The sequence below is a fragment of the Cyanobacterium sp. HL-69 genome (assembly GCA_002813895.1).
Lineage (GTDB): Bacteria > Cyanobacteriota > Cyanobacteriia > Cyanobacteriales > Cyanobacteriaceae > Cyanobacterium.
Map to the genome: position 1 here is coordinate 1 of CP024914.1, position 55266 is coordinate 55266.

A 55266-nucleotide genomic window follows, 5' to 3' on the forward strand; every position below is an offset into this window, starting at 1 on the left:
ATGACCAGTATTATTGCTTTATTTAACCAAGCGGGAGGGGTGGGCAAGACCACTATTACCTATAATCTTGGCTATCATCTCTCTCTTTTAAACCATCGTGTTTTACTCATTGATTTAGATCCTCAATCCTCATTAACGACTTTCATGGGTATTGAACCCGAAAATCTCGAGAAAACACCCTTTGATGCACTCATCAATGAAGAACCATTATTTATCCTCCATGATATTCATGGACTTGATTTAGCACCTACTAATATTACTTTATCAGTTGCTGAGGTACAGCTAGTCAACCTAGATTTTAGAGAAGTGAGATTAAAAGAAGCTATTGCCCCTCTCACGGACTATGATTTTATTTTGATTGATTGTCCCCCTAGCTTAGGATTATTAAGCTATGGTGCATTGGTGGCATCAACCCATGTATTAATTCCCATTGAAACTCACTTCAAAGCATTTCAGGGTACTAACTTACTGTTAGAAACCATTGCGAAGGTAAAAAAACGTGGTAACAGAGGACTACAGATAGGAGGATTTATCCCTTCCCGTTATAGTAAGGCTAATTCTCAAGATAAAAGAACCCTTCAGGCAATCACAGATGAGTTTGGAAAGGTGTCCACCGTTTATCCAGCGATTCCTCGTTTAACTGCTTTTGCGGATGCTTCTGAAGATGGACTTCCCCTTATGCTCTATGACCCCAAGTCTCCTGCTGTAAAAATATATAATGAACTTGCCCTTAGTATTGCCAAACTAACTCATGCCTAGAAAATCAGATAAGCCTTATCGTGCCCAAGCAAATCTCTCTGTTTTATTCGGGGATGAATCGTCTTCTGGTGAGACTATTAACATTAGCCAAATTATTTTACCTTCTTCACAGCCTAGAAAATACTTCGACCCTGAGAAGTTGGAACAATTAGCGTCTTCTATAAAAGCGCACGGTGTAATTGAACCTCTGCTGGTGCGTCCATTGGGAAACAAGTATGAGTTAGTGGCGGGGGAGAGGCGGTATCGTGCTTGTCAGATGGCAGAAATTAATGATATTCCTGTCACTATCAAAGAGTTATCTGATGAATCTGCTTTTGAGTTAGCCCTTGTTGAAAACTTGCAAAGAGAAGATTTAAATCCTGTAGAAGAAACTGAGGGGGTGTTATTTCTTCTTGCTCAGAAACTTACAATGTCAGTGGAATCAGTGGTTAACCTGCTCTATAAGATAAATAATGAGAGTAAAAAAGAATTTAACCATAACGTTATGGTTAACTCAGAAATTGAGGTGATTGAATCGGTTTTTAAAGACTTAGGGCGCGGTCGTTGGCAATCGTTTGTGGTTAATCGTCTTCCTTTACTCAAGCTACCAGAAGATATATTAACGGTACTAAGAGAGGGAAAAATTGCTTATACAAAGGCGATCGCCCTTAGTAAAATAAAAGACGATACCGCTAGACAAGAATTACTCAAGAAGGTAATTGAGAATAATTTATCCCTATCTCAGATTAAGGAACAGGTAAAGTTATGTAATAGCAACCAACGAGATAATGAGTCTCCCCAATTGAGAGTTAAGGAAATCACTAAATCTATTAACAAAGCAAAACTATGGGAAAAAGAACCCAAGAAATGGCAAAAGGTAGAAAAACTCTTAGCTAAGATTGAAGAATTAATCTCTCCTTGAGAATTAACACCAACGCAAAGGAAGAAAAAGAAGAGAAAAAAATACACCTTAAAAATAAGGTTCTTGCAGGAAAACGAAAAAAGCGACCAAAAATTAACTCTCCCAAAACTATTTCTTCACCTGAGTTCGGGATAAGCTCAAAGCTTTATTTTTTCCTAAAAAACCCCAATAGCTTCGTAGGGGTTCGTAGAAATAACAATAAAATGACCTTAACCCGAATGGACTTTAAGTGCCAGGGGATGTTGTTGATTAGGTTCTCTCCTCACCAAAAACTGCTGTTCTATCAATCTGATCATGACAATATGATAATCGTGACCAGTGATTTAAACCTTGGATGTCAAAACATCAAATAAATAAGGAAATATCAACATGAAAAAATACTTATCTGAGAGGGTGCATAAATGCGAAAAATGTGGTTTCACTATGAATCGAGATACTGCTTGCCGTAATGGTCATAGAAAACTACATCAGGGGTATGGAACGTACCTCTTTAGACGCAGAGTCGTCAAGCTCTACCGAATGCGGAAGTATGAGGCAACTTGGGGCGAAAAAGCAGATGTCTGCAAAGAAGCGTCAGAAACGCATTTTCGCTACGCTAAGAAATGCGTAGTTCATTAGAAAATAATTATGATTCGATTTATAAATTCTGCCATGCGTTATCCTCTTCTTCTGTTAACCAATCTTTTGCTAATAATGATTCACTTAATAAAGTAGTGTCTGATATACTTCCAGTCATTTTTTTTAACGTATCAGAACCATTGGCAAGTTGTTCTTTACTTTCTATACTTATCATAATCATTTGTGCGATCTCTTCTAGCTGTGCTTCTGATAACTCTGATAGCTTATTAATTACTTTTTCTAGTTGCTTAATCATGGTCTTACTCAATGGGAAAACTAAGTATGTTTCATCAATTATAGTCATTAACTTAATGGCATTATTCGTTAGGGAGAATATAACGCAGAGGGGTCTAGGCAGATCTTGAAAATTGATGAGTATTAGATTCCCTTTAGTGTAAAGGTTGTTATTTATCTTGCACTCTTGTGACAGCTTCGCTAGTTTTACCCCAATTATCAACCAGAGGATAACAGAGAAGAAAACTTGGTTTGCCTTTGTACCGCTTGTCATTTGAGTTACCATACCCGCAAACGTGGGAATATCAGCATCGGTCAGTTATCCCTAGATTTAGACTTTTAGATTATTTGGTGATAGCTTACAGCCCTTACCTATGCTTACCTCAAATGTGTGAGAAAATATACACTCTATCAATTACAGCCAGTGCCATTAACTCATGAGAGAAGAAGTAACGCTTATATATTACATCTCGCCTACCAGTAAAATTCACTCTAACCAATGCCGTCACTTCAAGGCGGATACTGACGGGTGGCAAAAGATGGATTCATACTCGGATGCCCTAGCTACTGGTGCTAAACCTTGTAAGATTTGTTGTCCTAAAACCTCGCCAATAAACATTGATGAGTTAGAAAATAAAGCTGATTTATCAGCAAAAGAAGTCAAGCAGACTACCACAGAAGATAAGCAGGAAACTACGAGTAATCCCCCTGCTAAACCAGAGGAAACGTTAGATAATTCAGATACCATAACCCCTAAGCAACAGGATTTATTTGCACAGTTAAGCACAGACAAGCAACCAGAATTCTCTGAACTCACCAAGGAGGACGGTAAAACAAGCGAACAATCAGAATCTTCCACCAAAGAGGATGATAAAACATCTGAGGTTAAGGATAAGAAAACCAAGTCAAAGAAAAAGAAGAAAGATAAAAAACCCCCTGCTAAAAAGTATAAAATCCTTGCAGGTAATGGATGTCATCAGGCGATCTCAGAGGTGCAAGGTATCTTAGTACCCCCCATTGATGATGAAAGTAGCTACGAGTTGATATTACCCGATGGTTTAGCTCTTGAAGCCACTTTTACCCGTCCTTATCTTGAGTCGTTAGTTCTTAAGCAACCTGATATTTTAGGGGTGCATTGGTTTCGGGGTTATCCCAAAATGCAAGATAATAAATTAGTCGCCTTTCAGATTGTGGGATGGGATGGCAATATGCCCACTAATGAGCAAGGTTGGGAAAGATGGGAATTTATTGGACTTTGGGCATTACAAAAAAATCTCACAGTTCAACGTTCCATCGCAGACCGAACGGTTAGAAAAGAAGCTAGAAAAACAGGATTTATTACAGAATTTAAGTTTACTTTTAGCAATACCGAGGATTGGGTTAAACAAAAGAAACTGTGGATTGGTTACGTTTATAAACTACTGTGTCGCAGGGAAGGGGATACTCTCAAAATACAAAAGGTAATCCCCTATGCTTGTCCTAGGAAAAAACCAATACCGAAACCTCAGCTTGTCAAGAAAAAAGCTTCACAGAAAGCAACTAAACCAACACAACACTCCCAGACTCATAGCGAACCACAAGTAGAAAAAGAGAATTAAATCATTTTCCTCTTTGTAACGCTATCTATATAATCTCATCAAAAAAATTATGCCAGAAATGCAACAGATGAGAGACTTTAATTGAACGCTCGGACTATCCCTGTATCCGTTATCCTCAAACGACTTGATTAAATCCGTGCTAAGGGTTACTGCATTTTCATGTTAAAACTTTATCAAAACTATGCAGAACAAGATGTCTGGAGATTAACTAACTCTTATCCTCAATAAATGACTAACCCTCAAATCTATTGCCCTATATACTTTTAAAGCTATTCTTAACATGAATTTTAAATAACCCTTAGCACGTTTTGAGAAAACACCCAACCCATAACGCTCTCGTTGAAGCCATAACGAATGTAGCCATAACGCTTCTGTGAGGGAAGAGCCGTTTCGTTGCTTTGTCTTTTAACGCCACCAATGGTGGCAGGACAAAGGTTGAATAATAACAATTAAGGAACAGCCTGTAGAGTGGCTAAAAGAGCAAATCGCCTACACGTCTCTTGCATCAACCGAGTTCTAACCAACAAACTTAGTAACAAGCAAATACTCAGAAATCATAATACAGACTAAGGATTAAGAAAACGATCGCCCCGGCATCATACAATCATTTTCCTAATTAACTTTCTCATGGTTGATAAAGTGATGGATACACTCACTAGAGTTTGTGACAATTGCTAGTGTAACCTCTTTATTTTTACTCCTTAAAATCCTAAACCTTTAAACTTTGGCGATGAATCATCATCTTTTTTCTTCTCATTGACTTCCTCATCTACATTTGAGAATGAAGATAGCAAATCTGAAAGGTCAAATCCTAAGTCAACCTGATTCGTTATTAGTCCTATCTGAGAACTTAAAGCACCTACTGATTGCCATGCCGATTCTTCTAAATCAAACGAATCTGATAATCCGATATTATCTTCATCTTGTAGATTATTAAGAGCAATAGGCAACCAATGATTTCTTAAAGTGTCCAATATAACTTCCGTTATAGTTTTTCCTTTTCTTTTTGAATAACTTTTTAAAAACTCCATCAATACTTTATCGTTTGAATCTGGAGAATAGTAAAGTTTGAATGCTAATTTTGACATAATCTCCCCATTATTTTCATCTTACTAACTAAAAAGTTCAACATCAGCCTTAACTGTTGTTGTTTTTTATAATCAGCCTTGAAGTAATTTTGTTCTACTTTTACAATATACCCTACTAAGGGTCTGTTAAGGGTTTAAAAAATGGGTTTTTTTACCCTTTTTCACTGTCTTTTTTACAAAAAGGCATCCCTTATTAAGGGTCTATTAAGGGTCATTTTCTGATTTTAACCCATTTTCAATCATCAAAATTCTCCATTTCTCCACACAATCGCTACACCCACGAGGACTCGTTTAAACAAGCCATTTTTGCAAATTGTTAACTTTTTAATCCAATTTTCATTGGTAGGCAATAAAATAGGGTTATTTGTTGTGGATTTAGCCAAAAAATGACGTTTTGAGGGAAAAAACTTGCCTAGAAAAATTATTTGTTCAGTTTACCTTAATGAAGATGAAAAGGAAAAAGCAAATGCCCTTAGTGAAGAAAGAGGGATAACCCTATCAGATTTATTTAAGTCAGTATTGTATAGAAAGATTCCCAAGACACCAAGCCAAGTAAAAGTGAAAGCAATCTTAAAGTTAGGAGAGGTGAGGAATCAGATTGAAGAATTGATGGAATATATACCATTGGAGCAACAAAAGAAGTTTAAAGATTTTTCAAAAGTGTTAGAAGAAGTAGAGGAAGAAATTGAACTATGCCCGTAGCAAAGCAAATAAAAGGAAGTGACTTCTACCGATGTATATCGTACTTACTTGATAGGGAAGAAAAAGAAATCATAGAAAGTAACCTGTCAGGTAAAACAGCGATCGCCCTTAGTAAAAGATTTGAATTATGTTGTCAGTTAAATGGGAGGATGAGAAAACCTGTATATCACGCCACAATCTCATTTAACCCGAATGAAGGTGAGTTGGATAATAGAAAGTTAAGGGCAATCTCCTATGATTATTTATATGGCATGGGCTTTGGGGAAGAAGAACCTGATTTAGATAAGTTGGAGAAGGAGAAAAGGAAGGGTGAAGGGCGAATGTTTGGTAGGGAATCCCTTGCTGTACCTTATGTGGTAGTGAAACATGATGATACGGAACATCAGCATATCCATATTGTGGCAGGTAGAGTAAGACATGACGGAAGCTGTGTGTCTAGTTATTGGGATTACCGTAAGTCTGAAAGGGTATTGAGGATGTTGGAAAACTACCATGGATTATCAAGCCCTGAAGGCACGGAAGTATTACAAGAGTTGAGAGATATTTTAGATAGGAGTAAGGAGCAATGTAAGGATTTTCAAGAATTAGATTTAGCCCTAAACCAAGAGGGAGTCAAAGTTTACAAGAAGAAGAGCGGTATTGTTTATGGTTACAAAAATAGTCACTATAAGGGTAATACTTTAGGAGCGAAATATACTCTACAGGGGATGAGTAAGGTGTTGGATATAAAAGGGTTAGAGGACTATCAAACCACTACTCCTAGTTTTGAATTTGATGATGAGTTTATCAAGAGGTTAGAGCAGTATAGGAATACCATGGAACAACTACTCAAAAATCAGGATACTGAGAGTTATAAGGGTGATTATTATGCCATTGAAAGGAGTAAGAAAAGTTTGGTGGTGAGTAAGGTTGATAATTCTGATGAGATGATTAAGTGGATTAAACCTGCACCTAATAAGCCATGGATTCTTAATAACTTTAGGTTTACAAGGGATACCTATGATGATTTTGAGGAGAAGACAATAGGAGTAAAAAACACCCTTGAGGTGCAGGAGAAAGAGAGGATTAAACAACTCGAAGCCGTTGAAAAACAGCAGGAGATTCAAAAGAAATTAATGGAGCAGATACCCTCGTCACAATCAGCTTCGGGAACTATCACTACTAACTCAGGAACTAACAGAAGGAGACGAGGCAGATAACCAGTGCATCTTAACACCAGAAGGAGAAGGAGGAGGTAACGAGCGCACCTTTGAAGAATATTTTTTATAGAGGTAAAAATGCAGAGAGCTGAAACCATTGCAGAACAGTTATTTTGGACATAGATTACCCCAGTCAAAGCAACCCTCGATTTAAATGGAAATGAGTAGATTTTCAAAAGGATAGGTTTGCTTCCAACGATACGTGTTAAAGTCTCGTTGATCTACTGAAAAAATACGTCCGTGTCCCAAATGTTCTGCTAACACAACAAGGGAAGCATCTGCTAAGTCCATTGGGAGATTTTGATATTGTTTCATCAATTGAGTAATACGAATTGTATGGTCAGGTTGTAAGTCAAAAACTGTAAACAAACCTTGATGAAAACTATTCAAAAAAATAATTTGAGCATCAACTCCTTTTCTCTTTAAAAGAAGATAACAAGTTTCTGTGATAACACACCATGTAGTCATGAGAGGCTCATTATATTGTTTTAAGGCTTGTTTCGCTCTTGGATGATAAGAGTCTTTCTGATCTATCAAAGCTAACCAAAATCCTGTATCAACAATGATCATATTTAGTTTCTAATGTTTCTGCTAGAACTTGTTTATATGTGGTTGATAAATCTTCTTCAACGGAACAAAATCCAATTAATCCAATGGCTTCAAATTTGTCATAGAGGGTTTTTTCTGACTCAAGCTCTTGTTTTTCAGTTATGGAATAGCGTTTTTTTAATGACTCAATAAAATCAGTAACTAAAGTTTGTGCCTCTTCTGGTAATTCACTTATATCATGTTGTATTTGCTCAAGATTAACCATGATAGTTACTCCTTTATGGTAATTTTCACGTTTGCTGATCCCATCATATCCTACATCGCCAAAACAAATCCTCTGGTCATTCTCCTTATCAAACAGCATAAATCTCATGCCTTCAATTATGGGGTAAAGCTGAGATACGTACAAAATAGTGCGAGATAAGCTAAAACTTTTACTATGAAATAGTTTCAGCATAGATCCCCTCTCGTTGTGCGAACCCTATGTTTATTCTTGTCGTTGTCTCTTACCCTAGAGGTTGCCAAGCCTTTCCCTGATGACCAAAATTAAAGCCATCTGGATGGATAATTTCAGCCAATATTTCCAAAGAATCAACTAAACGAGGACCGGGACGGTTAAAATAAGCATTCCCATCAGTGATGAAGACTTTTCCTTGCTTGACCGCTTTTAAATTGTTCCAGTCAGGGTGTTTTGTCAACACTTGGGATTCCTGACGAGTCCTCTCTAAATCAAAGCCACAGGGCATTATAATAATGACTTCAGGATCAGTCTGAGATAACGTATCCCAGGTTAGATAAGGTGAATGTTCCCCTTTCTTCCCCAATAAGGGTTTGCCCCCAGCCATTTCCATCAATTCTGGAATCCAATTTCCCCCTCCCATTAAAGGTTCAGTCCATTCCAAAGCCACCACAGTCGGACGGTTATCTTCTGACAAGGTTTTTGTTTGAGAGACTATCTTTTGCACTCTTCCCTGTAATTGTTGTAAAACCGGTTCACAAGGAACATCTAATACTCGGGCAACTCGTTCAATATCTGCCCAAACCTCTTTGAGTAAATTCGGTTGTAGGGAGATGATTTGAGGTTGACTGGAAATCAGGGAAGCAACTGCCTTTTCCACTTCTGGAAAACTGACAGCGCAGACATCGCACTGATCCTGAGTAATAATGTGAGTCGGTTGTAGTTGTTCTATAACATCTGTTTTCAATTGATAGATACTTAAGGCTGATTGTAAGAGAGATTGCACGTCAGCATCAATTTCCCCACTGGGTTTGTTGGAATTCAACCTCGCTTCAGTACAGATGGGCAAGTTGCCAACTTCCATTGGATAGTCACATTCATGGGAGCGCCCAACTAAACTCTCCATTAATCCTAAAGCTTCGACAATTTCTGTGGCACTTGGTAGCAGTGAAATAATCTTTTTATCCATTAGTTAAGACTCATTATTGGTTCAGGGCAATCAAAAATTTAATCTCATCGCCCCAAGTGAATAAACCCATACTGCCATAAAACCATGGACAGTTGGCTGGGAGTTTTCTGGATGTGATGCTGTGCCAATTCAAGCTACGCCACTGAAACTCCCAAATCTTGCGTAATGGCTTGATTTTCGCCCATTAAATTCTTTTCCTCTTTGCCTCAGCTTTTTTGCTGATACTGATGATGATTACCAGAAGTCCAGCTAACACCCCGGCAATGACAGCAAGAGTGGGATTTTGTCCCTGTCGGAAGGCGATAGCGACTAAAGCCCAAACAAACACCCAGCCATAAATGCTATCCCTGCGTTGCCAAATGACTATTACAGCTACAATCGCACCTATTACCATCATGATTGCTGTCCAAACTGGTGGACTAATTCCCCAGCCACTCCAATCTGCTATTTCCAAAGCCGAAGCCACGTTGACAATAGTCGCTACACTAATCCAGGCGAAATAGATGCTGATGGGAAAGTTAATCAACCATCTTTGTGAGGAAGGAAGGTTTGTTAAGTTAATGCCTAACTTCAAGTAGAGAAGAATTAAAGGAACTAAAATTCCGACCATTGCCATAACCGATAGGGCAAACAATTGAGATTGAAAAAGGAATACCCAAATAATTTGGCTCAAACTGCTGATGGCTAAATAGTAGCCCATCTGGCGCAGACGGGGATTATTGCTTTGAGTTGGTAAAACTTGGTAAATAGCCAGACTGATTAATCCTAAATAAATGAGTCCCCAAATAGCAAAGGCATAGTTAGCGGGAATGATCAGTACATTGGGGAAAAAGGTAGTCGAAATTTCACCCATTGTTAATCCCCTCCAAGGGGCAATGTTAGCCCAGACATTAATGCCAAACGCAGCTAGAATGGCGATGAAATTAACCCATTGTCTCAGTCCATCTTGATTAACTTTCATGATTTTCTAACCCAAATGTGGAATTAATCCTGTCAAAGTATCCTAACACAATGGTCACTAAATGATTTTGATTTAATTCGCTGGATTTTGGGGTTTGATGGATAAGTAAAAGTACATAAACCAGAGCCATTAAAACACAAGATTATTGAACTATCAACTAATACTATAAATGTTTATTAAATTGACAAATTATTTTTTTTTACCTAATTTCTTACTTGTTCAGATTCATGGAGCATCAATCTAATTTCTTCATAATAATCACCAACCTTGATAGGTTAAATTATAATTGAATCTGGACTATTAGTATTTACCCATAATAATATTTTATCAACGCATTTATAACCTAATTCTTGTTCTAGGGGTAAAGCTAGGGAAGCTGCAAGAAGCGTGCCAACTCGCTGAAATACAATTATTGTAAAGGTTTCACCCGTTACTGAAAGTAACTAAATATATTCTCTATAGAACATAAAAAGTTCTGATTTTAGGTAGAGTCGGAACTTATTTATTATAACTATATCCCAAAAGGCTTTTTTTAACCTTTATATTTCAACGAAAATCATAAAGTGTCATCTCTAAATAAAATTCGGAACTTTGTCACAGTTAATCTGTAGTATTTAAGAAATATTGTAAAACTATTATATAACCTTTACTATTAGTTGGTTTCAGCTACTTTTCCGATTTTGCAGCTTCCCTAGCTTTACCCCTAATACTAAATCCATTTTGTGTCACATCATGGAAAAAACAAGTTTAACAAAAATAATATATTACAGGGCGATCTCGAAAGGATTTGCTACTCCGCCCATTATCAGAGCCTAAATAAATAGCCTCTAGTTATTTTAGGTAAACGTTTACACTTATTGAATAGTCATAAAATCACTGCTACCTTCACGGGGATTAAGTCTCAAGTATCTCTCGGTGGTGCTAATATTACTATGACCAAGGGATTGTTGCAATAATCTGAGGTTGCAACCAGCTTCTAAAGCATGGGTAGCATGGGAGTGCCTTAACCAATGGCTGGAAAGTTCAGGGTTGATTCCCATTCTTTGAGCCGTCCTTTTTATCATCGTGTGTACCATGGAACGGTGGAGCTTGTTACCATTCTTAGAGACAAATATAAAACTACTACCACCCCTTAACTGCTGTAATTGTTCTACCAACCAATCAGGTACTAACAATATCCTTGTTTTTCCTCCTTTACCAAATACGGTGAGCTTGTTTCTCCTTAAATCTCTCCATTGCAAAGCTATTGCTTCTGATACCCTTAATCCGCAGACATAAATAAGTTTTAGCAGTAATTTATCCCTGAGCATCTTCGCTCCATTAATGAGTAACTGAACATCTTCTATCTCCAGAATTTTCTCTGAAATACGGTTTTTTTCTTTCCCTAGTTTGATGAGAGAACCAAAGTTATGCTCTAAGTAACCTATCTTGTAGCCATAGGAGAGTAGGCTTTTAATATGACGGAGTTTGTTATTTACTGTCACCTCACCATAGGTAAGCTGTAACCTTTGCCTCCACATCACCAAGTCTTCCAACCTAATCTCTTCCAAATCCTTCCCTACAAACTCCATAAACTGCTTAATAGTATGTCTATAAGTGTTCACCGTAGTTTTGCTCTTATCGGAGAGCCATAGGTACATTAGTTCCTCTAAGGAGACAATTTCTGTTATATTATTCATAGTTGCGTTACCCCGCATCCTAATAAAAGAGGTTGAGATATTGCCTTTATCTTTCCCTCAATTAATCATATCGTAACCTTGGTCTATATATCTTAATCTTCCTTCCCTTAGAATTTCAGGAGCAACAATGTGAAAAAACAATCAAAAGGTTTTGGTGATGTTGGTGAAAAAAGAAAAATAGCGAAGAAGTTAGGGGTGGAAAACATTTTTTGGAGACTGCCAAGAAGTGAACAGCCAGTGATTGAACGTAGTTGGGAAGACCAAGAGAAAACCATTGCTGAAATTATTGGTGTTGACTCTGATGGTGAACTTCTATCAGTTGATAAAAAAACGTTAAATACTTATGCACAATATTTACAGAACAATTTAATAATGCCTTGTTATTTGACAGGAATAGAAGATTTTAGTTGGGAAGAATTTTACATTTTTGGCAATGGGTCAAAAAAAGAACATGAGCAGTTAAGAAAAACAAGAGCTTCATATTTAGATACGTTTAAACTCATTGAATTAAAAACAGACTTTAATGAGTGGAGTGAGATAGGAGTTTCTGTACAAAGAATGGAAGATGGGAAAAAGTTTGAACTATGTTTGTCAGAATTGGAAGCAACGGAGCGGTTATCTAAAAATTATCAATTGCTCCATGATTACTCTTGTTGGTTTGTTAACTATCAATAAATATCTGAAGACACTCTTTCAAAGTTCACCCATCATATCGTAACAGTGCGGGGAAGATGAATTGATTTACTATTTCGTATAATGGTAATTCTAATAAGTATTATAATCTTCATCCTTTCTATGACTATGCACAAACTAAAACTCACCACGGTAGGTAGTTCTACAGGTACGGTAATTCCCAAAGAGATGCTCAGTAATCTTAAAGTAGAAAAGGGAGATAGCTTATTTGCTATTGAAACCCCTAATGGTTATTTACTAACTCCCTATGACCCTGAAATAGAGGAACAGTTAAAAGCTGGTAGAACGTTTATGAAACAATACCGAGAAACTTTTAAAGCTCTAGCACAATAATTACCTACTATTGTATGACCGAAATTAAATGGGTGAATAAAAAAGCATTAATTTACCTCCACGGGGAAAGTTTGGCAGAGCATGGGGGATTGGCTGGTATCAGGGATGAAGGCTTACTAGAATCAGCATTATATCGTCCTTTGAATTTATATCTGTAGTTTAGACTAAATGGGGAGAGAAAGAAGGAAGGGCAAGACAGAAAAGAAAAATAGAGAGAAAATATAAATAAGCAAAAATATAGTTTTCTCTCCATGAACAAATATAGCAGAATAGAAAAGTTCCGTGAAGATAGTTACTCAATGTTGGTCAAAAGTAAAGATGCAACTTTTGAGTTGATGGACAGTATAATGACCATGGAAAAAGTAGGAAGTGTAGCTCAACTATCCCTATCTCCATTTTTTCGGCGTCAATGGCATAGTACCTATGAAGCCATAGAAGATTGTCGGCTAAATAGTAACAAATTGATGAAAAGATGTATTCAAGAAATACCACCATTAGAATACATATTACTGGGTATAGACCACACTCCGTGGGCATTTAGAGATAGCCCCACCATGAAAGATAGAACTTATCAATACTCTAATTCATCGAGCAATTCATCGGTCATAGGACAAGGATATAGCACTATCGCTTGGTTACCACCATTGAATGAGAAAGGAAGTTGGGCATTACCTTTAAGACACGAAAGAATCACATCCTTTGAAAATCCTCTGGGTAAAGGGACATGGCAACTAAGGCAAGTGTGTAGAAAATTGCCAGAAAATAAACCGAAATTAGTAGTGTTGGATTGTGAGTATGGCAATGGCAAATTTATTAAGCAAACCGCAGATATTGAAATCAGTAAGTTGATTAGAGTACGTTCGAATCTATGTCTATATGGTAATCCTCCACCCTATAGCGGGAGAGGCAGACCGAAAAAACATGGGGCAAAGTTGAAATTAAATCAATGTGACCATTTTCCCCATGCCCATGAAATATTGGAAATGGAAGATTCATCCCTAGGAACAATACGTATGAGTAAATGGGAAGAACTTCATTTCTACAATGCCCCTTCACAAAAGCTAACTCTGTTTAAAATTGAACGATTAAAGCCGAAAAAAACTGGTGCTTTACATCGCCCACTGTGGTTAATCTGGGTGGGAGAGCAATTTTTATCTTCTTCCAATATTTGGATTCAATATAGCCGACGATTTGGTGTTGACCACTGGTATCGTTTCGCCAAACAAAGGTTACATTGGACTTTACCTCGTTTTCGCACTCCTGAGAGTTGTCAAAGGTGGAGCAATTTAATTGTCAATATCACTTGGCAGCTATGGTTATCCAAGGATTTAGTCAAAGAATATCATCTGCCATGGCAAAAACCTCAACAGAATTTAACCCCTGGAAGAGTTGCTCAGTCTATGATTTCATTATTGATGGATATTGGCAGTCCTACTCTTTCTCCTAAAAGTCGGGGAAAATCTCATGGGTGGCCTAAAGGGCGAAAAAGAAACAAAGCTAAAGTTTATCCTACGGTTAAAAAGCGTTTATCTAAGACTAAAAAAAGACCAAAAAAATAACTTTTAAGCCATTATTAAATTCATTTATCTTCTTTTTGAGCTAATCTTTGTTAGCTTACTTATTCTCTTACAATTTTTTTTAGTCTAAACTACAGTTATATAACTATGAGCAAGAAAAAGATATTGTTAGATTAGCTGCGGCCTATGGTTTTGGAGTAGTTCGCAACCATCCTTTTTTTGATGGTAATAAACGAGCTGGGTTTTTGGCGGTGGGTTTGTTTTTAGCACTAAATGGATTCAATCTCATAGCCTCTCAATTAGAAGCCACTAAAATAATACTAGCTTTAGCTGAAGGAAAAATAGGGGAAGAAGAGTTTTATCAATGGCTCAAAAATTATGTTCAATAAAGCTAGGGGATAAATATGTTAGAAATTAACACTAAGTTAAATGAACACACAGCGGACAAGTTAGCTTATATTCAAACTGCTACAGGCGTTTGAGTAGCATTTGTACAAGAAACCCCGATAAGAACTGTACCAATTAAACCCTCTAAAAATTATCACCCTCAAACGCTTGAAATCTCGTAGTAGATTTCTGTACCAAATAGACCTTAGTTTAATTAATACAGTGATCATGTCTAAAAAGTAGGTTCTTGAAACTTAGACAGAGAGAGAACTTTAGCCTTAGCGTGGTTTTCTGTACGGTTGCTACTCAAGCCCCGTAACGCTTAGGTTATAAAAGATTCAGATATTTCTCTTCCACTAGGGTATTAACCAGAGATTCAGTTACAATATAAAATGGTATTGACATTTTAGAAATAAATAGATATATTAAGAATATGGATTTAAAAAGCCTAGAAAACAGCCATCAAGAATGGCTAATCGATGAATTTGTGGAGGTAGCAAATCAATTATTACCCGACTATTTCCCTGAGATAAAAGGTAATACCAAAGTAAAAGAAGAAATTAACACCCGTCTGGTGCGTAGTTATACCAGTCAAAAATTAATGGATGAACCCATGCGCCAAAGTCGTTATGCTTTTTATAACTATCGTCATCTATTACAGCTACTGTTAATCAAACGTTTATTGAGTGACGGTATCGGCACATCAGCCATTAACGATTTATTAACCTCGAAAACTAATGAGGAGTTAAAAAGTTTATTAGTTGGGGGTGTGCAAATCAATATTACTACAGCTCATCCCACCGTAAGTGATAATGCAAGTTCTCGCAACTCTGCATTGGATTTTCTAGCGGATTTAAAGAAAAACAAACCCTCTACTACCCTCCAATTTAGACCTTCTAATCAGAACGAGCGTACTATGTCTGCATTGGATAATTCTACTTCCCATAACGCTCCTTTGATGGGAGAGGAGTCTGATATATCGGAAGGGGAAAATTGGACTCGTTTAAAGGTTGTGGATGGTTTAGAGTTACATATTCGTGATGATTTTCTTTATCCCAATAGTATCAAGGAAAAGGAATCCTTGATGGAACATTTAAGCAATATTTTAAGTAAATGGTTTAAAAAGAGGTAATTATGAGCAATGTTAAGCCCCAAGTGCAATTCATTTGTTTAAGGGATGCTATTTCTTCTGATAAGGTTACGAATCTTGATGTGGTTGTCAGGATAACAGTGCCTGAAATTAAAACGAATCAACAACGTCCTCCCCTTAATTTAGGATTGGTAATAGATCGCTCTGGGTCGATGCACGGTGATAAAATGGAGTATGCCCGTCAAGCTGCCATTTATGCTGTACAGCAGTTGTCTAAGGGCGATGTTGAAACAGTACAGGGCGATCGCCTCAGCGTTACTATCTATGATGATGAAGTAGAAGTAATTATCCCCTCCCAGATAGTTACGGATAAATCTAATATCATCAAGCGCATCGAAAAAATCCAGCCTGATGGTATGACAGCTTTATATGATGGTTGGTTAGAGGGTGCAACCCAAGTTAGTCAACATCTACAACCTGAGTATTTGAATCGAGTTATCTTGTTATCCGATGGTTTAGCCAATATAGGGGAAACTAATCCTGATGTTATTGGTAATAGCGTTCATGGCTTAAGTCAACGGGGAGTTAGCACCACAACCATGGGTATCGGTGATGATTTTAATGAGGATTTGATGCAGGGAATGGCTCTTTCTGGGGATGGTAACTATTACTATATCCAAAACCCTGAACAACTGCCGAATATTTTTACAGGGGAGTTACAGGGGATAATGGCAACCATTGGGCAGAAGGTGAGTTTAGGTATTAGAACTTTTGCAGGGGTAAAGGTAGTGGATGTTTTTAATGATTTAGAAAAAACTGAATTTGGCAATTATAAATTACCTAACTTGGTGGCAGGAAATGATATTGATGTGGTGTTACGGTTAAAAATCCCTGCCATGGCAAAATCTGAGTGTTTAGTAAACTTCCGCTTGGCTTATGATGACGGTGAAACCCAATCAAGAAAGGTATCCCACCACAAGTTACAGTTACCCGTGGTTACATCAAGCCAGTTGAATGATTATCCTTTTAATGAGGAAGTTAAGGCAAAAGTAGCAAAGTTAATGGCTTCTCGGGCAAAGGAGGAGGCTATTAAAAACCTTGATAGGGGTGATATTGCTGGAACGAAGGAGCGTTTACAGATGGCAAAACAAGAGATGATGACTTCTGGTATATCCCTTGAGATGATGGCACCTGAAATGGCTGAAATGAATGATTTGCTTGATGATTTGGAAAGGGGTAAGACTAAATCTATGCGCAAAAATGCCCAATATCAAAATTATCAAAAACGCCGTAATCGTCCATAAACTTTTGTTGTAGCCCAAGGGGCTTCATCAATAAATATTAACAATGTGCTACATCTATCTTGAAAATAAATATCATAAATGAGTAGTAAGCACAAAATATTAACCTTCTTCAAAATTAATAGGTATGACAATATGACAACCGTTCAATCAATGACATTAGACAAAGAGCTTTATACTCTTCAAAACTGTTTAGAAAAAGCCAATTTTGGGGATAATGTACGAATTATCATCGGGGAAGGAGAAGTGCGCTTGTTATCGATTTCAGGTAACGTGTATTGGCATAATATTGGTTTTAATGAGCAGGAATGGTGGCAATACGTCAAAACTAATAATGTTTTAAGTTGTATTAATCCAGAAGATAGAAATGCGACCTATTGTAAAGGAGATACAATCATTGCTTACGCTAATGAATATGGAGCTTTAGGTTGGGGAATTATCAAAAAAGATACCACCTACAGAAAAGTTGATGAGGGTTCAATAGAAGATGTTAAAAATGGGACACATTTATATCGATTAGATTTGGAGTGGCAATGTGTAGCGGATAATATCGAAGATGGAATTAAACCAGCAGATATTCTGAGTAAATTTAAGATACATCATCCACTATCTGCTTTTTCTCCTATTAAAGATGATAAGGATGCGGAATTACTAATTCAAGAGTTAGAAAACAAGTTTAATTAGTTTGAATCATACTGTGAGAAAACTAGGGGAAGTCATCTTTTCTCCTTTTTAAACTTCATCAAAAAATATTAAAGGCAAACTGCACAAATGATCAAAGTGAATAGGACAAATAAGTAGTAAGTAGAAATTTGATCATCCATTAAAATAAAAGGAGTAAAAACAATGGGGAAAACTAACCATCATCAAAAAGAAAAATATTTAATCAATCAATGTTTAAATGTAAATTATCTCAGTGATGAAGAAGCGGGAAGGCTACATGGACAACTTTCTATGTATATAGAAGGATTGTTAATGCAAAATGAGGAAATTGGAGTTGCTCGATTAATAGGTAAAAATGATCAAGAGGCTTATTTATTAGATAGTGATTTCGTAGAATTTGAATTTGTCGAACAATATTTAATTCCCCTTTGGCTTCGTACTTGGAAAGCTGATTGGGTTGATTATGAATCTGTATGGGGAGACGATGGTAGCGGTTTGACAGGTGGCATTGATATAATCCCCTTTGTTTATGCTTTATCATCAGCTAATTTTACAGAGGATTGTTTTTTTGGTCGTTTGAGCTATAACTCGGAGACTTATGCCGTGAATGGTAAAATCGCCGATGTACATGAATTTATGGCTTATGTGTTCAATACAATTCATAATTCTGGTAGTCTTAGTTTCGACTATCTAGGTTATTTTGAGGAGTCTGGCATCCCAGAACATATAATTGAATTACTTACAACTCCTGAAGATATACCAGATACAACGGATGTTCTATTTGAGATAGTTACTTGTTTTTCTGATTTTGATGGTTTGACCAGTAACAGAGATGCTATCTTAGGATTAATTAAATTAAATGAGTTAGACCGTTTACGGGAATGGACGGAAGATTTAGAAGATATTGATTTAAGTGATACTGATTTAAGTAATCTTGATTTGAGTGGCTTTAATTTAACTAACGCTGATTTATCTGGTGCGGATTTAACGGATGCAAATTTAACCGATATTAATTTAACGGGGGCGAATTTGAGTAATGCAGATTTATCTGGTGCGGATTTGACGGATGCAGATTTAACTGATGCCAATTTAGAGGGAATTATTACTGATGAAAATACCACAATAGAAATTCCTGAAGAATAGTGTTTTATGAGTAAAAGGTACGATTAGTGGTGAGCAATGTGCGTATTGGGTAGCAGCTCTTTTTGTGTACAAATTTCTCTTTTAAAAGACTAACACTAGATTAGATATAAACTATTCCATATAATTTTGTCGTTAGAGAAATATTAATAGTAATTGTGGGAATACTATTGATAGGGTAATTAATTTAACTCAATTTTTGGCGTTGCTGAATCAAGGTATGAGAATAAAAATCTAGCAATTCTAAATAACAGCCATTGAATAAATAGTTTAGTGATTCGTACTCAATACCAATCATACTCAAAATCAGCAATGGCTGCCAAAAAATGAAATCAAAAGAAAAATTAACTATTAAAATAATTTAATAATTTAATAATTTATAATATAGGGAAAAGTTTTATGGAAAATATCACAATAAAAATAGAAAATAAAGAATGTTTTAACTTTGCTTTAGAACAGTGTGGAATACCATTAATTGAAGCTATTTATATCGAGAATCAAAATACTTTTCCCCTTGAAAATACTTTCATAGAAATAACTTTACATCCAGATTTTGAAGTACCTCCAAAAACAATATCTTTACCCAGAATCCATGGTGGAGAACGTTATAAAATAGAAGAAAAAGAGTTGGATTTAAGACTACCAACTGCGAGAATGGAAAAAACTTTAGAAGCAGAAAGGATAATTTTAGAATGTAAGTTAAAAAAAGATGAAGAAGTTTTAGAGCAAGTCAAAAAAGATGTTATTTTATCTGCCTATAATGATTGGAATTTAAAAGATTTTTATCCAGAACTATTAGCTTGTTTTATTACTCCAAATCATCCTGTCATAATGCAGGTACTTAAACAAGTTAGAGAAATTAAAAAACACAATACAGGGGATAATTCTCTACCTGGTTATCAACATAATGCTCAAACAGTTTATGAAATGACGAAAGCATTATATGAAACTTTTAAAGATTTTGGTATTTCTTATATTAATCCTCCTGCATCTTTTGAAGCAAATCAAAAAATTAGGTTGGCTGATATGGTGTTATATGACCAAATGGGTACTTGTCTTGATTTAACGGTTTTAGCTTGTTCCTGTTTAGAACAAATGGGATTATATCCCCTCGTAGTCTTAGTTGAAGGTCATGCTTTTATTGGAGTTTGGTTACAAGAAGACATTATTAACTATAATTTAATTATTGAAGATAAACTAAAGCTAATTAACTTTATCGAGTCAGACAATTTATTATTATTCAACTCCAGTACCTATGCGTCTAATCCACAACCTCCTTTTGAACAAGCAGTAGAACAGGGTAAGAATATTCTCAATACTACACCCTTAACTGGTGCAGTTGATATTAATATCTGTCGGAAAAAAGGTTATAAACCTTTGCCTATTCGCATGGGTGCAATAAACACGGAAGTTAACGAAGAAGAAGTTACCAGTCTTGCCCAACAAATATTAAAACAGGCGGCTTTAGCTCAACAAAATATAAAATCAGAAGTAGAAGTAGAAGTAAAATCTGAAGAAAAAGAGCCTTTACCAAAAGTAGTAGAAAAACGCTTTAGTCGTTGGAAATCCAGTATGTTGGATTTATCCATGAGAAATAAATTACTAAATTTAGCAAATTTAAACATTACAAAAATTGTTGCTAATATCTTAATTGAAGAAGTTAAACAATGGTTAGTTGAACTACTGGCTCGTCAACAAAAAAACAATGAAGAAGATAACATAGATCCCCAATCCTTAATGGCATTGTTAGAGTTAGTCAGTGATCTAAGACCAGCAACAATTGTTGGGCATAATTTTAATCTAAGTGAGCAATTTAACCTAGGTTCTTATATTCAAGTAAAAGAGCCTTTTTTACAACTATTATTAAGCCAAATATTACAACATCAACAAAGAGAAATCTATGGAGCGATAGGTCATTATCTTCACAAACAGCTAAAAAAACAACCATTTTGAATATTAGATATTCCTTCAAAAATACTTGCACAATTTGAAGATTATTTAGCATCAGGTAAAAGTATTGAAATTATACCCGACGCATCAGATCAATCTGAATCGAGCAGGGCTAATTTACAAAACCGTATTGATGAAAATGAAATTTTAGCTAGAAAAACAACCGAATTAGTCAAGGGTAGATGTACCGCTATACAAGGAATCGGACTAGACATACCCTTGGGAGAAGTTGAACTCTATTCCATTGGTAAAATGCTTGAAAGAGAAGCTCTTACAGCCCTAGAAGAAACAGGCTCTAGCACTCTATACCTTGCATTAGGATTATTACAATGGAGTGATCCCAAAGGCAATACCCCAATACTTGCCCCACTGTTTTTATATCCCATACAAATATCGATCAATCGAGCCAATCGCCGAGTAAAAATAAAATTGGATAATGCAGATCCTGTTGGAAATGTTACTTTAGTCGAAAAAATACGTCAAGAATATGGAATTTATCTTGATGTAGTGGTATCTCCCCCAGAAGATGAAAGTGGATTTGATATTACAAAAGCTCTTACCCAGATAAGACAAATCATTGCCAATCAACCCGGATGGTTAGTCATTGATTCTTGTGTCATTACTACTTTCTCTTTCCGTCAATTCTTAATGTGGAAAGACTTACAAGACAATACAGATGCACTACTACAAAATAATTTAGTAAAGCAAGTGGCATCGGGAGGCTTACAACCTCTTGAAGATCCTTTAGGGGAACTAAATCCAGATGTGTTGGATCAGATTCCTATTTCTGATATTCCTGCGGTAGTTTCGGGGGATTCTTCTCAATTGTTAGCGGTTTATGCGGCTTTACAAGGACGTAGTTTTGTTTTACAAGGACCACCGGGGGCGGGAAAATCCCAAACCATCACTAATTTAATCGCCGCTTTTTTAGCTAAGGGCAAATCCGTTTTATTTATTGCCGAAAAGATGGCCGCTTTAGAGGTAGTACAAAGACGTTTAAATGGCATTGGTTTAGGAGATTTTTGCCTGGAGTTACATAGCAGTGATGTCAACCGTAGGACAGTAATTGATTCTTTGATGGAATCATTTAATCAGCAACGTTTATCAAAGATTGATGCTAGTGAATTATTAGCTGATTTAGAGGAGATTAAAGAGACGTTAGCTAATTATCCCATCGCTCTTCATCAAAAACAGTCTTTTGGTTTATCAATGTATGAGATTATGGGAGAGTTAGAGGGGTTAGAGACAATGCCCACAGTTAGTTTACCCCCTTCTGTTATAAAGAATATTACTCCGAACCAATTTAAAGAGATGAACCAAGCCCTAGAGGATTATGCTCGACGGGTTGAGTTAGTTGAACCTATTTCGGAGCATTTATGGCGTTTTAGCAATTGTAGTGAGTGGAGTTTATCTTTAGAGTTAGAAATAACTAATTTGCTCAATCAATTAACTAACTATGTTTCGGAATTAGATGACAAACTATCATCATGCTTAAAAATGATGAACAATGATAGTGCTAATCGTTCTAACTCTGAGAATAGATGGAAACCTTCTTGGAATGTCATAAAACAAATTTCCCAATTAGGTACGTTATTCCAAAATAATCTTCCTGAATGTGTTTATGACCAAAATAGTTGGGGCGAATACTCTCAAATAGCTAAAAAATGGCTAAATATATCCAATACATATTTTTACGGTAAAGAAAAACTGAGTAAGCATTGGAAGGATGATATTCATGAGTTGGATTTAACTTCTCAAATCAAAACTTTTGAAAAGTTAGAAAAAATGTTTCCTTTACTGCGTTGGATTATGCAAATCATACCACGCTTTTCTTTACGTTCTATTGCCAAAGGTAAATTACCTTCTAATCAACAAATTTTAAAAAATTTGAAAGAAGCCCTAGAAGTTAAAAATTTATTATTAAAAATTGAAGGTGGCAAAAAAGAAATAGACCGTTTATTTAATCCTTATTGGCAATCTGACTATAATAGTTTAAATGAATTAGAGCTATTAATTCAACAAGGGAATAACATTAATAATTATACATCCCAACTACACCCTCAATTATCAAATAAAATTGAATTATTAGTTCATCAAGATGATAATTTCAAGAATGAATATTTATCAAAAATAACTGAATTAAATGATTTAATTCACTCCTTTGAAAATGATTGGAGAAAATTTAATCAACTAATGGAAGCTAGTGGGGATATTATTTCTTTCCAAGAGGATAATTTTCTTGCACAAACGAAAACATTATTAAATAAATTAAGGACTGCTCAAAAAGATTTTCAGAATTGGTGCAGGTATCAAAAAAGTGTTAATAATTTAGAAGATAATCAACTTGATTCTATTATTAAAGCACATCATAAAGGAGAGATAGAACTAAACCAATTGGAGCAGATTTTACGCAAATCTATCCTTTATCCTTGGTTTGTGCAATATTTTGATAGTTTACCTATTTTACGAGAGTTTGATGGGACTAAACAAAAGGAATTTGTTACCAAGTTTAATCTTTTCTATAAGGAGTATTTAAAACTTAATCAAGAAATAATTAAAGCAGAACTTTGTCAAAATTTACCTTCTGGAAAAGTCATTTTTGAAGGATCTGAAATAGGTATTTTAAAAAGGGAAAGTCAAAAACAAAGAGGTCATATTCCTATTCGTGCTTTATTACAAAAAATACCAAACCTATTACCTAAATTAAAACCTTGTTTCTTGATGAGTCCTGCTTCTGTAGCTCATTTTTTACCTGCTGATGGTACTCCTTTTGATTTAGTTGTATTTGATGAAGCATCTCAAATTGAAACTCACAACGCTATTGGAGCTTTAGCTCGTGGTAAACAGGTTGTTATCGTTGGTGATTCTAAGCAAATGCCCCCCACTAGTTTTTTTGGTGGGGCTGGTGGAGGAGATACTATTATCGATGAAAATGATATTATCGAGATGGAAAGTTTTTTGACCGAGGCGATCGCATCTCAATTCCCTGAACAAATGCTCGAATGGCATTATCGTAGTCGTCATGAGATGTTAATTCAATTTAGCAACCATAACTACTATAAAGGTAAACTAAATATTTTCCCCGCTGCCGAAACTAAAAGTAGTGAGCTAGGAGTAAAATGGCACCACATCACCGATGGCTATTATTTAAAAGGAGCAGAAAAAAATAACCCTCTCGAAGCAACTGCATTAGTAGATTATTTAGTAGAAAGACTAAAAACCTATCAACCTCAAGAACGTAGTTTTGGAGTAATTACTTTTAGTATGCCCCAAAAATTCCTCATCGATGAATTATTAGATGAAGCCCGTCAGAAATATCCTGAAATAGAACCCCATTTTAGTAAAGAATTTGACGAAAGCGTATTTGTAAAAAATTTAGAAAATGTGCAAGGAGACGAGCGAGATGAAATTTTATTCAGTATTTGTTACGCTCCTGACAAAAATGGCAATTTTTCAGTTAACTTTGGACCATTAAATCGTCAGGGAGGAGAAAGAAGGCTCAATGTTGCCGTTACCCGTGCGAAAGAATCGATGCACATTTTTTCAAGTATCACAGGCTCCCAAATCGATATAAATCGCACTAATGCCATAGGGGCGCTACATCTTAAAGAGTTTCTTGAATTTGCAGAAAAGTCTTCCCGTCAATCTGAGGATTTATTCTTAAAAACAAATGACTTTGATAGTGATATTGAAAAGCAAATATATCAAGAGATAGTTAATATAGGTTATACCGTAAACTGTAAAGTCGGTTCAGGTAGTTATCGAGTTGACTTAGCCGTAGTTCATCCCCAACATCCAGGCATCTACGTTTTAGGAATCGAAACCGATGGAATTAGTTATCATCAAGCCCCTACAGTATTGGATAGGGAAGGAGTCAGACAAGTTGTTTTAGGGTTAATGAAATGGAATATGTACAGAATTTGGTCACTAGATTGGAAATTTAGACGGGAGGAAGAAATTAGCAAATTAAAACAAGCAATAGAAAAAGCGATTGAACAATTTGATTTGACAAATACCCTATCTCAAAATAATAGTGAAACTATACCAAATATTGATTCATCTTCCATTTTAGAGTCAGAAAAAATTAAGCAAAAAAATTCACAAAAAACAGATTACGAGCCACAATTTCAGTTAAGAACGAATGACAATCAACTTCCAACTACTGTAAGTAATTTTAAAAGAGCGAGTACTATTGGAAACACAAAAGAAGAAAATGGTCGCTTTCAAAATGAACAGAAAATAACAGACGTACAAGAATTAAATAAGGTAGAAGAGAGTCAATCCACTTTATTAGAATCTAGCCCCTTAATTCCTTATGTTACCGCTAATTTAGAAGTTGTTACCGATAATAAAGGGTTAATTTATGAAAAAGAATCAAAAGTTTTAGTCATAAGAAAAATCAACCAACTCATAGAAGTTGAAGCTCCCATCTTACTCAATGATATGTTAAGACCTATAGCCCAATGTTGGTCATACTCTAGTATGAGTAAAAAATTAAAAACATATTTAACCAATACTATTAAGCAACTTATAAAAGAAGGTAAATTATACTTAAATGATGAATTTGTTTGGCAAAGTCGCTTTCAATGTGAAAACTGGGATAAAACCAGAACAAATAATGATGAATATAAAAGAAAAATAGAACAAATTTCTATTCAAGAATTAGCCGTAATATCAGAGTGGATTGTGCAGCAATCTTTATCTATTGATGAGGAAGGATTGATGAAAGAAGTTGCTAACATTTTAGAATTTAAACAACTTAATAAAAGTATTAAAACTCGTTTACAAAAAACGATCAAATATATGTATGAAAAAGGTAATGTAGACCATGAAAAAGATAGGATATTTTGGAAAATTTAATACTTTCCATGTTGGTGTAAAGCTAGGGAAACTGTAAGAACCGTGCCAATTCGCTCAAAATAAGTCAGAGAGGGAACTTAGACATAACGTTAAAACCTATTTCGCAACAACTCTAATAAATAAATTGAATGTTGTCATGAAAAAGCATAATATTGTATTGCACAACAAAGTTAACCATAAACAACTAAGACTGAATGATTCAAACTAACTTGGAGTTGAATCTGTTAGATAACCCTATAAATCCAATCTTTGCCCGTCATGAAACGTTCCATCCTCGATGGGGATGGTTAAACAAGGGTTTTGCTGCCGTTGATAAAGATAATAATATTTTTCAGGCGGATGATGCCCCTATTCGTTTGGGAGTGGGTAAGAATATGGTGAGGAGTATTCGTTATTGGTGTAATGCTTTCAAAGTTACTGACAATGATGATAAACCCTCAGATTTCGGGCGAAGGTTATTGGGAGAGAAAGGATGGGATAAATATTTAGAAAATCCTGCTTCTTTGTGGTTACTACATTGGAATTTCCTTAAGCCTATTTGCACTGGAACGTCATGGTATTATGCTTTTAATCTTTTCAATGATACTGAATTTAGTCGGGATGACTTAGTAAATGGCTTGAAGGGTTTTCGGGATGAGATTAAGCCTAATATTGCTGATTCTTCCCTTACGAAAGATGTTACTTGTATTTTGAGAATGTATGTGGACACTAATACAGATGGTTTTGTGGAGGACTCCATCGATTCTCCTTTTGCTGAGTTGGGGTTAATTTATCAACCTCTCAATGCTAAGAATTATCGTTTTCGTTTTGGAAATAAACCCAGTTTATCCCCTGAAATCGTTTTGGCTACTTGTTTGGAATATGCTAGTTGGGTAAGTGATAATCAGACAACCATTAGTATCAGCCGATTACTTTATGATTATGGTAGCCCTGGTTTAGTTTTCAAGTTCACGGAGGAGGCTTTATTGAGTGCTATTGATACCATGATTCGGAAGTATGATAATCTTTTTTTGGCGGATACGGCTGGTTTAATTCAGCTATCTTTTAATGGTAATCCCCTTGATTTGGCTGATCAAATTCTTGATGATTTTTTTCTAAATAATTGATGGTTTGTAATTGATAATTAATAGTTAATAATTGATAATAATTGTTAAACAAAAAGTATGGTTTTACCCCCTAAAATCCTTCAAAATTCGTGAACTTTCAGTTATTTAGATTTAGTATAATTACCAATGGCACCGTTTAATTTAGTTGAAAATCAGTTATTACCTTAAAATCAATTCTTTATCATAAATTATCTTTCATAACAATGCTATACATACCTATTTAACGTTATTTTACAACTATTTTTTGTTAGTTAAGCTAGGCTTTAAGTGGTAGTCTAAAAATTAGACATTACTTAATTAAACTATTAAATATACTTCCATGATCAAAATAATTGATTATTAAAAATATAATCACTATTGACCATTCCCTGTTCCCTATTCCCCATCTTAACCAAAAATATTATCCCGAACTCAAGTTTTTTATACTGATGATTATGAATTTATCTTCTTATTTTACTTTACAACGTCGTTATGGTCGCTCTATTAATTTAGAAAGGGATTTTAATGATGTTTCAGCTTTGAATGGTTATGTTTTAACGGATAAATCTGTGGAAACTTTAAAGCGAATTTTGTTGGGTATTAGCGGGGATAATAAATATAATTGTTGGACTTTGACGGGGGTTTATGGTACTGGTAAATCTGCTTTTGTTCATTTTTTAATTTCCTTATTAGCTAATAGTAAAAATAAGTTAAAAAAGAAGGCTTTAGGAATAGCTAATAGTTCTTTAAATGATGATATTATTCTTAGTAATATTCCTGATGATGGCATGGTAAGGGCGATCGCCGTTAGTCAACGAGAAGCAATTAGTTTAACAATTATTCGGGCTTTAATTAATGGATTAAAGGATATTGGGGGTAAATTATCAAAGGAATTTATTTCTCAATTAGAGGATTTAGAAGGGCGAATTAAGGATAATAAAACAGTACAAAATACAGCTATTGTTAGCATTATTAAAGATATTCTTTTACAAACCAAAAAAGATATTATTTTAGTAATCGATGAACTAGGAAAAAACCTAGAATATGCCGTTTATAATCAAGGGGCAGAAGATTTATATTTATTACAACAATTAGCAGAATTAGAAGCGATTGAAGGTAAGAGAATTTACATTTTAGGTATCCTACACCAAGCCTTTACAGAATATGGACAAAGATTGGCTACTATTCAACGGAATGAATGGTCAAAAATTACGGGAAGATTTGAAGATATTGCTTTTACTGAATCCACGGGGCAGATGATAAAGTTAATCTCTGAAGCTATTAGCCCAAATATTGATAATGATTTAGAGAAAAAAATTGACCGATATAGCTGTTATTGGTATCAAAAATTAGAATCTATTTTCAAGTTAGAAAAAATTGAACAAAGTTTAATTAAAAATATTTATCCCCTCCATCCCCTCAGTGCTTTAATTTTACCAGTCTTATGTGTAAAGTATGCCCAGAATGATCGCACCTTATTCACTTTTATCACATCCGATGAGCCTTTTTCTTTCAAAAAGTTTTTAGAGGAGACGGTTATTAAAGATGATAACTTACCTACCTTAAAACTTGACCAAATCTATGATTATTTTATCTCTTCCGTGGGTATGGGTTTAACAAGGGTGGTAAATTTTCAACGATGGGTAGAAATTTATGACTTAATCAACGATGCTAAACACCTCGATGAAGATAGTTTGCGGTTACTAAAGGCGATCGGTTTGCTAAACTTAGTTAGTATTACAGGCATTACAAGGGCAACCCGTAACTTAGTCGCCCATAGTCTTTGTGATGGCGATGATGACGATAAATTTAACTATTGGCAAGAAAAAATTGACACATTGTTAAGACAAGGGTTAATTACCCATCGTAAACAAATTGATGAGTTGAGAATCTGGAAAGGCTCAGACTATAATATTGATGCTCAACTAGAATCTTATCTTAAACAAGAGCAGTCTAGTTTAGCAAAACTTTTGTCTCAATTACGCCCTTTAAAACCAATTATCGCCCAGAGGCATAGTTATCAAAAAGGCACATTACGTTATTTTGAAAGACATTATCTTGATTCCTCTGTTGATTTGACTAACCTTGAGTGTGAAGACAATTCGGCAGATGGTTGGTTAGGTTATTGGTTAGGAGAAGAGATTCCTTCCTCTTTTCCTCAAAAAACGGTTAATGGCTTACCTGTTATTTTTATTGCTGCGAATAATTTACAGGTTTTGCGATTACAAGCCCAAGAATTTAGCGCTTTGAATAGGATGAATAATGAGGCGAAGGAGTTGCAGTCGGATGGGGTGGCAAGAAAAGAAGTGCGTTATCGTCTTATTGAAGCACAAAAGGCTTTGGATGACACTTTAAATAGTGTTTTTGATTTTAGTCGGGGTGAGTGTCGATGTTGGATTGGGGGAAATTTAACCAAGATTGACAGTGTGAGGGAGTTGAATAGTTATTTGTCGGTGTTGTGTGATGAAACTTTTAGCAAAAGCCCTATTTTGTGGAATGAGTTGATAAACCGTCGCAACCTTACTTCTCAGGGTAGCAAGGCAAGGAGGGAATTAATTACAGGGATGATTAACCACTTTAGTTTACCTAAATTTGGTTTTTCTGGTTATGGCCCTGAGGTTACCATGTATTATTCTTTATTGCAAGAAACGGGTATCCATCGCCCTATATCTTCGGCTGAAAATACTCTCAAACCTAGTGATAGTAAAGATTTTGCACTACATACTACCCCCCCCCTACGTAGGTACTACAGATTTAGTGGAAGAAGAGTGGGGTATTTATGCGCCGATGGGTGGGGATAATCCTAATATAGATGAGGTGTGGAGTGCGATCGCCCTTTTCTGTACATCCGCCACCGAAAATCCCCAAAATATCGCCCAACTATATCAGAAGTTATCTCTTCCCCCCTACGGAGTAAAAGAAGGAATCATCCCCATAATTCTTACCGCCGTATTACTGTATTACAAAGAAGAAGTAGGGGTATATCAAGATGGTACATTTATACCAGTATTAGGAGAAGAACATTTAGAATTATTAGTCAAAAATCCCGAACGTTATGCCGTAAAATATTTTGCCATAGAAGGATTAAGGGGAGAAGTATTCCAAGAATTAGAAGCTATTCTGCGTAATCCCCAAACCAAAGCCAAAAGTAACATTCGTAACGCCACCCTCCTAACCGTTGTCACACCCCTATATCAATTTGTCAAACAACTTCCCCGTTATACCCTACAAACCAAAAAATTAAGCCCAACAGCCCTCAAGATTTTAACCATTTTACAAAAAACTGCCGAACCTGACGAACTATTATTTAAACAACTACCCCAAGCCTGTAATTTACCCCCCATCACCGCCGACAAAGAAAAAGACGGCATTACCGCTAAAGAGTTAAAAACTCAATTAATCAAAGCATTAAGAGAAATTAACCTCGCCTACGAGAATCTCTTGAGTGAATGTCAATCCTTATTATATTCTGCCTTTGGGGTAAGAAACGAAGCCACAAAACTCAGGGAAGACTTACGGGTAAGGGCATCTTACCTTAAAAATAAATGTGTTGAGCCAATTTTGAAACGTTTTACCCAAGCGGTATGTGATGAAACCAAAAATGATAAACAATGGTTAGAGGCTTTAATGATGATTATCGCCGACAAACCAGCGGAATCGTGGAAAGACGAAGATGTTAGTTTATTTCAAAGTAAACTTGCCGAATTATCCCGTAAGTTTAGTAATTTAGAAGCTATCCAAGAAGAAGTAAAAGTAAAAGGTGAAGGATTATCCGCCAGAAGGATTACCGTTACCCGCAGTGACGGGGAAGAAACCAATCACATGATATGGATAGATAATCAAAGGGAGTCGGAAGTTAATCAAAAAGTTGAAGAAATTTTGGCTATGTTACCGAAGGATAAACAGTTAAGGGAGACTATTCTTGCTAAACTTACGGAAAAGATTTTAAAGTAATTTTATGTTTGCGGATAATAAATCTTTACCTCCTTCTTATTCTCTGAATATTTCAGTTTTAAGTCAATTATTTAACTCCACGACTAACTCCTATAAGTATCTTTTTTTTAGTGCTTTATTAGACATTTTGGAAAGAAATTTATTTGATTATCAACCAATCCACTTTCGAGAATTAGTCATTGAAATGTTGGCAAATGCTTGGTATCCCCATGTATTTTTTAAGTTATCTTTTGGTAAACAGGATCAAATTTCTCTTAAGTTAGATAGGCTTAATATACAGTCAGGAAAAGAAGCCATTACAAGAAAAGATGTATTAATTTCTATCATCAATGGGTATGATGTGGATGATGTTATTAATAGTTTAATGCGTTATGTTCCTTTTCGTTTAATTAGACCTTTTTTCGCTGAAGAATTACGGGGAATAAAAGATGGTGAGGTGAATAGTAGTATTATTATGTTATCGAAAAATTGTTTTAAGAAAAAAAAGCCCTTATATTGCTTTAATTTTGAGAATTATAAATTAGTCGATAATATTATTGTTCATCCTGAATGGATTAATTATATCAAGGAAAATTTTGTCATTCTTAAGGGTTGGGTTGCTTGGGAGTGGTTAAATTATATGCAAAAAAATAATCCTAACAGTCCTAATTTAGCAAGAAAGTTATTTCCTTTAGTACAAAGAAAATCTCTTATTCAACAGGCAAAATACTGGAAATTAATTATGGAAAAACAGCCTTTAAAATGTATTTATTCCGATAATATTTTGGATAAACATAGTATTTCTGTAGATCATTATTTACCATGGTCATTTGTTGCCCATGATCAATTATGGAATTTAATTCCTAGTATTCATCATGTTAATTCAGCTAAATCTAATAATATTCCTGCCTCTGATTATTTGGATAAGTTTATTAGTTTGCAACATCAAGGTTTAATTATTTCTTCTCAAATTTTACCTAAAAAAAAGTGGTTGAATTATATTGACTGTTATCTAAGTGATTTAAGAATAAATGAGCCGAATGATTTATTAAAATTAGAGATTTTGATGAAGGCTTATCAAAAAACTTTTAAACCTTTGATTTCTTTGGCACAAATACAAGGGTTTTCTACTAATTGGCATTATGGTTAAAAAAATTTACAAACTACTGGGGATTACCGAGGGGATTAGTTTTGAGTTCAATTATCTTTGATTTGATAAAAATTCCCCCAACCGCCCTGAGTTTAATCTTGCTATTCTATGGGTAGAGATACAATTTACTGTTGAAATATAGTTGATGACAGGGAAGAAAACTAGGCACGTTTTAGGGCTTTCAGGGGGTAAGGATAGCACGGCGTTAGCTATTCTTTTGCATAAGGAAATCCCTGATATTGAGTATTTTTTTTGTGATACTCATAAGGAGTTACAGGAAACTTACGATTACCTCGATCGCATTCAGGCTCGTTTAGGTATTAAAATAAATTATCTTAGCGAAAAAAGGGGTTTTGATCATTGGTTGGCGATTCATGATGGTTTATTGCCTTCTCCTCAGATGCGCTGGTGTACGGTGAAAATGAAGATTAAGCCTTTTGAGGAATTTGTGGGAGATGATGAGGCTATCAGCTACATAGGCATTCGTGCGGATGAAAATAGGGAAGGTTATATCTCTACAAAACCGAATATTAAGCCCGTTTTTCCTTTCAAAGAAAGGGGTTTGGTAAAGGCTGATATTATCCGTTTACTGGAAGAAAGCGGTATCGGTTTACCTGAATATTATAAATGGCGTAGTCGCTCTGGTTGTTTCTTTTGTTTCTTTCAGCGCAAGTATGAATGGGTGATGTTGGCGGAAAATCATCCTGATTTGTTTGCGAAGGCGGTGGAATATGAGTCAAATCATCGGGATGGTAGGACATATACTTGGACTCAAGGAGAGACGTTATTAGAGCTTTTAGAGCGTAAAGATGACATCATAGCACAACATCAAAGGGCGATCGTCCGTAAACAAGAAAAAGCACCGAATCGCCCTCTAGCAGAAGCCTTGGAGTCTGTCTTAGATGAGGAAGATTCAACCCTACCCTGCTTAGTGTGTAATTTGTAATTGGAATTAGGAATGATGCTATTACTATCTCATAGTGAAATTGAACAACGTTTAAAGATTTCTCTTAATCAACTTTTTGATATTTGTCAACAATATAATATCAAAGAAATGGCTTTATTTGGGTCAATTTTAAGAGATGATTTTAATAACAAAAGCGATATTGATTTTCTCATTTCTTTTCAACCTAATACACCTCAAGGTTTACTAACTATTTCTAAACTTAAATCTCACCTAGAATCATTACTTAATTATCCCGTTGATATTACGATTAAAGATTCTCTTAAAGACGGTGATAATTGGATTCGTCGTAATGAAATTTTAAACACTGCACAGACTATTTATGAATAGAGATAAGGCTTTTTTACTTGACATTTATAATGCTATTAATCGTATTGTATTATTTTCAAAAGATTTGACAAAATCAGATTTAAAAAGCAATGAAGAAAAACAATCCGCTATCCTCTATCAAGTAATTATTATTGGTGAAGCTGTTAAACGATTATCAATAGATTTTCGTAATAGTAATTTAGCAATTCCTTGGAAAGAAATTGCAGGAATGAGAGATATTCTTGCTCATCAATATGACAAGGTGAATATTGATACTTTATGGGACGTGGTTAATCGTGATATTCCAGAATTAAAAATAATGATTAGCCCTTTATTATCTGACTTAATAGATACAACTTAAACAAATTTTATAATTTACTGAACTATCTATTTTTGGCATTGCTGATTTTGAGTATGATTTGTATTGAGTACGAATCACTAAACTATTCAATTACTGTTATTTAGAATTGCTAGATTTTTATTCTTATACCTTGATTCAGCAACGCTCTATTTTTTTAAGGATGTTAATAGATAATTAAAAAAATTAATTGACTTTCAGTTATTTTATCAAATCTCCATCACAAAGTGGCATTATGGGATCCCATCTTTACTAACTAAATCAAATAGAGAAAAATAATCAATCATGAATTTAAACTTTGGTGTGCAAAAACAAGATGTTTACGGTACCTATGGAGAATTTACCATTGAGTCAGAAAATAAACATATTACCGCCCAATATTTACTTACAAAAATGAAGCCAGGGGTAGAAAATAGTTGGGAAAATAGTCTAGCAGATCAAATGGTGCCTTGGCGAGAAATTTTCAAAATTGATGAATTAACCTTCGACGAATTACTACAAAGAGACTTAGATGATTCTAGGGTAGCTAACGACTTGATTCCTTATCTACTCGGTGAAAGTGGCTCTAATGCTCGTTTTTTCCCGCCTATATTAGCAGTTTTAGCACCCAAAAGAATTGATAAATCAGGTATATTACCCTATTATCCTGCCCTTACCCATCAAAGCGATACATCCATGAGTTTTGGTAATTTATTTGAATTTGAAAAACATACCTTAAATGGACAATTAACCCCTTTAGGAGTGTTGAAATATAACCAAAAACAGAGTGCTTTAATAATTGTTGATGGGCAACATCGAGCCATGGCAATTTTAGCCCTTCATCGCACCATAAATCAAAAATGGGGAGATAATAAATACGCATCTTATTATAATCATTTACAAGTAAATCAACAGCAAATAAAAAACTTAGAATTACCTGTTTGTATCGTCTTTTTCCCTGATTTATATGAGGGGAATCAGGCTTTACAAACTCAAGGCATCGACTTAAAAAGTGTCTGTCGAGAAATCTTTGTGGTAGTAAACAAAAATGCTAAACGCATTAGCCCATCAAGGGAGTTATTATTAGATGATGAAGATTTAGCCGCCCGTATGATGCGTAATACCCTATCCCAGTTAAAAGATAGGGGGGAAGATAATTCTTCGGTGGCGCGTATTTACTCCTTTGCCTTTGGTGATAGTCTTTCCGATGCCGATACTCGTAAAAGTGAAGTGGTTACAGGGCAATTGGAATATTGTACCGCTGTAGCATTACATAAAATTCATTGTGCCATTAGTTTTGGCATGAAGGATGCTTTTAATCTTGATGAGTCAACGAAAGATATTACCCATAGTCGTCGCACAAAAAATAAAGAGCGTTGCGAGGATTTATTAAGGGGTACAGAATTAGAGCAAAAATGGAATTATTATGATCGTTTTTCCGGAAAATATCACCCTTTACAACAGGTACAATTAGCAGTTAATTTATTGGGTAATTTAACGGATGTGGTTTTGTTACCTTTATTTGATCAATTTACTCCCTTTGCGGTTTACAATCAAGCCATGAGGGAAGTTTATCAACAACTACAAACTCCTTTATTACGCACTGAAGAAATTCACATTAAATCTTTTAATTTATTATTTGAAGGTAGCGCAGTTCAAGCAATTTTTGAAGATCATATTCATCGTCTCAAGGATAAACTTAATAAGTATCAGGAAGAAGGTAAACCGATTAGTGATTATCTTCATAATCAGTTAAAAGATGCAAAAAATACCTTAAAAGCGGTAGAAAGTTGGGAAGATAAAATAAAGCTAAATACTGCTTGTAAATTATTTAGTATAGAGTGCGATCGTTTTTTAGACAATAATAGCGAAAACGAAAAAAAAGAGTTATTAGCCAAAGCAAAATCTATTTTAGATGCCATTTCTACTCAGGCTTTTCAATTAGGTTATCCCATGACAATTCATTCTATTGTGGAGTTAATGATTGCAAATAATCAATATACATCCTATGAAGAAAGACTAAGAGTTACTAAGTTTATTTCTCAATTATATTTAAAGGCTTTAAACAAATATTTTTCATCATCATCCGATAGTTTACACCATACCCTAACTGGTTTAATAACTGAATCCAGAATAAATGTATTTAATCCTAGTGAGTTAGGTTTAAGAGGTTTGTTGCATCTCCATCTTAAAGAATTAAATGAGAGTCAATGGATATTTTTCCGTTATGCCATCTTAGAAATCGTCCATTGTAAATATAGTTATCAAGGATTATTAGAAGAATTAAATTCTCCAGAAAATCAAGATTTAGCTCAGAAATATTTAAGAATATTACCTAGTATTATTGACTCCATATTAAATCTAAGAAAAGAATTTATAAATAAAGGTATTGATACCAGTATTAAATCCAAAGAATTTAATAATCAATTGGAATTACAAAAAGCACAACTAAAAGGGCAAGGTTTATTAGATGAAAATATAGAAACACAAGTCGCCACAATTATTAAAACAAAACAAATTGAAGTTGAAAAACTAGCAAAAGAAAATATTAAAGCTAGTTTAGGGGAATTAGCCGATAAAAATAAAATTCTTGTTCGACTAACTACCAATCATAATAAGACTGAATATAATAGCGGATTTGTCACAGGAATTGACGAATTTTTATAACTTAAATTTTGCTGATTATTATGTCTATTTTTTGAAAAATAATCACTTTCTAATATTATTGAACAATTACAAAAAAACAATTATGCACCACATGAATCCCTATCAGAATGATTTAGTAAATCAAATATTTAGCGACTATTCCATTGATAAAACAAGATTACCCTCTAGCGGATTAAATAAAGTAGGAGTCCCTAGTTTTGTGGCTGAATGGATACTAGATAAAATTGCACCGGGTAGAGGGGATTTAAGTAATGCAGAACATGACAAGGTGAATAGTTTAGTTATGAAAGCCTTTCCGAGAAAAGATGATAAGGAAAGAATTAAGTATAAAGTATATCAGGGAGAAGAATATCAGTTAATTGCTGAATTAAAGGTAAGAATACCCCTCGAAAAGGCAACGGACGAAATACAAAAACCCTTGGCAAGTATCCCTATTTTGAACCTTACAGAATGCGATATAGAGCCTGATATTCTTGAAAAATATACCTTATTATTAGGTAGAGGATTATGGGGAAAAATTACTCTTAATTATAGTATCAATGAACAGGGAAAATATAACATTAATATTTGTAATTTTGACCCCTTTCAATCTTCAGAAGTAGATTTAAGATATTATGCCCAGTGTCGTGATAAATTTAGCTTTGAAGAATGGCGAGATTTAATGTTTTGTTCTATGGGTTTAAACCCTGAAGATTCTGCCTATAATAATGAGGCAAAAATCTGGGTTTTGAGTAGATTATTACCCCTAGTAGAATCTAATTATCATGTCATGGAATTGGCACCTAAAGGCACGGGAAAAAGTTTCTTTTATGAGAATGTTAATAATAAGGTAATGGTGGTAAGTGGAGGGAAAATCACGGCACCACGTTTATTTTTTAATGGTAGAACTGGGGAAATAGGTTTATTGGGTACTTATGATGTCACTGTGTTAGATGAGGTTCAAAGTTTGACTTTTGATAATCCTGATGAAATGATTGGCCCTTTAAAAACTTATTTGGCAAATGGGCGTTATAATCGTGCGGGGTTTGCGGATATAAGTAGTGATTGTAGTTTGGTATTGTTAGCTAACATTGAATTAGATGCTTATCAACGTCCGAAAAATGAAGATAATTTAATTAAAAATCTGCCTAAATTCTTTTCAGAAACAGCTTTGTTAGATCGGCCTAAATAGAAGGTTCGTGTAACGAGGGGCAATCAGTATAGAAGTACTACTAAAAAGAGGATTTTTTTGTATTGAATGATAAGAAAATTAAATAATAAACATTGCCTAGTTCGTCTTCTTTTAGGCAAAGTATAATGGAAAAATATATGCAACCATAGAGACTTGATGGACATAAGTAATCATGGCTCAACTTTCATTTTCGGCAAAGATTTCAAATCCTCCTCCAAAAAAACTACCATCACTTGGTAGAGAATATCTGCGTCCATTAGAAGTCCAATCCCTGATTCAGGCTGCCAGAAAAGTAGGTCGTCATCCCCATAGAGATAGTTTGATTATTTTACTAATGTTTCGTCATGGACTCAGAACAGCTGAATTAGTAGCTCTCAAATGGTCACAAATTGATTTATCAGAGGGTTATATAGAGATACATAGAGTTAAACAAGGACATGATAGTATTCATCCTCTACGTTCACCTGAATTGAGGGCTTTACGTCAAATACAAAGAGATTATCCCGAAACTCAATATGTTTTTGTATCGGAATACAAAGCCCCCTTATCAACCAGAACCATTCGTCATATTATAGCCAGAGCTGGGGAACTAGCTAAAATACCCTTTAGAGTACACCCCCATCAACTACGTCATGCCTGTGGCTACTATCTAGCATCACTGGGCCATGATACTAGAGCTATTCAAGATTATTTAGGGCATAAAAATATTCACCATACAGTTCACTATACCCAAATGTCTCCCCATAGGTTTGAGAACTTCTGGAGAGACTAAGCAATTAATAATTGCTCTAAACCAGCAATTCTTTGAGAAAGATCGAGCTTAAAAGTACCATAAGGATTAACGTGACTGAAAATTAAAGGAGTAATCGCTCTTTTATCAATTTCAGTGAGTTGTTGTTGCCATTGATCCTGTTTTAATATTTTTTGAATCATTAAAGTATTGACATAAACGAGACATATCTGCAACAAATGTAAAGATAAAACGGATAATTCCTGACTCTCCAAACGATTTGAGGCAAATTCTCCACCTTTACCATAAAAAATAAAATCATTAACCCCATTCCAGCGTTCTACTACATTTAAACCTTCATTAATCTCCCTTCGTACATCCTCTGAACAAAGATATTGACATAGGAATATTGTTTTAATAGCTCGACCTAATTCAAGTAAAGCCAAATATGTAGGATGTTTAAAAGAATTTTTACTAAAACGTCTGAGAATAGCCTCAGTTTCTGCTGTCCCTAACCTTAAAGCTGTGGCATACTTCACCATCTGGTCATACTGTTGACGAATCAAATCCCAATTAATCGGACGGGTTAGAATCGGCTGTAAATGAGGATAAGCATTACTGACTTTGGTGAATGGACGATATAACTTCTGTACCTTAATTCGTTTTAATCGGGGCATCAACTGAAACCCCAACAAGTGAGTAAAGGCAAATGCTATTTCACTTTGACCATGACTATCAACATAGTTTTTCTGCACATCCATATTAGTACAATGGCGTAATACCCCTTCAATCATAGCGGCAACCTCGCTACTAGAACAGGTTTGAGTTGTGAATAGATACAAGTCGATTTCCTCTCAACGTGCCAATAAATCATGACTCCTCGACCACCATAGCGTAAATGATACTGGGTCATCAGGTTTTGATCATAAGCTCCAAAATGTTTGCTATCACTAGCACAAGTAGTTGTTCCCTCTCCCCAGACATGAGGATTACGAATCTCAAAAATGGCATTAATGACATCCCCAATGGCACTTCTTAGCTGATCTTTATGGATGTAGCGACGACGTACATAGAGCAAATCTTGATATTTTTCACCATTTATACCTGTATTAATTCTTTTTAACCCGGTATTAGTTCCCATACCATAAATACATAGTAACAATCGCTTTTGCAATGAAACTCTATCAATAATCTCCCTTGTACCCATGGTTTTGAAGTTACGAGTAAAATCAACTCTTAAATCTGTCTCCTTGAGAATATCTAAAAGACTGGTATTCGCCCAAGTTTCATTGATTTCAGCCTTAAGTCGATTCAGATTTATTGGTTCAGGTACTGCTTCAAAAGGACTAAGTCTAATCAGTCCATTTCCTTTACTGATAATGGCAACATTTTTATTTTTTGGCATCCCTTGATCCAACTTATCCAATCCTTCTGCCATTTCTTGTTGTAACTTGGAAATAAAAGTTTCTACATCCTCGGGAAGAGTTAGAGCTTGGTAGTAAATTTGACGGTATTGTTCAAAATCTGTAGGTAAATCATGATCTGGATTACCATAACGTGATGCACCAACTACCCAAATTTCTTTACAACTGAGTCTTTCTCTAAGGGCTTGTAAAACACTTATTTCATAGTTAATCCGGTTAATTCGTTCGTTTCCGTCTTTATCAGTTTCCAAAAGAATATCTTTCCAACCACTTTTGACAACTCCATCAATGGGTATTTCTTCTGTGACATCATAATATTTGGACTTACTTTCTGTGTATTTTTTGAGTAATTCTAAAGATTTAATCACAGGGCGATGAATGTCATTATTAGAGCGAAATTTTAATACAGATAGAAAAATGGGAATCATCCGACGGTAGTGATTGGCAAAGGATGCACGCATTACTTTATGAACTCTTTGGCGATAGGCTATACCTGTAGCTTTGTACTCAGTGACCAAATCTTTGAGAGTTTTTTGAGAAACGACTGGATAGATTACTTTTTCTATTATTCCTTCTGGTTCAGCGGCGGCTACTTCAGCAATACGGAATAAGATGTTGGTTTTTCCTGTTACAAGTTGAAAATCGGCGACTAATTCTTTGTTAATACGTCTTTCTGCTCTTGTACCTATACGTTTGATAATGTTTATTAGTAGCTCGATCAGATTGTCCGTAATTTCTTGAGTGCGTTCCACAAGGAAGGCACTCATTAAAGTGTAGCGAATAGATGATGGATGTTGCCGTAAATGATAAGGGGTTTCAGTTGCTGCTCTATGACGGTAATTTTTTATTAGTTTTGGTGAAATTCCCTCAAATAAATCAGAAGGTAAACCTACACTTATAATTCGTTTGAGTTTTTCAATTTCTGTTAAGAAAGTGCCTAAACCTACAGGACCTGGATCTGTTTTAAGAAAGGCAAAGTCAGATATTTTAAATGTAGATGAATCTGATGAGGTAGTTTTATTTTCTTCAATTGATGTGTTTAATATGATGTCAATTTCAGTTATAGTTTCAGCTGATAATTTAGTAAATATTTGATTACAAAAGTTACTTTCATATTGATTTACGGTGCGACGAATTAAACGTTCTAATTGTTTTGTTGTTGGAGGTTCAATTTGTAATAGGCGAAATCTTTGATATATTTCTTCTTTCAGTGCTTCAAATCTTTGCTTAAACGGTAAAATATGAACCATTAACCAGTCCGATGCTTCAGATGAATCTGATAATGTAGCTGTCCGAAATCCAAACAATTCACGAATTTCAGCACGATGATTTTTGATGGTACGTCCTTGCCAATTATATTGAGAATATAATGAAGAATTTATTTCTAGTTGTAACCCAATGTAGTCAATAATTGTTTGCGGTATTTCAGCCCTATCATCTGGAAAACGAGCCATTAATTGAAAATATTTAAGGAGAATTGCAAAGCCTATCTGCCCCGCACCTAGTTTCTTTTTGACTAGTTCTAATTCTTGGGGAACAAGAGTCCAATTTTCGACTAATTCCTGCGTGTTCCAATCGAGCTTTACCAAAATATGTTTCTCCTTGTAAGTTAATCTTGACCAGAAAAAAGCATAAACGAATTTAGCCTTATAATTTTACCTAATTTTAAATGTACATCAAGACATTTTTGTCAACTATTGTTCGTTTAATACATTAGATATACTTATATTTGCTCCATGAAAATAGAATTTTTGTATTGTCAAGAAAAAATCTCTGAAATCTATGATTAACAAGCATTTCATTCATAGATTGCCCCTGGTTGCACGAACCTTCTATTTAGGCCTAGATCGTTTTGCGGGAATTATTCCAGGGTGGAAAATTCCTAAGTTTCAATCGAAAATGACGGCTCATCAGATAGGTTTAAAAACTGATTTTTTTGGGGATGCTTTATTAAGTTTGAGGAAGGATAATCGTTTTTATCACTATGCTAAATCTCATACTAATTTTATTTCTAAGGTATCTATAAGAGATGAAAATGCAATTTTAAAAAGTGCTTCTGGTTTTTTGAAAATACTTTATCCTAGCCTTAATTTAACAACGGAGGAGTATTTATTTAATTGTTTAAAACCTGCCCGAGAGTTACGGCAGAATATTCATGGTTTACTGTACAATCTGGATGATGAATTTAAACAGTATGAGAGGGATATTATTGTTGATGTGATGTAGGGGTTAAATTCTTATTAATATATTGCTTAATATGGAGATTATTATACATTGAAAATATACGATTTACTACTTAACAGTAAACAGAATAAATTAGAGTACTTATTAAGTATTCCTATATTTAATCTTTTAAAATTATCGGATAAAAATTTAACTAACGAAGAACAGTTGATAGAGGCATTACTTACTCTATATACTCCAGAAGAGTTATTAAGATCTAAATATCATAGAGATTTAATAATAGAATTTCTTACCCCTGAACAAGCCAATATTTTAGCCACTGTTTGGGATGCACCCCATGATAAAGATGTATATAAAAGACTAAAAAAAGTAGCCATCAAACAAAACTCGGAGGCAGAAAAATATTTATTTAATTTCTTTGAAATTCCTGTTTATCGTCAAACAAATATTACTGTAGAAAAATCCTCTTTTGTCGAAATTAGTCCTCAATATCCTTTGTTCAATCATCAAAGAAATGCCGCTCAAAGGGTGCAAAAATATTTATATGATCCTCCCTATCGAGGACTTTTGCATATGCCTACAGGGGCAGGAAAGACCCGTACAGCGATGAATATTATTGCGGATCATCTGCGGAATAATGAACCTACTTTGGTGGTTTGGTTGGCGTATAGTGAGGAGTTGTGCGAACAGGCTGTTAATGAGTTTGAAAAGGCTTGGGGGTATTTGGGCGATCGCCCTTTAACTGTTTATCGATTTTGGGGAGAGCATGATTTAGCCATAGAAGAAGTAAACGATGGCTTTGTGGTAGCAGGATTGAGTAAAACCTATAACGCCCTCAAAAAAAGTATCCGCTTTATCAATCAATTGGGGGTGCGTACCTCCTTTGTGATTATCGATGAAGCTCATCAGGCGATCGCCCATACCTATAAATTAGTGCTAGATAGCCTCGTCATTCCCTACGAAAAAACCGCCCTACTCGGATTAACCGCCACCCCTGGACGCACATGGGCAGAAATTGATCAAGATGCCCAACTAGCAAATTTTTTCGCCCAACAAAAAGTAACCCTCGAAATAGAAGGTTATGATAACCCCGTGGATTACCTCGTAGAACAACAATACCTCGCCCAAGCCATTCATCGCCCCCTATTTTATGACAGTGTCTTGACACTTACCCCCAAAGACATCCGACGCATTAACCAAGATTTGGATATTCCCCCCTACATTCTCCATCGATTAGAAGAAGACGAACAACGTAACCTCCGCATCATTCTTGAACTAGAAGCCCTAACCCACCGTCATCATCGCATTATCGTCTTCGCCATCTCCGTTAACCATGCTCAAATCCTCACCGCTGTTTTAAAGTTGAGAGGGTATAGTGCGATCGCCCTTACAGGAAAAACCCCGAAACCAGAAAGAGAGGCAATTATCAAGAGTTTCAAAGACGACAACCCCGAACCACAAATATTATGTAACTACGGCGTATTAACCACTGGATTCGATGCACCAAAAACCAGTGCCGCCGTTATCGCCCGTCCCACCAAATCCCTTGTACTGTATAGCCAAATGGTAGGACGAGCTATTCGAGGACTCAAAGCAGGAGGCAACGCTACCGCCGAAATTATCACCGTAGTCGATAGTCAAATGCCCGGTTTTGGGTCTGTGTCAGATGCTTTTAACAATTGGGAAGACGTTTGGAGGAAAAACTAATGAATAAACCCCATGATATAGTTCCAGCACATCTAGCCGTTCAAGCCATGCGCGATAACGGTTATAAAAATGCCGCCTATGCCATCGCCGAGTTGATGGATAATGCTATTCAAGCAGGCGCATCCCAAGTTGAATTACTCTGTGGGCAAAGGATGAAACAATTAACATCCCGCAAAAGCTCCCATATCGAACAAATCGCCGTTTTAGACAATGGTTGCGGTATGGATGCCACCGTTTTACGTCTAGCCCTGCAATTTGGTAACGGTACTCACCTAGACAAAGATCAACATACTGGCATCGGGCGCTTTGGTATGGGTTTACCCTCATCATCGATTTCTCAATGTCAAAGAGTTGATGTTTGGTCATGGCAAAATGGAGTAGAAAATGCCCTTTATACTTACCTTGACCTCGATGAAATCAAAACCCGTCAATTAAACGAAGTACCCGAACCTATTCCGAAATCTGTACCCCATAGATGGCTAAAAGTAGGGCAAAGTTTTGGTTATAGTGGCACATTAGTAGTATGGTCAAAAATTGACCGTTGTATGTGGCGCACAGGTAAAACCATCATTGAGCATTCCGAGTTACTCATTGGTAGAATGTATCGTAAATTCTTGGAACATGACCGAGTTAAGATACGAATGTATGCCTTTGATTTAGATACCCATGGGGAAATCTTGGAAAAATATGCCCTACCAAATGATCCTCTATATTTGATGAGTAAAACATCTTGCCCTCCTCCTTTTGATAATCAACCCATGTTTCAGCTATGGGAAGGAGATGTAAATCCAGAGATTACCTTTATTATCAATTTTCAAGGAAAAGATCATGAAGTGAAACTTCGTATTGCTTATGCCACCGAAGAAGCGAGGAAAAGTGAAAATGGTAAACTACCAGGGGCATTACCTCACGGAAAACACGCTGCTAAAAATGTGGGGATTTCTGTAGTTCGGGCAGGACGAGAATTGGAATTAGATCAAACTTTGGTTAATACTTATGATCCTACAGAGAGATGGTGGGGGGTAGAAGTGGAGTTTCCGCCCTCCCTTGATGATATTTTTGGGGTGACTAATAATAAACAATCTGCTCGTAATTTTGCTGAAGTTTTAGCCCTTGATATAGAATCCCTTTTAGAAAATGGTAAGACTATTACTCAGTTAAAAGAAGAATTAAGAGAAGATCAAGATCCTAAATTACCACTACTCGATTTAGCTGACAAAATTAATTCAATCCTAAGTCTTATTAGAAGGTTGATTAAAGATCAAACTAAGGGCGATCGCACTTCTGGCTTAAAACGTCACGAAAACTATAAACCCCAAAAGGCTGCCACCTATATCACCAAAGAAAGACAAAACAACGGTTATACAGGAGAAAGCGATAAAGATGAACAATTACCCAAACAGCAAAGAAAACAAGCTATCCAAGAAACACTAATAGAAGAAGGAATGCCTCCCACCCAAGCGGAATTACTCGCCGCCACCACCGTCGATGATGGCTTAAAATATACCTTTGTAGAAGCCTCCCTCGATACCCCGGCTTTTTTCTCCGTCAAACCCAAAGGAGGTGCAATCATCGTCACCCTTAATACCAAACACCCCGCTTATCAAAACCTTGTGGAAGTTTTAGAGGATAACATTGAAGATGCCGATATAGATACCTTACGCAGTCGTTTAGCTAATTCCTTAGATGCTCTCAAATTACTCTTGATGGCGTGGGCAAGATACGAAGATGAACAACCCGAAGGAATACGCAAACAAAATGCTCAAGATGCCCGTATTGACTGGGGCAGATTAGCTCGACGATTCTTAGAAAATGAGGAATAATCATATATGGGTGGGTGTATCTCACCCAAAAACTTTAAAAATATCTTATGGCTAATTATGAATAATTTAACCAAGAAAAAACAACAAATATTAACAACAGAAATTATTGTAAAAACATTAAAAAATCAAAGTGATTTTTTTGATAAATATGATATAAAAACTTTCGCCCTATTTGGTTCAACCGCCAGAAATGAAGCCACAGAAAATAGTGATCTTGATTTTTTAGTGGAGTTTAATCATTCAGCAACATTAGATGGCTATATGAATTTAAAATTTTATCTTGAAGAATTATTCAATAAATCCGTAGATTTAGTTACATTAAAATCAATTAAACCTATCATTAAAAATTTTATCTTAGCTGAAGCAATTTATGTCAAGAAATCTTAAACTTTATCTTAATGATATACTTAGTAGTATCAAAAAAATACAATTATATACTGAAAATATAACAGAATCACAATTATTAGAAGATGAAAAAACATTAGATGCTGTGACTCATAATTTAATGATTATTGGAGAAGCTACTAAAAATATTCCTTCTGAAATAAGACAAGAATATAAATATATCCAATGGAAACAAATTATTGGTTTAAGAAACATTATTGCTCATACTTATTTTTCTTTAGATTACGAAATCATTTGGGATATTGTAAGCAATAAAAAGCTAGATGAATTTAAACAGGTGATTTTAGTTATTTTAAAAAAACAAATATAGCAATTATCATGGTTACGGGGTACAAAACGATCCCCCTAAATCTCCCTTAATAAGGGGGACTTGAGAATAATAAATGTATCTCATAATTATAAAAAATGCTATATATAATTTATGAATTTTGGTCGTCAACTTAAAAACTTATGCAAAACAGCCGAAAATGAAATTATTTTAGTTGCTCCCTTTATCAAAAAATCAATCTTCAAAGAACTGTTAGAGTTGACTAATCCAGAAATAGAAATAACCTGTGTAACTCGTTGGCGTATTGAAGAAATTTTAACAGGAGTTAGTGATATAGAAATTTGGGAAACTATCAAATCTTTCCCTCAAGCTAGTTTATGGTTAAAAAATAATTTACACGCTAAATATTATCGAGTAGATAAACAATGCTTAATCGGTTCAGCAAATTTAACAGCAAATGCTCTAAATTGGTCAAAGACTCCTAATTTTGAGTTAATGATTTCTGTTGATTCAGATAATAATGAGTTAAAATATTTTGAGCATCAATTATTTGATAATTGTATTAAAGTAGATCAAGTATTGTTTAATTTATATCAAAGTACGCTCGCAAAACAAAAAGAAGCAATACCCTTAAAAATAGATACTGATAATATATATGAATTAGATAATTATCATAATTCAGAAATAGATATAATGTGGTTACCTAGTCTAAGAAATCCAGAAGATTTATATTTAGCTTATAAAAATAAATTTAGTCAATTAACTAAAGTTTCTTGGGAAAATGCCATCAAAGATTTATCTATTTTTAAACTTCCTCAAAATCTTGATAAGCAAATATTTAATAATTATATTGGGCTTCAACTGTTAGAAAAAACTTTAATACAAAAAATAGATAATTTTGTCATCATTCCTCGTAGATTTGGAGAAGTTTGTGACTATCTTCATCAACAAACAGAAGGATATATTAATAATATTAAAATAAAAGAACAATGGCAAACTTTAATGCGCTGGCTTCTATATTTTTTACCCTCACGTTATGGTTTATCTATACCAAACTACTCAGAAGTTTTTTATCGGCATTATTAACTAATTGAATAACACTTGATGAGTTCTTCAAAATATGAACTATACTTAAGTTAGTCTATTAAACTAAGTTTGATGAAGAATATAGTCAATATACACGAAGCAAAAACACAACTTTCCAAACTCTTGTCTAGGGTTGAGAAAGGAGAAAAAATAATTATTGCTAATCGAGGAAAACCAGTAGCTTTTTTAAGCCCTTATATAGAATCATCCCCAAATCAACGTACCCCCGGAAGATTAAAAGGGAAATTTACCGTGCCTGAAAGTTTTTATCGATGCGATGAAGAAATTATCAAGTTATTTGAAGGGGAATAAGATTGAAAATATTATTAGATAGTCATTGCTGGTTATGGTGGTTATTTGAACCTGAAAAATTGAGTAAAATTGCCATAGAGACAATAAGTAGTAGTCAAAATGAATTATATTTGTCTGTAGCGAGTATTTGGGAAATGGGAATTAAGTTTAAGTTGGGTAAGTTAAATTTGCCTGTATCTCCAGAGATTTTAATTCCTCAACAAATGCAAATTGATAATATTTTTCCTTTATTTATTTCAGTTGATCATGCTATTACAGCATCTACTTTACCTTTGTATCATAAAGATCCTTTTGATCGAATGTTAATCGGACAAAGTCAATTAGAATCCATGATAATCATAACTAATGATTCTGTTTTTAGTTCTTATGATGTTGATATTCTGTGGTAAAAAAAATTTCCTAAATAGTTAATGTCAACCATGAGAGAATAAAAAATGTCTAATCCTATCTACCTAGATTATCACTCCACTACCCCAGTCGATCGCCGCTTAATCGATGTAATATATGACTCGATGATCGATAATTTTGGTAATCCTAGTAGTATAGATCATCTATGGGGAGATCGCTCCTCAACCGCCATCAAAAAAGCAAAACAACAAATAGCTGACTTAATTCAGTGTCATCCCCAAGAAATCATCTTCACCTCTGGGGCAACAGAAAGCATTAATACCGTCATCCAAGGATTAACACCTCCTCACCATTTCATCGTCTCACCCCTCGAACATAAAGCCATCATTGATACCTGCGAAGCCATGGTAAAACGAGGATTCGCCCAGATAACTTGGTTGAAAGTAGATACTAAAGGGAGAATTGACCTAGAATATCTTGAAAAAGTATGTAGCCAAGGCGCATCCTTACTCTGTGTCATGGCGGCAAACAACGAAATTGGTAACATTTACCCCATCCAAGAAATTGGTAAAATTGCCCAAAAATATCATATCCCTTTCTTATGTGATGGCTCTCAGGCAGTGGGTAAAATTCCTCTCAACTTTGAAGATTGGGGTATTACCTTCTTAACCATTTCTGGACATAAATTATACGCCCCGAAAGGTATAGGTGCATTAATTATCAAACAAGGATTTTCCATCAAACCCCTAATTTATGGAGGAGGACATCAAAACGGAATGCGCTCAGGTACACTCAATGTATCGGGAATAGTAGGTTTAGGAGAGGCTTGTTATCTCAGACAATCAGAAATGACAGAAGATGAAAGGGCGATCGCCCTTAAACGAAATCAACTACAATCATTATTACAAGCCCAAATCCCCTCATTAATCGTCAACGGTGATACAGATAACCGCCTCGCAGGAAACCTCCATATATCTATCCCCGATGTTCCCAATAGTGCCATGATTGCTAGGGTAAGAGATAAACTAGCCATCTCCACAGGCTCAGCTTGTACCTCAGAAACCTTTGCCCCGTCCCACGTATTGAGGGCAATAAACCTAGAAGATGAATTGATAGAAAGCGCATTGAGAATTGGCATTGGCAAATTTACCACCCATGAAGAAATAGAAAAAAGTGCAACTATCCTCATCAATACCATCAATCAAATTTGTTTAGTAAATTAAAATTTAACGTAAGCAGAAGGCCTCAGAATAATACAAACGGATGGAATAGCCGTTTCTGCATCAGGAGGCACAGTAAGACCAAAAGGCGGACGTAAATCTGTCTTGAGGCATGATCTGTTGAATGATGAAGCTCCCGACGAGAGCTAAAGCTGTCGGGTAGTCGTTCACCAGTCAATAGTCTGTAACTATGGGAAAATATGGGGATTGGGTGGGAATATGTTGTTATTTCTATCTATTTAGTAAGACATAACAAAGCCTTTTGTTCTACTCATCTGTAAACCTTTGTAACAAAAAAGAAAGACACCTTGTTGATATGGTATCTTTCTATAAAGACTATTTAATTCAATAAAAATTCTTTTTGGAGTTTTTCCGAAGAGTCCGAGTTTTAAACCTCAAACAACAACGAAAAAACATCTCATCGCAATTTGATGTTAACACGTTTGGTCAAGGTTTGAAAAGATAAACCTAAAACAAAAGCCAAAAATGTTCAAATTAAACAACAAAACCACCAACCTAGCCACCGCCAACAAGGTGCTACAAGGTGCATTGGCTCAAGGGTTACAGGACTTCTTCGGTGACTCTCCAAAGGGAAAAGGAGAGAAACAATGCAAAACCAAAACCAAGAAAAACTGTTACAAATCTTTACCTACCGCTGGAACTGGATCATCAAAGAGCATGGCTCATGGAAAACCGTCAAAACCCGTATAAGTGACCCCACCCTCATAAAGATTTATGAAGACCCTACCAAATTGATAGGAGTAGGGTTTGATAAACACACAAAGTATTTGATGCTAGACATCGATAAAAACTCCCCCTACCACCCCAAAAACGACCCCAACGGCATCCCACTACTAGAACTAACCCTATACAAAATAGGACTAAAAGAAAACATCAAAATTCAATCCAGCCAGAGTGGAGGAATACATATATACTATCCATTCAGCCATAAACTAAAAAGTTACAAGATAGGAGCAAAAATAACCCAATACCTAGAAATAAATGGTTGGACAGTAAAAAATGGCACACTAGAAATCTTCCCCAACCAAAAGAAAGATAACTATAGCCAAGACAAAAACCAATGGAAACTATACCAAAGGCATAGACTACCCCTACAACCAGAAAGCAGTAGTTACCTCCTAGATAGTCAATATCAGCCCATAATAGATCACCCCAAGCCCCTAGATAGTTTCCTAGAGCAGTGGGAAAATGTAGCCAAAGCCCAAGACATAAAAGAACTAAAAAGATACCTCTACTTACAAAGCAAAAAAAGCCCAGTTTTAGCCCAGATAGAAAAAGAACTAAACCAAGTAATAACAGAAGGATTCACAGGGCGTGGTCAAACCAACGACATTTTACTCGCCCTAGGAAGGAAAATAAGACTATGCAGACAACTAGGAGGAGTAGAACTAAGAGACACCATCAGACATACAGTAACCCACCTGAGAGGATACGAAGAATACTGTGGGCATCAATACGAAATCCATCAACGGAGTCAAGATATAGCCAGATGGGCAGAAACAACATATCCTTTGGCATGGGAGAAAAAAAGCAAAAACCTACCCAAACCAAAAACCAACAACAACATAAAAACAAGAGATGCTTTAAATAGGATAATAGAAGCCCTAAAAATAGTAATAGGCAAAGAATATAAAAACATAACAGCCTTCGTAAAAGAAATATGTAGCATAGCCAAATGTTCAGCATCAACCCTATACAAACATCAGAAAATATGGAGAGAAAAAGTAAAACTAAAAATGGTGTGTAATAGTAGTCAGGGAGAGAGTTTGAGTGCCATAGAAGTACCCAAAAAAGAACAAGAGCAAAACAACCTCAAACCTATAACCAGTAAAGAATTCAAACAAAAACAAGAACAACAAACAAAAAAAGACAAAAACGTGTGTAACGCAAGAGAGCGTAAAGGTTTGAGCTTAGATTTTTTAGAAAAGTATATACTAAGAATTTATATGCTTAGTTTATGTTCTCCCGAAAAAAAAGAAATTAAAAAGAACACACAAAAGGCGGTTAGGGGTAAATCAGAAGAATCCTGTTTCTTAATTGAGAAACTAGAAGTAGTTACTTTACGGGAGCATAATCAAACCATTGATGGGGAAACTAGAAAAATTAATGGAGGAGAATCAGAAGCCTTAGAATCTGAACCAGCAAGATTAACCATCGAACAATCGGGGATGATAGGTGACTCTCCAGAATTAAAGCCATTAAATTCAGAACTAGGTGTAAAGCTAGGGAAGCCCTCATATCGGCAAAGTAGCTTAAGTGGTGGAAGTTCAGGGGATACCCCAACCGTCGCCCAGGAATCAGTTAACTCTTCTGCCCACAGTAATAACGACCTTGTTGCCGAGGATAAACTTATCCAAGAGCGTAGTAAATTCCTCAAGGGCTTAGGCATAGAGATACCTGAGAAATTAGCTGAGTTAGTTAATAAGGCAACCATGGAACAGGTAAATAACCTGCGACAGTTACTCAAGGAGAATAAAACTCTTAATAACCCCGTGGGCTTCCTCATAAAAGCCCTGAAGAATAATTGGCAACCCAAACAGAAAACCAGTACCCCAAGCAAACCATCATGGCAGGAGGAATTTGAGGAGTTTTATAATCAAGCTATTAAGGCAGGATACTGTGAGGATTTACCTATTAATTACCTATCGAGGAATCATCGTAATGAACCGATGGTAAGGGTAAATAAGCCAGATTCATGGTTAGGTGCACCCTATACCCTAGTTTATTGGCGTGAGGCGATGCAGGAGTTTTGGGGGAATAATGATAAATGAAGGGATGAGTTGTGATGGAGTAGAGTGTTGTGGTCTATAGATAGCAGTATGTATATTCTATCTTGCACTATTTTACAGACATCTCGGCTTTACCCCTAGTTAGCTTATCCTACTGTGCTAATTTTGTACCTTCCGGCGGAAACATAGGGTTCGTGTCATGAGGGGCAGTGAGAAGCTAAAGGCTATATATAGCAATAGTTTCAGTCTTTTTTATTTCTTGATTGTTAAAGGTCTTTTTTCACGTCAAATGATAAGTTTTACAAATGGATTAATAAATAAGTATTTGACAAATATTAAATAGTATGGGGTTAAATATTAATAGAGGGGGTGCTGAGGGTGTCATAATCCAAACTTGCCCATTAATGATGTTTAGTAAGGCTATGCTTAGGAACAGTAAATTAAGTCTTTGCAATATATATTTAAAATAACTTCCCCCTTTTTGACCATTTATGGGGAAGTTTGATTTAAATAACTTATCAATCGAGGCTAAAAAATAGTTTATTTGTACTTATTTTTTAACCACTGCCCCTCATGACACGAACCCTATGTTTCCGCCATGATGCAGGTTTTAGACCTCTGTTTTCAGGAGGGTTTAATTGGTACATGAAAATTGCGATTTATTGTCGAGTTTCTACTTCTGATCAGTCTTGTTCTCGTCAAGAGCGAGATTTACTTGACTATGCTCACCAAGCAGGTTATGAGGTGGTAGGGATTTGGAAGGAAACGGTTTCTGGGGTTAAAAGTCAGCATCAAGAAAGAAATAAGGTGATGGAATTAGCTCAACATCGTCAGATTAGGGGAATTTTGGTGACAGAATTAACTCGTTGGGGTCGTAGCACTTTAGATTTAATTTATACTTTACAGGATTTGAGTCATTGGGGAGTTTCTTTAATTGCTCAAACGGGTATTCAGTTTGATTTGGATACTCCTCAAGGAAAGTTAATTGCTTCAATTATGGCTTCCATTGCTGAGTTTGAAAGAGATTTAGTACGAGAAAGGGTGCGTTCGGGATTGGCCGATGCTAAAGCTAAGGGGAAAATCTTAGGTCGAAGACCTGGACAACGAATTAAGTCTGATCGTCTTGCCCCTCAAGTTTTAAAGATGGTTGCACAGGGCTATTCTTATCGTTCTATTGCCGAAAAACTACATCTGAGTAAGACTACTGTTTGTGTGATTATTAAGCGCCATCGCTCCTTGATGAATGTGGAGCAATTTTAAAAGCTGAGAAGGTTGTGCAATAAAAGTTTTACTCTTAGCGTTGTTTTTCTCTCACTTGCTACTCAAACGCCTTTTAGGCAATGTACAATAGATAAAGGTACGATATTTAGAGGGTTATAACCATGTTTATTTTAACCACTCAACTTCCATTTTCGGCAAAGTCAAATTTCTGCTTTCCGTCAGTCAAAAAAAAATCAAAACGAGAAAGGGAATATTCGTCTTGATGAAATCAAACGCAAATATCCTCTAAGCAATTATCGGTACTTAAACTTCTAATCTCTAATTAAAAACTAGCGTCTAACTTGTCTAATAAAGCCAACCCTTGTTGAATATCACCTTTACTTGCCATAACTTGAAAACGATTAAAAGTATCAAATTCAGCAATAGCTTTAGTAGAAAATTCCTCCATTAATTTATTAACACTAATTCCCCTAGTTTGTGCCAACTGTTTCAATCTTTCATGTTTATCATCAGGAAGTCGAATCGTTAAAGTTGCCATTACATTATACCTCTAAAAAATACTCTGGTTGAATAATTTGTAACTGAGGAAACAGCAATTCTGCACCTCGAAAATCTTTAATATTATTAGTTATAATAAACTGAGCATTACCAGCCAATGCTAATTCTATTAAGTAATTATCAGCTTCATCTTTAAGATTCGGTCGCCATAAATAGTAAATTGAAGTCCAGCGACAAACACCCATAAAAGAAGCTAATAAAATTTCTATTTCAGCTACAGTTAAAGGAGACTTTTTGATAATGTCATCTCTATGAATTAAAGATTCATATTCAGCAAATAAACTATTACCCATTAAAGGTAAATATTTACCCTCTAAACATCCCCTAATAACCCCTCTGGATGCCCCAGATTTACTAATAACAGCACTAATAAAAATATTTGTATCAACTACTATTTTAACAGTCATAGGTAAATGATAGCATATATACTGCCACTTTGCCCTGACTTTCAACCTGTAACAAGGGAGAAAGCTAGGGAAACTGTAATAACCATGCAAATTCACTGAAACTGAATCAGAGCAAATGTTTTAACTTATTCTGCGTACTTTAATCGTTACAAAACTTAAGACGACTGTTCGATTTCGCGCTTATCTCGGCTTTACTCCTAATTGGCTATATTTGGCTTAGTAATTGGTTATTTTATGGATATTAATGAAATCTCAACGAGACTGAATATAAATTAAGAAACTGTTGAATAAATGGTACAGATAGGGTTTATATCAGCAATGGGCGATGCAATCACTGAATTAAATGCTCGGAAACTACCTGTCTCTCTTATCCTGAAACGACTTGATTAATTTTTTTACTACGGGTTATCTACAATTTATGTTAAAACCTACTTCAAAAACATATCCTGTAAAGGTTTGGGAGAATGGCAATCCCTTGAAATCAAGAAAATAAGAACGCTCAAATCCATTGATATATATAGCGTATAGCCTATTTTTAACATGAATTTTGCATAACCTGTAGTAAAGTTTTGGAGGAAACACCCTACCCATAACGCTCTCGTTAAAACCAAACCAAGGGTAGCCACAACGCCCTTGTGGGGGAGGAGCGTTACGTTGTTCCGTCTTTCAACACCATTCATAATGGTGAAGGAATATAACATGATACCGATCTATTTGAAGTTAAACCGCATGGCTTAAAGACTTCACGCCTTCACGCTCCCTATATTTATTTGTACTACACCTTCTGCGTTTTCATGTTAAAAGACACCTCAAAATCATACGCTATAAGGTATCTAGGGGGTTGATTGAAAAATCATTTATTAACTTTCCGACTTGAAGGGGGGAGGTTACACGAGCGCATATAATAACGCTTGAAACTATTTATATATATAGTTTAGATACCATTTCTAACATAAATTTTAGATAATACGCAGTACACTTTTGATGTTAGTTACTAAGGTTTAAATCAAGGGATAACTGACCGATGCTGATATTTCCACGTTTGCGGGTATGGTAGCTCAAATGACAAGCGGTGCAAAGGCAAACCAAGTTTTCCTTCCTGTTATCCTCTGGTTGATAATTAGAATGATGAACCACCATAGTTATTTTGGCACGGTCTGATTTACTAAGATGAGTCGTCTTATCCCCTGGCTTAATGCACTGCACACCACATTTTTGACACCGCCACTTTACTTTCTTCTTTTGTTTGAAGGCAATCTCATTCCAGTTATCGGGATAACGACTCTTACTCATGGCGATCATTGATTATTTTGTGAACCTTTAAAGTCAACATTTTGTTTCTACATTACCTGATAAGGAGCTTAAAATAGAATTAAATGACCTTAGTTTGTGGTAAATTTTGCGTAAATTTAAAGTGAGGATTATAGGAGAGAGTTTGGTTCCTATAATCTTTATGTTTCAATGCTTTAGAGATTTTTGTTTACTATTTTTTCTTTAAAAATACTGATAATTTTTGTCAATTTTATAGTAAACTAGAGTAGTTATTAATCACTCTGCA

49 protein-coding genes and 2 pseudogenes are annotated in these 55266 nt (G+C 35.3%); 39 read left to right on the top strand and 12 right to left on the bottom strand.

From position 1 onward, the window contains the following. From AA637_RS15200 to AA637_RS15210, 3 genes are read left to right on the top strand one after another with little or no spacing between them, the layout of a single operon-like run. Complete coding sequence (locus AA637_RS15200; protein WP_069790896.1) at positions 1–759, top strand: ParA family protein; 759 nt, start codon at positions 1–3, stop codon at positions 757–759. Continuing rightward, a complete protein-coding gene (locus AA637_RS15205) occupies positions 752–1660 on the top strand; it encodes a ParB/RepB/Spo0J family partition protein (RefSeq protein ID WP_446684717.1) in 909 nt (302 codons plus the stop codon). Before AA637_RS15200 ends, AA637_RS15205 begins: the two co-directional genes overlap by 8 nt. Then, positions 1657–2013 carry a hypothetical protein gene (locus AA637_RS15210; RefSeq protein ID WP_446684718.1) on the top strand — a complete coding sequence of 119 codons (357 nt, stop codon included), beginning with the start codon at positions 1657–1659 and terminating at the stop codon, positions 2011–2013. The genes AA637_RS15205 and AA637_RS15210 overlap by 4 nt, the downstream gene beginning before the upstream one ends. A 284-nt stretch (positions 2014–2297) precedes the next feature. On the opposite strand, the gene AA637_RS15215 is transcribed toward AA637_RS15210, so the two are convergent. Further along, positions 2298–2582: a hypothetical protein gene (locus tag AA637_RS15215; RefSeq protein ID WP_446684719.1), complete on the bottom strand. Its 285-nt coding sequence runs from the start codon at positions 2580–2582 to the stop codon at positions 2298–2300. 144 nt (positions 2583–2726) lie between these two features. Here AA637_RS15215 and AA637_RS15220 point away from each other — a divergent pair. Continuing rightward, positions 2727–2855: pseudogene (locus tag AA637_RS15220) on the top strand (HNH endonuclease); the annotation flags it as partial. A gap of 196 nt (positions 2856–3051) precedes the next feature. Next, on the top strand, positions 3052–4110 hold the full coding sequence (locus AA637_RS15225) for a hypothetical protein (protein WP_446684720.1): 1059 nt from the start codon (positions 3052–3054) through the stop codon (positions 4108–4110). A gap of 701 nt (positions 4111–4811) precedes the next feature. Here AA637_RS15225 and AA637_RS15230 read toward each other — a convergent pair. Continuing rightward, the gene (locus tag AA637_RS15230; protein ID WP_446684721.1) at positions 4812–5198 is read right to left on the bottom strand and encodes a hypothetical protein; all 387 of its coding nucleotides are present in this window, start codon (positions 5196–5198) and stop codon (positions 4812–4814) included. Between the two features lie 408 nt (positions 5199–5606). On the opposite strand from AA637_RS15230, the gene AA637_RS15235 reads away from it, so the two are divergent. Both AA637_RS15235 and AA637_RS15240 read left to right on the top strand, forming a co-directional pair. Continuing rightward, entirely contained in the window at positions 5607–5900 is a 294-nt protein-coding gene (locus AA637_RS15235) for a hypothetical protein (protein ID WP_069789433.1), read from the top strand. Next, positions 5891–7099, top strand: a complete 1209-nt coding sequence (locus AA637_RS15240; protein WP_446684722.1) for a relaxase/mobilization nuclease domain-containing protein — start codon at positions 5891–5893, stop codon at positions 7097–7099. The genes AA637_RS15235 and AA637_RS15240 overlap by 10 nt, the downstream gene beginning before the upstream one ends. A gap of 150 nt (positions 7100–7249) precedes the next feature. Here the strand turns inward: AA637_RS15240 and AA637_RS15245 are convergent, their stop codons facing one another. The 6 genes from AA637_RS15245 to AA637_RS15270 all read right to left on the bottom strand — a co-directional run bounded on the left by AA637_RS15245 (position 7250) and on the right by AA637_RS15270 (position 11715). After that, positions 7250–7669, bottom strand: a complete 420-nt coding sequence (locus tag AA637_RS15245) for a type II toxin-antitoxin system VapC family toxin (RefSeq protein ID WP_446684723.1) — start codon at positions 7667–7669, stop codon at positions 7250–7252. Beyond that, positions 7656–7913, bottom strand: a complete 258-nt coding sequence (locus AA637_RS15250; RefSeq protein ID WP_446684735.1) for a DUF2281 domain-containing protein — start codon at positions 7911–7913, stop codon at positions 7656–7658. Before AA637_RS15250 ends, AA637_RS15245 begins: the two co-directional genes overlap by 14 nt. 241 nt (positions 7914–8154) lie before the next feature. Continuing rightward, positions 8155–9075, bottom strand: coding sequence for a cobalamin-binding protein (locus tag AA637_RS15255; protein WP_446684724.1), 921 nt, complete (start codon positions 9073–9075; stop codon positions 8155–8157). Between the two features lie 44 nt (positions 9076–9119). Further along, the gene (locus AA637_RS15260; RefSeq protein ID WP_446684736.1) at positions 9120–9203 is read right to left on the bottom strand and encodes a DUF2949 domain-containing protein; all 84 of its coding nucleotides are present in this window, start codon (positions 9201–9203) and stop codon (positions 9120–9122) included. Between the two features lie 56 nt (positions 9204–9259). Next, entirely contained in the window at positions 9260–10036 is a 777-nt protein-coding gene (locus AA637_RS15265) for a tryptophan-rich sensory protein (protein ID WP_446684725.1), read from the bottom strand. Positions 10037–10890: 854 nt separating this feature from the next. After that, a complete protein-coding gene (locus AA637_RS15270) occupies positions 10891–11715 on the bottom strand; it encodes a tyrosine-type recombinase/integrase (RefSeq protein WP_446684726.1) in 825 nt (274 codons plus the stop codon). Positions 11716–11844: 129 nt separating this feature from the next. Between AA637_RS15270 and AA637_RS15275 the strand changes: the two genes are divergently transcribed. The 21 genes from AA637_RS15275 to AA637_RS15375 all read left to right on the top strand — a co-directional run bounded on the left by AA637_RS15275 (position 11845) and on the right by AA637_RS15375 (position 38037). Beyond that, positions 11845–12390 carry a hypothetical protein gene (locus AA637_RS15275; protein ID WP_446684727.1) on the top strand — a complete coding sequence of 182 codons (546 nt, stop codon included), beginning with the start codon at positions 11845–11847 and terminating at the stop codon, positions 12388–12390. A 126-nt stretch (positions 12391–12516) separates the two neighbouring features. Further along, positions 12517–12741 carry an AbrB/MazE/SpoVT family DNA-binding domain-containing protein gene (locus AA637_RS15280; protein ID WP_069789459.1) on the top strand — a complete coding sequence of 75 codons (225 nt, stop codon included), beginning with the start codon at positions 12517–12519 and terminating at the stop codon, positions 12739–12741. Between the two features lie 14 nt (positions 12742–12755). After that, positions 12756–12899 (top strand): hypothetical protein, encoded by a 144-nt coding sequence (locus AA637_RS15285; protein WP_446684728.1) that lies wholly within the window; start codon positions 12756–12758, stop codon positions 12897–12899. Positions 12900–12992: 93 nt separating this feature from the next. After that, positions 12993–14300, top strand: coding sequence for an NF041680 family putative transposase (locus AA637_RS15290; RefSeq protein WP_446682790.1), 1308 nt, complete (start codon positions 12993–12995; stop codon positions 14298–14300). 122 nt (positions 14301–14422) lie between these two features. Continuing rightward, complete coding sequence (locus AA637_RS15295) at positions 14423–14647, top strand: type II toxin-antitoxin system death-on-curing family toxin (RefSeq protein ID WP_446684737.1); 225 nt, start codon at positions 14423–14425, stop codon at positions 14645–14647. A gap of 431 nt (positions 14648–15078) precedes the next feature. Continuing rightward, positions 15079–15777 carry a MerR family transcriptional regulator gene (locus tag AA637_RS15300; protein ID WP_446684649.1) on the top strand — a complete coding sequence of 233 codons (699 nt, stop codon included), beginning with the start codon at positions 15079–15081 and terminating at the stop codon, positions 15775–15777. A gap of 2 nt (positions 15778–15779) precedes the next feature. Then, positions 15780–17039 carry a vWA domain-containing protein gene (locus AA637_RS15305; RefSeq protein ID WP_446684729.1) on the top strand — a complete coding sequence of 420 codons (1260 nt, stop codon included), beginning with the start codon at positions 15780–15782 and terminating at the stop codon, positions 17037–17039. A gap of 78 nt (positions 17040–17117) precedes the next feature. Further along, complete coding sequence (locus AA637_RS15310; RefSeq protein ID WP_446684730.1) at positions 17118–17720, top strand: hypothetical protein; 603 nt, start codon at positions 17118–17120, stop codon at positions 17718–17720. Between the two features lie 162 nt (positions 17721–17882). Continuing rightward, positions 17883–18842, top strand: coding sequence for a pentapeptide repeat-containing protein (locus tag AA637_RS15315; RefSeq protein WP_446684731.1), 960 nt, complete (start codon positions 17883–17885; stop codon positions 18840–18842). Positions 18843–19238: 396 nt separating this feature from the next. Next, positions 19239–20792: a hypothetical protein gene (locus tag AA637_RS15320; protein WP_446684732.1), complete on the top strand. Its 1554-nt coding sequence runs from the start codon at positions 19239–19241 to the stop codon at positions 20790–20792. Positions 20793–20855: 63 nt separating this feature from the next. Then, positions 20856–25649 (top strand): DUF4011 domain-containing protein, encoded by a 4794-nt coding sequence (locus AA637_RS15325; RefSeq protein WP_446684738.1) that lies wholly within the window; start codon positions 20856–20858, stop codon positions 25647–25649. Positions 25650–25843: 194 nt separating this feature from the next. After that, a complete protein-coding gene (locus AA637_RS15330; protein WP_446684733.1) occupies positions 25844–26755 on the top strand; it encodes a DUF4007 family protein in 912 nt (303 codons plus the stop codon). A gap of 434 nt (positions 26756–27189) precedes the next feature. Then, the gene (locus AA637_RS15335) at positions 27190–29535 is read left to right on the top strand and encodes a hypothetical protein (RefSeq protein WP_446684734.1); all 2346 of its coding nucleotides are present in this window, start codon (positions 27190–27192) and stop codon (positions 29533–29535) included. Further along, complete coding sequence (locus tag AA637_RS15340; protein WP_446684700.1) at positions 29492–30688, top strand: hypothetical protein; 1197 nt, start codon at positions 29492–29494, stop codon at positions 30686–30688. Before AA637_RS15335 ends, AA637_RS15340 begins: the two co-directional genes overlap by 44 nt. Before the next feature lie 4 nt (positions 30689–30692). Further along, a complete protein-coding gene (locus AA637_RS15345; protein ID WP_446684701.1) occupies positions 30693–31817 on the top strand; it encodes an HNH endonuclease domain-containing protein in 1125 nt (374 codons plus the stop codon). A 145-nt stretch (positions 31818–31962) separates the two neighbouring features. Further along, entirely contained in the window at positions 31963–32763 is an 801-nt protein-coding gene (locus AA637_RS15350) for a phosphoadenosine phosphosulfate reductase family protein (protein WP_446684702.1), read from the top strand. 12 nt (positions 32764–32775) lie between these two features. Continuing rightward, entirely contained in the window at positions 32776–33111 is a 336-nt protein-coding gene (locus tag AA637_RS15355) for a nucleotidyltransferase family protein (protein ID WP_242411995.1), read from the top strand. Continuing rightward, positions 33104–33451 (top strand): HepT-like ribonuclease domain-containing protein, encoded by a 348-nt coding sequence (locus AA637_RS15360; RefSeq protein WP_069791242.1) that lies wholly within the window; start codon positions 33104–33106, stop codon positions 33449–33451. Before AA637_RS15355 ends, AA637_RS15360 begins: the two co-directional genes overlap by 8 nt. Before the next feature lie 282 nt (positions 33452–33733). Further along, positions 33734–36094 carry a DNA sulfur modification protein DndB gene (locus AA637_RS15365; RefSeq protein WP_446684703.1) on the top strand — a complete coding sequence of 787 codons (2361 nt, stop codon included), beginning with the start codon at positions 33734–33736 and terminating at the stop codon, positions 36092–36094. 91 nt (positions 36095–36185) lie between these two features. Next, positions 36186–37265 (top strand): BREX system Lon protease-like protein BrxL, encoded by a 1080-nt coding sequence (gene brxL, locus AA637_RS15370; protein ID WP_446684704.1) that lies wholly within the window; start codon positions 36186–36188, stop codon positions 37263–37265. 172 nt (positions 37266–37437) lie between these two features. After that, entirely contained in the window at positions 37438–38037 is a 600-nt protein-coding gene (locus AA637_RS15375) for a tyrosine-type recombinase/integrase (protein ID WP_446684672.1), read from the top strand. Here the strand turns inward: AA637_RS15375 and AA637_RS15380 are convergent. Continuing rightward, positions 38034–41008 (bottom strand): annotated as a pseudogene (locus AA637_RS15380) (Tn3 family transposase). The gene AA637_RS15375 and the pseudogene AA637_RS15380 sit on opposite strands and share 4 nt — an antisense overlap. 220 nt (positions 41009–41228) lie before the next feature. On the opposite strand from AA637_RS15380, the gene AA637_RS15385 reads away from it, so the two are divergent. The 11 genes from AA637_RS15385 (at position 41229) to AA637_RS15435 (ending at position 52782) form a co-directional block, all read left to right on the top strand. Beyond that, positions 41229–41645 (top strand): BREX system Lon protease-like protein BrxL, encoded by a 417-nt coding sequence (locus AA637_RS15385; protein WP_446684705.1) that lies wholly within the window; start codon positions 41229–41231, stop codon positions 41643–41645. Between the two features lie 48 nt (positions 41646–41693). After that, positions 41694–43310, top strand: coding sequence for a DEAD/DEAH box helicase (locus AA637_RS15390; protein ID WP_446684706.1), 1617 nt, complete (start codon positions 41694–41696; stop codon positions 43308–43310). Then, on the top strand, positions 43310–45133 hold the full coding sequence (locus AA637_RS15395) for an ATP-binding protein (protein WP_446684707.1): 1824 nt from the start codon (positions 43310–43312) through the stop codon (positions 45131–45133). The genes AA637_RS15390 and AA637_RS15395 overlap by 1 nt, the downstream gene beginning before the upstream one ends. A gap of 57 nt (positions 45134–45190) precedes the next feature. Further along, positions 45191–45520 (top strand): nucleotidyltransferase family protein, encoded by a 330-nt coding sequence (locus tag AA637_RS15400; protein ID WP_446684708.1) that lies wholly within the window; start codon positions 45191–45193, stop codon positions 45518–45520. Continuing rightward, positions 45504–45848 (top strand): HepT-like ribonuclease domain-containing protein, encoded by a 345-nt coding sequence (locus AA637_RS15405; RefSeq protein ID WP_446684709.1) that lies wholly within the window; start codon positions 45504–45506, stop codon positions 45846–45848. The genes AA637_RS15400 and AA637_RS15405 overlap by 17 nt, the downstream gene beginning before the upstream one ends. Before the next feature lie 111 nt (positions 45849–45959). Continuing rightward, positions 45960–46892 (top strand): phospholipase D family protein, encoded by a 933-nt coding sequence (locus tag AA637_RS15410; protein WP_446684710.1) that lies wholly within the window; start codon positions 45960–45962, stop codon positions 46890–46892. 72 nt (positions 46893–46964) lie between these two features. Then, positions 46965–47204 (top strand): type II toxin-antitoxin system Phd/YefM family antitoxin, encoded by a 240-nt coding sequence (locus AA637_RS15415; RefSeq protein ID WP_446684711.1) that lies wholly within the window; start codon positions 46965–46967, stop codon positions 47202–47204. A gap of 2 nt (positions 47205–47206) precedes the next feature. After that, entirely contained in the window at positions 47207–47593 is a 387-nt protein-coding gene (locus AA637_RS15420; protein ID WP_446684712.1) for a type II toxin-antitoxin system VapC family toxin, read from the top strand. Between the two features lie 45 nt (positions 47594–47638). Then, positions 47639–48775: a cysteine desulfurase family protein gene (locus AA637_RS15425; RefSeq protein ID WP_446684713.1), complete on the top strand. Its 1137-nt coding sequence runs from the start codon at positions 47639–47641 to the stop codon at positions 48773–48775. A gap of 605 nt (positions 48776–49380) precedes the next feature. Further along, a complete protein-coding gene (locus tag AA637_RS15430) occupies positions 49381–51564 on the top strand; it encodes a hypothetical protein (protein WP_446684714.1) in 2184 nt (727 codons plus the stop codon). Between the two features lie 603 nt (positions 51565–52167). Beyond that, the gene (locus AA637_RS15435) at positions 52168–52782 is read left to right on the top strand and encodes a recombinase family protein (protein ID WP_446684739.1); all 615 of its coding nucleotides are present in this window, start codon (positions 52168–52170) and stop codon (positions 52780–52782) included. Positions 52783–53065: 283 nt separating this feature from the next. Here the strand turns inward: AA637_RS15435 and AA637_RS15440 are convergent, their stop codons facing one another. The 3 genes from AA637_RS15440 to AA637_RS15450 form a co-directional block, all read right to left on the bottom strand. After that, the gene (locus AA637_RS15440) at positions 53066–53281 is read right to left on the bottom strand and encodes a CopG family ribbon-helix-helix protein (protein ID WP_069790975.1); all 216 of its coding nucleotides are present in this window, start codon (positions 53279–53281) and stop codon (positions 53066–53068) included. Positions 53282–53285: 4 nt separating this feature from the next. Further along, the gene (locus tag AA637_RS15445) at positions 53286–53708 is read right to left on the bottom strand and encodes a putative toxin-antitoxin system toxin component, PIN family (protein ID WP_446684715.1); all 423 of its coding nucleotides are present in this window, start codon (positions 53706–53708) and stop codon (positions 53286–53288) included. 987 nt (positions 53709–54695) lie between these two features. Next, positions 54696–55001 (bottom strand): HNH endonuclease, encoded by a 306-nt coding sequence (locus AA637_RS15450; RefSeq protein ID WP_446684716.1) that lies wholly within the window; start codon positions 54999–55001, stop codon positions 54696–54698. Positions 55002–55266 lie beyond the last annotated feature (265 nt).

Excerpts from the sequence above, each read along its gene's own strand:
- AA637_RS15405 (WP_446684709.1), top strand. The coding sequence starts at position 45,504 with ATGTCAAGAAATCTTAAACTTTATCTTAATGATATACTTAGTAGTATC.
- AA637_RS15345 (WP_446684701.1), top strand. The coding sequence starts at position 30,693 with ATGTTTGCGGATAATAAATCTTTACCTCCTTCTTATTCTCTGAATATT.
- AA637_RS15410 (WP_446684710.1), top strand. The coding sequence starts at position 45,960 with ATGAATTTTGGTCGTCAACTTAAAAACTTATGCAAAACAGCCGAAAAT.
- AA637_RS15280 (WP_069789459.1), top strand. The coding sequence starts at position 12,517 with ATGCACAAACTAAAACTCACCACGGTAGGTAGTTCTACAGGTACGGTA.
- AA637_RS15315 (WP_446684731.1), top strand. The coding sequence starts at position 17,883 with ATGGGGAAAACTAACCATCATCAAAAAGAAAAATATTTAATCAATCAA.
- AA637_RS15445 (WP_446684715.1), bottom strand. The coding sequence starts at position 53,708 with ATGACTGTTAAAATAGTAGTTGATACAAATATTTTTATTAGTGCTGTT.
- AA637_RS15450 (WP_446684716.1), bottom strand. The coding sequence starts at position 55,001 with ATGAGTAAGAGTCGTTATCCCGATAACTGGAATGAGATTGCCTTCAAA.
- AA637_RS15395 (WP_446684707.1), top strand. The coding sequence starts at position 43,310 with ATGAATAAACCCCATGATATAGTTCCAGCACATCTAGCCGTTCAAGCC.
- AA637_RS15425 (WP_446684713.1), top strand. The coding sequence starts at position 47,639 with ATGTCTAATCCTATCTACCTAGATTATCACTCCACTACCCCAGTCGAT.
- AA637_RS15310 (WP_446684730.1), top strand. The coding sequence starts at position 17,118 with ATGAGTAGTAAGCACAAAATATTAACCTTCTTCAAAATTAATAGGTAT.
- AA637_RS15240 (WP_446684722.1), top strand. The coding sequence starts at position 5,891 with ATGCCCGTAGCAAAGCAAATAAAAGGAAGTGACTTCTACCGATGTATA.
- AA637_RS15230 (WP_446684721.1), bottom strand. The coding sequence starts at position 5,198 with ATGTCAAAATTAGCATTCAAACTTTACTATTCTCCAGATTCAAACGAT.
- AA637_RS15245 (WP_446684723.1), bottom strand. The coding sequence starts at position 7,669 with ATGATCATTGTTGATACAGGATTTTGGTTAGCTTTGATAGATCAGAAA.
- AA637_RS15265 (WP_446684725.1), bottom strand. The coding sequence starts at position 10,036 with ATGAAAGTTAATCAAGATGGACTGAGACAATGGGTTAATTTCATCGCC.
- AA637_RS15300 (WP_446684649.1), top strand. The coding sequence starts at position 15,079 with ATGGATTTAAAAAGCCTAGAAAACAGCCATCAAGAATGGCTAATCGAT.
- AA637_RS15355 (WP_242411995.1), top strand. The coding sequence starts at position 32,776 with ATGATGCTATTACTATCTCATAGTGAAATTGAACAACGTTTAAAGATT.
- AA637_RS15350 (WP_446684702.1), top strand. The coding sequence starts at position 31,963 with ATGACAGGGAAGAAAACTAGGCACGTTTTAGGGCTTTCAGGGGGTAAG.
- AA637_RS15400 (WP_446684708.1), top strand. The coding sequence starts at position 45,191 with ATGAATAATTTAACCAAGAAAAAACAACAAATATTAACAACAGAAATT.
- AA637_RS15330 (WP_446684733.1), top strand. The coding sequence starts at position 25,844 with ATGATTCAAACTAACTTGGAGTTGAATCTGTTAGATAACCCTATAAAT.
- AA637_RS15375 (WP_446684672.1), top strand. The coding sequence starts at position 37,438 with ATGGCTCAACTTTCATTTTCGGCAAAGATTTCAAATCCTCCTCCAAAA.
- AA637_RS15215 (WP_446684719.1), bottom strand. The coding sequence starts at position 2,582 with ATGACTATAATTGATGAAACATACTTAGTTTTCCCATTGAGTAAGACC.
- AA637_RS15225 (WP_446684720.1), top strand. The coding sequence starts at position 3,052 with ATGGATTCATACTCGGATGCCCTAGCTACTGGTGCTAAACCTTGTAAG.
- AA637_RS15415 (WP_446684711.1), top strand. The coding sequence starts at position 46,965 with ATGAAGAATATAGTCAATATACACGAAGCAAAAACACAACTTTCCAAA.
- AA637_RS15305 (WP_446684729.1), top strand. The coding sequence starts at position 15,780 with ATGAGCAATGTTAAGCCCCAAGTGCAATTCATTTGTTTAAGGGATGCT.
- AA637_RS15270 (WP_446684726.1), bottom strand. The coding sequence starts at position 11,715 with ATGAATAATATAACAGAAATTGTCTCCTTAGAGGAACTAATGTACCTA.
- brxL (WP_446684704.1), top strand. The coding sequence starts at position 36,186 with ATGAATCCCTATCAGAATGATTTAGTAAATCAAATATTTAGCGACTAT.
- AA637_RS15205 (WP_446684717.1), top strand. The coding sequence starts at position 752 with ATGCCTAGAAAATCAGATAAGCCTTATCGTGCCCAAGCAAATCTCTCT.
- AA637_RS15430 (WP_446684714.1), top strand. The coding sequence starts at position 49,381 with ATGCAAAACCAAAACCAAGAAAAACTGTTACAAATCTTTACCTACCGC.
- AA637_RS15320 (WP_446684732.1), top strand. The coding sequence starts at position 19,239 with ATGGAAAATATCACAATAAAAATAGAAAATAAAGAATGTTTTAACTTT.
- AA637_RS15440 (WP_069790975.1), bottom strand. The coding sequence starts at position 53,281 with ATGGCAACTTTAACGATTCGACTTCCTGATGATAAACATGAAAGATTG.
- AA637_RS15360 (WP_069791242.1), top strand. The coding sequence starts at position 33,104 with ATGAATAGAGATAAGGCTTTTTTACTTGACATTTATAATGCTATTAAT.
- AA637_RS15365 (WP_446684703.1), top strand. The coding sequence starts at position 33,734 with ATGAATTTAAACTTTGGTGTGCAAAAACAAGATGTTTACGGTACCTAT.
- AA637_RS15200 (WP_069790896.1), top strand. The coding sequence starts at position 1 with ATGACCAGTATTATTGCTTTATTTAACCAAGCGGGAGGGGTGGGCAAG.
- AA637_RS15250 (WP_446684735.1), bottom strand. The coding sequence starts at position 7,913 with ATGGTTAATCTTGAGCAAATACAACATGATATAAGTGAATTACCAGAA.
- AA637_RS15285 (WP_446684728.1), top strand. The coding sequence starts at position 12,756 with ATGACCGAAATTAAATGGGTGAATAAAAAAGCATTAATTTACCTCCAC.
- AA637_RS15290 (WP_446682790.1), top strand. The coding sequence starts at position 12,993 with ATGAACAAATATAGCAGAATAGAAAAGTTCCGTGAAGATAGTTACTCA.
- AA637_RS15255 (WP_446684724.1), bottom strand. The coding sequence starts at position 9,075 with ATGGATAAAAAGATTATTTCACTGCTACCAAGTGCCACAGAAATTGTC.
- AA637_RS15435 (WP_446684739.1), top strand. The coding sequence starts at position 52,168 with ATGAAAATTGCGATTTATTGTCGAGTTTCTACTTCTGATCAGTCTTGT.
- AA637_RS15335 (WP_446684734.1), top strand. The coding sequence starts at position 27,190 with ATGAATTTATCTTCTTATTTTACTTTACAACGTCGTTATGGTCGCTCT.